This window comes from Acinetobacter lwoffii (assembly GCF_024129355.1).
In the GTDB taxonomy this organism is placed as follows: domain Bacteria; phylum Pseudomonadota; class Gammaproteobacteria; order Pseudomonadales; family Moraxellaceae; genus Acinetobacter; species Acinetobacter lwoffii_I.
The window spans coordinates 1-57671 of sequence record NZ_JAMXXP010000017.1 but is presented as its reverse complement, the minus strand read 5'-3'; the positions used below and the strand labels follow the sequence as shown (position 1 = coordinate 57671).

At 42.4% G+C, this 57671-nt stretch carries 55 protein-coding genes and 1 pseudogene (1 of these 56 running past the window's edge); 30 read left to right on the top strand and 26 right to left on the bottom strand.

Going from position 1 to position 57671, the window contains the following annotated elements; genetic code table 11:
* Both NI468_RS09780 and NI468_RS09775 read left to right on the top strand, forming a co-directional pair.
* On the top strand, positions 1-369 hold the 3' portion of the coding sequence (locus tag NI468_RS09780; protein ID WP_253101588.1) for a hypothetical protein. It extends 45 nt beyond the left edge of the window; the window shows 369 of its 414 coding nt (coding positions 46-414); the start codon falls outside the window, past its left edge; the stop codon is at positions 367-369.
* A gap of 81 nt (positions 370-450) precedes the next feature.
* Positions 451-909 (top strand): peroxiredoxin, encoded by a 459-nt coding sequence (locus NI468_RS09775; protein ID WP_253101585.1) that lies wholly within the window; start codon positions 451-453, stop codon positions 907-909.
* A gap of 87 nt (positions 910-996) precedes the next feature.
* Here the strand turns inward: NI468_RS09775 and NI468_RS09770 are convergent, their stop codons facing one another.
* Together NI468_RS09770 and NI468_RS09765 are read right to left on the bottom strand one after the other, a co-directional pair.
* Positions 997-1560, bottom strand: a complete 564-nt coding sequence (locus NI468_RS09770) for a YceI family protein (RefSeq protein ID WP_077068000.1) — start codon at positions 1558-1560, stop codon at positions 997-999.
* A 408-nt stretch (positions 1561-1968) separates the two neighbouring features.
* Positions 1969-2574: a LysE/ArgO family amino acid transporter gene (locus tag NI468_RS09765; protein WP_004279088.1), complete on the bottom strand. Its 606-nt coding sequence runs from the start codon at positions 2572-2574 to the stop codon at positions 1969-1971.
* Positions 2575-2679: 105 nt separating this feature from the next.
* On the opposite strand from NI468_RS09765, the gene NI468_RS09760 reads away from it, so the two are divergent.
* The gene (locus NI468_RS09760; protein WP_253101582.1) at positions 2680-3585 is read left to right on the top strand and encodes a LysR family transcriptional regulator ArgP; all 906 of its coding nucleotides are present in this window, start codon (positions 2680-2682) and stop codon (positions 3583-3585) included.
* A 5-nt stretch (positions 3586-3590) separates the two neighbouring features.
* On the opposite strand, the gene NI468_RS09755 is transcribed toward NI468_RS09760, so the two are convergent.
* Entirely contained in the window at positions 3591-4160 is a 570-nt protein-coding gene (locus NI468_RS09755; protein WP_253101579.1) for a nicotinate-nicotinamide nucleotide adenylyltransferase, read from the bottom strand.
* Positions 4161-4263: 103 nt separating this feature from the next.
* Here NI468_RS09755 and NI468_RS09750 point away from each other — a divergent pair, with 103 nt between their 5' ends.
* Both NI468_RS09750 and NI468_RS09745 read left to right on the top strand, forming a co-directional pair.
* Positions 4264-5064 (top strand): enoyl-CoA hydratase-related protein, encoded by an 801-nt coding sequence (locus NI468_RS09750; protein ID WP_253101576.1) that lies wholly within the window; start codon positions 4264-4266, stop codon positions 5062-5064.
* 71 nt (positions 5065-5135) lie between these two features.
* On the top strand, positions 5136-5930 hold the full coding sequence (locus NI468_RS09745) for a nitroreductase family protein (RefSeq protein WP_253101573.1): 795 nt from the start codon (positions 5136-5138) through the stop codon (positions 5928-5930).
* A 269-nt stretch (positions 5931-6199) separates the two neighbouring features.
* On the opposite strand, the gene NI468_RS09740 is transcribed toward NI468_RS09745, so the two are convergent.
* The 3 genes from NI468_RS09740 to NI468_RS09730 all read right to left on the bottom strand — a co-directional run bounded on the left by NI468_RS09740 (position 6200) and on the right by NI468_RS09730 (position 8161).
* Positions 6200-6760, bottom strand: a complete 561-nt coding sequence (locus NI468_RS09740) for a carotenoid oxygenase family protein (RefSeq protein ID WP_004279093.1) — start codon at positions 6758-6760, stop codon at positions 6200-6202.
* A 211-nt stretch (positions 6761-6971) separates the two neighbouring features.
* Positions 6972-7289, bottom strand: a complete 318-nt coding sequence (locus tag NI468_RS09735; RefSeq protein WP_005265795.1) for a YqfO family protein — start codon at positions 7287-7289, stop codon at positions 6972-6974.
* A 17-nt stretch (positions 7290-7306) separates the two neighbouring features.
* A complete protein-coding gene (locus NI468_RS09730) occupies positions 7307-8161 on the bottom strand; it encodes a LysR substrate-binding domain-containing protein (RefSeq protein ID WP_253101600.1) in 855 nt (284 codons plus the stop codon).
* Between the two features lie 197 nt (positions 8162-8358).
* On the opposite strand from NI468_RS09730, the gene NI468_RS09725 reads away from it, so the two are divergent.
* The gene (locus tag NI468_RS09725) at positions 8359-10101 is read left to right on the top strand and encodes an FAD-dependent oxidoreductase (RefSeq protein WP_253101570.1); all 1743 of its coding nucleotides are present in this window, start codon (positions 8359-8361) and stop codon (positions 10099-10101) included.
* Positions 10102-10143: 42 nt separating this feature from the next.
* Here NI468_RS09725 and NI468_RS16285 read toward each other — a convergent pair whose 3' ends face one another.
* The 3 genes from NI468_RS16285 to purL form a co-directional block, all read right to left on the bottom strand.
* On the bottom strand, positions 10144-10269 hold the full coding sequence (locus tag NI468_RS16285; RefSeq protein WP_004645654.1) for a KGW motif small protein: 126 nt from the start codon (positions 10267-10269) through the stop codon (positions 10144-10146).
* A gap of 286 nt (positions 10270-10555) precedes the next feature.
* Positions 10556-11299 (bottom strand): abortive infection family protein, encoded by a 744-nt coding sequence (locus NI468_RS09715; RefSeq protein ID WP_005097594.1) that lies wholly within the window; start codon positions 11297-11299, stop codon positions 10556-10558.
* Positions 11300-11419: 120 nt separating this feature from the next.
* Positions 11420-15253, bottom strand: coding sequence for a phosphoribosylformylglycinamidine synthase (purL, locus tag NI468_RS09710; RefSeq protein WP_253101567.1), 3834 nt, complete (start codon positions 15251-15253; stop codon positions 11420-11422).
* Positions 15254-16557: 1304 nt separating this feature from the next.
* Here purL and NI468_RS09705 point away from each other — a divergent pair.
* The 5 genes from NI468_RS09705 (at position 16558) to ruvB (ending at position 21938) form a co-directional block, all read left to right on the top strand.
* Entirely contained in the window at positions 16558-18195 is a 1638-nt protein-coding gene (locus NI468_RS09705) for a sodium:solute symporter family transporter (protein ID WP_253101564.1), read from the top strand.
* A gap of 11 nt (positions 18196-18206) precedes the next feature.
* Entirely contained in the window at positions 18207-18338 is a 132-nt protein-coding gene (locus NI468_RS09700) for a putative transporter small subunit (protein WP_005265804.1), read from the top strand.
* Positions 18339-18534: 196 nt separating this feature from the next.
* Positions 18535-19875: a deoxyguanosinetriphosphate triphosphohydrolase gene (locus NI468_RS09695; protein WP_004279103.1), complete on the top strand. Its 1341-nt coding sequence runs from the start codon at positions 18535-18537 to the stop codon at positions 19873-19875.
* A gap of 117 nt (positions 19876-19992) precedes the next feature.
* Positions 19993-20595, top strand: coding sequence for a Holliday junction branch migration protein RuvA (gene ruvA / locus NI468_RS09690; protein ID WP_004731726.1), 603 nt, complete (start codon positions 19993-19995; stop codon positions 20593-20595).
* Positions 20596-20930: 335 nt separating this feature from the next.
* Positions 20931-21938 carry a Holliday junction branch migration DNA helicase RuvB gene (gene ruvB, locus NI468_RS09685; protein ID WP_005247592.1) on the top strand — a complete coding sequence of 336 codons (1008 nt, stop codon included), beginning with the start codon at positions 20931-20933 and terminating at the stop codon, positions 21936-21938.
* Positions 21939-21968: 30 nt separating this feature from the next.
* On the opposite strand, the gene NI468_RS09680 is transcribed toward ruvB, so the two are convergent.
* The 3 genes from NI468_RS09680 to NI468_RS09670 all read right to left on the bottom strand — a co-directional run bounded on the left by NI468_RS09680 (position 21969) and on the right by NI468_RS09670 (position 24116).
* Complete coding sequence (locus tag NI468_RS09680; protein WP_252718443.1) at positions 21969-22454, bottom strand: hypothetical protein; 486 nt, start codon at positions 22452-22454, stop codon at positions 21969-21971.
* A 61-nt stretch (positions 22455-22515) separates the two neighbouring features.
* A complete protein-coding gene (locus NI468_RS09675) occupies positions 22516-22752 on the bottom strand; it encodes a hypothetical protein (RefSeq protein ID WP_253101561.1) in 237 nt (78 codons plus the stop codon).
* Positions 22753-22886: 134 nt separating this feature from the next.
* The gene (locus tag NI468_RS09670; protein WP_121979862.1) at positions 22887-24116 is read right to left on the bottom strand and encodes an acetamidase/formamidase family protein; all 1230 of its coding nucleotides are present in this window, start codon (positions 24114-24116) and stop codon (positions 22887-22889) included.
* 369 nt (positions 24117-24485) lie between these two features.
* Between NI468_RS09670 and NI468_RS09665 the strand changes: the two genes are divergently transcribed.
* From NI468_RS09665 to pal, 7 genes are all read left to right on the top strand, one after another.
* Positions 24486-25829 (top strand): amidohydrolase, encoded by a 1344-nt coding sequence (locus tag NI468_RS09665; RefSeq protein ID WP_253101559.1) that lies wholly within the window; start codon positions 24486-24488, stop codon positions 25827-25829.
* A 267-nt stretch (positions 25830-26096) separates the two neighbouring features.
* Positions 26097-26504 (top strand): tol-pal system-associated acyl-CoA thioesterase, encoded by a 408-nt coding sequence (gene ybgC, locus NI468_RS09660; protein WP_004645668.1) that lies wholly within the window; start codon positions 26097-26099, stop codon positions 26502-26504.
* Between the two features lie 27 nt (positions 26505-26531).
* A complete protein-coding gene (gene tolQ / locus NI468_RS09655) occupies positions 26532-27230 on the top strand; it encodes a protein TolQ (RefSeq protein WP_004645669.1) in 699 nt (232 codons plus the stop codon).
* On the top strand, positions 27230-27679 hold the full coding sequence (gene tolR / locus NI468_RS09650; protein ID WP_005103851.1) for a protein TolR: 450 nt from the start codon (positions 27230-27232) through the stop codon (positions 27677-27679). The genes tolQ and tolR overlap by 1 nt, the downstream gene beginning before the upstream one ends.
* Before the next feature lie 3 nt (positions 27680-27682).
* Positions 27683-28978 carry a cell envelope integrity protein TolA gene (gene tolA, locus NI468_RS09645; RefSeq protein WP_253101556.1) on the top strand — a complete coding sequence of 432 codons (1296 nt, stop codon included), beginning with the start codon at positions 27683-27685 and terminating at the stop codon, positions 28976-28978.
* A 203-nt stretch (positions 28979-29181) separates the two neighbouring features.
* Positions 29182-30465, top strand: a complete 1284-nt coding sequence (gene tolB, locus NI468_RS09640) for a Tol-Pal system beta propeller repeat protein TolB (RefSeq protein WP_253101597.1) — start codon at positions 29182-29184, stop codon at positions 30463-30465.
* 54 nt (positions 30466-30519) lie between these two features.
* Positions 30520-31092, top strand: a complete 573-nt coding sequence (gene pal, locus NI468_RS09635; protein WP_004279115.1) for a peptidoglycan-associated lipoprotein Pal — start codon at positions 30520-30522, stop codon at positions 31090-31092.
* Between the two features lie 79 nt (positions 31093-31171).
* Here the strand turns inward: pal and NI468_RS09630 are convergent, their stop codons facing one another.
* Positions 31172-31357: an NF038105 family protein gene (locus NI468_RS09630; protein ID WP_004645674.1), complete on the bottom strand. Its 186-nt coding sequence runs from the start codon at positions 31355-31357 to the stop codon at positions 31172-31174.
* Positions 31358-31537: 180 nt separating this feature from the next.
* Here NI468_RS09630 and NI468_RS09625 point away from each other — a divergent pair, with 180 nt between their 5' ends.
* From NI468_RS09625 to NI468_RS09605, 5 genes are all read left to right on the top strand, one after another.
* Entirely contained in the window at positions 31538-32512 is a 975-nt protein-coding gene (locus NI468_RS09625) for a class 1 fructose-bisphosphatase (protein ID WP_253101553.1), read from the top strand.
* 51 nt (positions 32513-32563) lie between these two features.
* Positions 32564-33340 carry a TrmH family RNA methyltransferase gene (locus NI468_RS09620; RefSeq protein WP_044112049.1) on the top strand — a complete coding sequence of 259 codons (777 nt, stop codon included), beginning with the start codon at positions 32564-32566 and terminating at the stop codon, positions 33338-33340.
* Between the two features lie 167 nt (positions 33341-33507).
* A complete protein-coding gene (locus NI468_RS09615) occupies positions 33508-34122 on the top strand; it encodes an RNA polymerase sigma factor (protein ID WP_004645678.1) in 615 nt (204 codons plus the stop codon).
* Positions 34119-34436, top strand: coding sequence for a hypothetical protein (locus NI468_RS09610; protein WP_004279120.1), 318 nt, complete (start codon positions 34119-34121; stop codon positions 34434-34436). Before NI468_RS09615 ends, NI468_RS09610 begins: the two co-directional genes overlap by 4 nt.
* Positions 34426-34836: a DUF3106 domain-containing protein gene (locus NI468_RS09605; RefSeq protein WP_005252453.1), complete on the top strand. Its 411-nt coding sequence runs from the start codon at positions 34426-34428 to the stop codon at positions 34834-34836. The genes NI468_RS09610 and NI468_RS09605 overlap by 11 nt, the downstream gene beginning before the upstream one ends.
* 56 nt (positions 34837-34892) lie before the next feature.
* Here NI468_RS09605 and NI468_RS09600 read toward each other — a convergent pair whose 3' ends face one another.
* From NI468_RS09600 to cxpE, 4 genes are all read right to left on the bottom strand, one after another.
* A complete protein-coding gene (locus NI468_RS09600) occupies positions 34893-37304 on the bottom strand; it encodes a CSLREA domain-containing protein (RefSeq protein WP_253101551.1) in 2412 nt (803 codons plus the stop codon).
* 9 nt (positions 37305-37313) lie between these two features.
* Positions 37314-39113: a rhombotarget A gene (rbtA, locus tag NI468_RS09595; protein ID WP_005247619.1), complete on the bottom strand. Its 1800-nt coding sequence runs from the start codon at positions 39111-39113 to the stop codon at positions 37314-37316.
* A 120-nt stretch (positions 39114-39233) separates the two neighbouring features.
* Positions 39234-39938: a DnaA regulatory inactivator Hda gene (gene hda, locus NI468_RS09590; protein ID WP_004645685.1), complete on the bottom strand. Its 705-nt coding sequence runs from the start codon at positions 39936-39938 to the stop codon at positions 39234-39236.
* A gap of 14 nt (positions 39939-39952) precedes the next feature.
* Positions 39953-41173 (bottom strand): chloramphenicol efflux transporter CxpE, encoded by a 1221-nt coding sequence (cxpE, locus tag NI468_RS09585; RefSeq protein WP_247143457.1) that lies wholly within the window; start codon positions 41171-41173, stop codon positions 39953-39955.
* Between the two features lie 135 nt (positions 41174-41308).
* On the opposite strand from cxpE, the gene purM reads away from it, so the two are divergent.
* Positions 41309-42379, top strand: coding sequence for a phosphoribosylformylglycinamidine cyclo-ligase (gene purM / locus NI468_RS09580; RefSeq protein ID WP_253101548.1), 1071 nt, complete (start codon positions 41309-41311; stop codon positions 42377-42379).
* A 6-nt stretch (positions 42380-42385) separates the two neighbouring features.
* The gene (gene purN / locus NI468_RS09575) at positions 42386-43015 is read left to right on the top strand and encodes a phosphoribosylglycinamide formyltransferase (protein ID WP_004279130.1); all 630 of its coding nucleotides are present in this window, start codon (positions 42386-42388) and stop codon (positions 43013-43015) included.
* Between the two features lie 64 nt (positions 43016-43079).
* Here purN and NI468_RS09570 read toward each other — a convergent pair whose 3' ends face one another.
* Together NI468_RS09570 and sppA are read right to left on the bottom strand one after the other, a co-directional pair.
* Complete coding sequence (locus NI468_RS09570) at positions 43080-43883, bottom strand: alpha/beta fold hydrolase (RefSeq protein WP_253101545.1); 804 nt, start codon at positions 43881-43883, stop codon at positions 43080-43082.
* Complete coding sequence (gene sppA, locus NI468_RS09565) at positions 43880-44902, bottom strand: signal peptide peptidase SppA (protein WP_168730840.1); 1023 nt, start codon at positions 44900-44902, stop codon at positions 43880-43882. The genes NI468_RS09570 and sppA overlap by 4 nt, the downstream gene beginning before the upstream one ends.
* Before the next feature lie 125 nt (positions 44903-45027).
* Here sppA and NI468_RS09560 point away from each other — a divergent pair, with 125 nt between their 5' ends.
* On the top strand, positions 45028-46002 hold the full coding sequence (locus NI468_RS09560; protein WP_004279136.1) for a lysophospholipid acyltransferase family protein: 975 nt from the start codon (positions 45028-45030) through the stop codon (positions 46000-46002).
* On the opposite strand, the gene NI468_RS09555 is transcribed toward NI468_RS09560, so the two are convergent.
* The 3 genes from NI468_RS09555 to NI468_RS09545 form a co-directional block, all read right to left on the bottom strand.
* On the bottom strand, positions 45991-48453 hold the full coding sequence (locus NI468_RS09555; RefSeq protein WP_253101542.1) for a DNA internalization-related competence protein ComEC/Rec2: 2463 nt from the start codon (positions 48451-48453) through the stop codon (positions 45991-45993). The two genes, NI468_RS09560 and NI468_RS09555, sit on opposite strands and share 12 nt — an antisense overlap.
* Positions 48454-48539: 86 nt before the next feature.
* Entirely contained in the window at positions 48540-49223 is a 684-nt protein-coding gene (gene lolD / locus NI468_RS09550; protein WP_253101539.1) for a lipoprotein-releasing ABC transporter ATP-binding protein LolD, read from the bottom strand.
* Positions 49216-50451 carry a lipoprotein-releasing ABC transporter permease subunit gene (locus NI468_RS09545; RefSeq protein ID WP_004645695.1) on the bottom strand — a complete coding sequence of 412 codons (1236 nt, stop codon included), beginning with the start codon at positions 50449-50451 and terminating at the stop codon, positions 49216-49218. Before NI468_RS09545 ends, lolD begins: the two co-directional genes overlap by 8 nt.
* A gap of 26 nt (positions 50452-50477) precedes the next feature.
* Between NI468_RS09545 and NI468_RS09540 the strand changes: the two genes are divergently transcribed.
* On the top strand, positions 50478-51041 hold the full coding sequence (locus tag NI468_RS09540) for a PilZ domain-containing protein (protein WP_004279140.1): 564 nt from the start codon (positions 50478-50480) through the stop codon (positions 51039-51041).
* 9 nt (positions 51042-51050) lie between these two features.
* On the opposite strand, the gene NI468_RS09535 is transcribed toward NI468_RS09540, so the two are convergent.
* Positions 51051-51965 carry a DMT family transporter gene (locus tag NI468_RS09535; RefSeq protein ID WP_253101536.1) on the bottom strand — a complete coding sequence of 305 codons (915 nt, stop codon included), beginning with the start codon at positions 51963-51965 and terminating at the stop codon, positions 51051-51053.
* A gap of 21 nt (positions 51966-51986) precedes the next feature.
* Positions 51987-52472 carry a YaiI/YqxD family protein gene (locus NI468_RS09530; RefSeq protein WP_171260766.1) on the bottom strand — a complete coding sequence of 162 codons (486 nt, stop codon included), beginning with the start codon at positions 52470-52472 and terminating at the stop codon, positions 51987-51989.
* A 249-nt stretch (positions 52473-52721) separates the two neighbouring features.
* Between NI468_RS09530 and NI468_RS09525 the strand changes: the two genes are divergently transcribed.
* Positions 52722-53654, top strand: a complete 933-nt coding sequence (locus tag NI468_RS09525) for a hypothetical protein (protein ID WP_253101534.1) — start codon at positions 52722-52724, stop codon at positions 53652-53654.
* A gap of 410 nt (positions 53655-54064) precedes the next feature.
* Here NI468_RS09525 and NI468_RS16280 read toward each other — a convergent pair whose 3' ends face one another.
* Both NI468_RS16280 and serC read right to left on the bottom strand, forming a co-directional pair.
* Positions 54065-54196, bottom strand: a complete 132-nt coding sequence (locus NI468_RS16280; RefSeq protein WP_257221144.1) for a hypothetical protein — start codon at positions 54194-54196, stop codon at positions 54065-54067.
* Positions 54197-54236: 40 nt separating this feature from the next.
* Positions 54237-55316: a 3-phosphoserine/phosphohydroxythreonine transaminase gene (gene serC / locus NI468_RS09520; protein WP_121980404.1), complete on the bottom strand. Its 1080-nt coding sequence runs from the start codon at positions 55314-55316 to the stop codon at positions 54237-54239.
* Positions 55317-55676: 360 nt separating this feature from the next.
* Between serC and NI468_RS09515 the strand changes: the two genes are divergently transcribed.
* Positions 55677-57137: a TolC family protein gene (locus NI468_RS09515; RefSeq protein ID WP_253101531.1), complete on the top strand. Its 1461-nt coding sequence runs from the start codon at positions 55677-55679 to the stop codon at positions 57135-57137.
* Between the two features lie 11 nt (positions 57138-57148).
* A pseudogene (locus NI468_RS09510) lies at positions 57149-57671 on the top strand (HlyD family secretion protein); the annotation flags it as partial.

Sequence of the window (57671 nt, the reverse complement as noted above, 5' to 3'; positions counted from 1 at the left end):
GCTGCTGCTATGTCCGCAACTACGGCTCAAGCGGCTGATGACAAATTACAACAAGCTTATAAAAGCACCAATGTAAAATCTGCATTGATCAATGTTTGTAAAAATGAAACTGGCAAAAGTAAAAAATTGACGGCTGCTGAAGTCAGCAAATATTGTGGTTGTGCTATTGAAGCAGATGGAAAATTAACCAATGCACAAAAATGGGAAATTCAAAGCACCATTAACCAGAAGAAAAGCCCAGGCACTCTAGCTTTTGTACAGAAGCAGAATAAAGATCTTCAAGCATGCTTTGGTCCACAGTTAACAGGCAAACTGAAAACTTTGACTGAAGAAGCAATGAAATCAGCCCAAGCGGCACCAAAGAAATAAGATCTGATGATTCTTTGATAAAATAAGCCACTATAATGTGGCTTATTTTTTTGAAAAAATTTAAAGAAAACAGGAGTTTTTATGTCTGAAATTAGTTTGCTTAACCAGAATTTCCCTGCGACGACAGGCGAAATCAATTTAACCCAGTTAAATACAGAATGGCTGGTGATTTATTTTTATCCTAAAGATTCTACGCCGGGTTGTACGACTCAGGCAGTTGGCTTTTCCTGTTTAAAAGATCAGTTCGATGCTTTAAATACTACAATTCTTGGTGTGTCCCGTGATTCGGTAAAAGCGCATCAGAACTTTACTGAAAAGCAGAATCTGAGTATCAATCTGATCAGTGATAAAGAAGAAGTGTTGTGTCATCATTTTGATGTAATCAAAGAAAAGAATATGTATGGCAAACAAGTCATGGGCATTGAGCGTTCAACTTTTATTTTCCATAACGGTGAACTGGTTAAAGAGTACCGCAAAGTCAAAGCAGCAGGTCATGCAGAACAAGTTTTGGAAGATTTAAAAGCTTTGCAAGCTGCTTAATTGTATGCTTGTGTATGAATAGAAGCTCGAAACATTCGGGCTTTTTTTTACGATAACATTTGTATAATCAAGTATTTTATATTTCCCCTAGTTCATTTCACACTGTCCTGATAGATGAAGATTCACTTTATCTCCTACCCCGGCAATTCCTTTTTTCATACCAAAATCCCTACGGTTAATCACGGCAGATGCCTGAACATCAAGCAGGTTGGCATTTGACATACTAGGTTTAAAAGTGGTTTCGAAAATCACTGGCTTGGTCACACCACGCAGGGTTAAATGACCTAAAACATTGTATTTGCCATTGCCTAGATCTTTAAACTGGATACTTTTAAAAATTACAGTCTTATATTTTTCTACATAAAACAGGTCTTCGCCCAAAATCATATGTTTAAATAGCGGCTTACTAAAGCTTAAACTTTCTACATCCATGACCAGATGGGTTGAGGCATTTTGCGGTGCTTTAGCATCAAACTGCATCGTGGATTGAACCTGATTGAACTTGGCTTTAACCACAGTAAGACCCATCGACTTAATCTCAAAACCGACATCACTTTTGGGAGTTAAGGTCCATGATCTTGCAAAAGACTGACTAGTCAAAGCCAAACAGATCGCTAGGCTAAGGAGCCCAGTTTTTATTATTGTTTTCAATTTTAAATCCACCTTGTTTAATTTCTTATTGATCGGATTTAAGTACACGGCTTAATCTGAAACTAAATTTTCTTGTTTTTTGAACGAACAGGTTTTCGTTCTTTTTATACCAGTTTATTGAAGTTTTTGTAAAATCATTCATGACTAACGGACAAAATACTTGCGCTGGTTTTTCTCTTATAAGTGGCCCTGCTAGGTTAACAGGAGACTTGCGCCATCTTATAAAATTCTGATTTTATAAATTTTTTGTACAAACAGATCATTTATTTTAAGTTCAATTTATATTGAAATATCTATGTGCTTGCAGTACTGAAAAGAGTTGTTTTCTGCGCTGACCATTCTCGATACCTATCTAAAATGACACGTTTAGACAACTCTTAACCAATCTATCCACTTTCGTAACCTGAATCAAATACTGAGTATTAATGACACCGCGACGCCCCACATGGTACATGCAATAATAGCATCCAGTATTTTCCATGCTTTTGGATGTTGAAACCAAGGCGTCAGTATTTTTGCTCCATATCCCAAACTAAAGAAAAAAAACCAGGAAGCACAGACAGCACCTAAAGCAAACCACCATTTTCCTAAAGCGTATTGGGTTGAAATTGATCCAATCAATATGACTGTGTCTAAGTAAACATGCGGATTCAGCCAGGTAAAAGCCAGGCAGATCATCAGCACTTGTAGAAAATGCTCTGTTAGCTGACCACTTGGTGCCAAAACCTCTGTTGATTTAAATGCGCTGATCGCATGGTGTAAACCATAATAAAATAGGAATCCTGCGCCAATATATTTAGAAAATATAACAATATCCGGATAATGTTCAATGACGCGCGCAAAGCCCAGTACGCCAAGCAGAATTAAAATGGAATCAGACAAGGCACAAATCACACAGACCCAGAACACATGCTGCTGTTTTAAACCTTGTTTTAATACAAAAGCATTCTGTGCACCGATACTGACAATCAGGCTCATTCCCACTGCAAAACCACTCATCATATAACTGAACATCACATTCCCCTTTTTTTTGAATAAATGAATTATTCAACAAAATGGATGCGATTAATTAAAACTAAGTTAATATCAATTTAACTAAATTATTTTTAGATAACAGATATGCTGAATGCGAAACAATGTGATGCTTTTTACGCAGTTGCAAAAACGGGAAGTTTCGATCTGGCTGCCGAGCAGCTAAATATTACTGCCTCGGCAGTGACCCTTCGTGTTCAAAGTCTGGAAAAAAAATTGGGACAATTGCTTCTGGTGAGAGATCGGCCTTGCCGTGTGACTCAATCCGGACAAACCTTATTGCATTATTTACAGCATCAACGTTTGCTAGAACAGAATCTGATGCAGGATTTGGGTGGACAATTGCAACAGGAAGGTTTCTATTGTCTGAATATTGCCACCAATGCTGATTCGCTCGCGACCTGGCTATTACCAACCTTACAAGCCCAGCTGATCCAGCATAAAATTGTGTTGCATTTTCAAGTAGATGATCAATCTCAGACTCATCATCTGTTAGAAGCAGGTCTCGTCAATGCCTGTTTGAGTACTGAAGCCAAGGCAATGAAAGGTTGCCGGGCTGAGTTGATTGGACAGATGCAATACCGTCTCGTTGCTACGCCTGAATTTTCCCGAAACTGGTTTCATCAAGGCATACATCGGGATGCGCTACGCCTTGCCCCTGCCATTATTTTTAATGAAAAAGACCAACTCCATACCCAATTTATTCAGCACGAATTTGGCCTGAACCTTGCTCAATATCCTCACTTTTTTATTCCATCGACCCATGCATTTTTTGATGCGATTGTCATGGGTCTAGGCTATGGCTGGCTGCCGGACTATCAAACCAGGGATTTGCTAGAGTCAGGTCAACTGCTTGAGCTTTCAAGGGAATTACGCATTGAAGTCCCCCTATATTGGCATCACTGGAAAGAACAGTCTCCTGCCTTGGAGATTTTAAGTGAATGTCTAAGACAGCATGCTCAAACTATCATGAATCAACCCATAACGACCTAATACTTTTAAAGCAGATTGGTTTTATCATTCTGGGAAAATTTTTCACTGAGTTGCTGATAGGTCGTGGTTTTTTGGAAATTCTCTAGAAAATCAATTGTGCCTTGTGGAAATTTATCTCGTTGAATTTCGCCACGATAATAAGCTTCACGCATCGGCGTGGCGGATAAGGCATCTTCCAGGCTGTCAAGTTCGACCATTTCCCATTCTGGAAAAAACTTTAAATAATAAGAAGAATCATCTTTAAAGTGCCCAATCAGCCCAACTTTGGCATCCGGTTCAATAACCTGATTCACCAGCGATTTCACCAGTTTTTGCCATTTTTCATCATTATAAACATCTATGACTTCTACAAATTTGATCCGAGCTCGATCTTCAGGACTGAAATTTGACAGGATCATGGCTTCACGCTCCGAAGCCAAGAATGGATTCTTGATATTGCGTTCATTTTGCGCAGAACCAAGCGCTAAAATCACATGTTGACTGTGCTGCAGGGCAATATTAATAGTTTGCATGTGTGCCAGATGAAAAGGCTGAAAACGGCCAATGAAAACCAGATAATCAAATGTATAGTTCATAAGGGATCAGTTTTTTATGACTCATGAGTTGTGCTGCCCCAATAAATATGCGACATAATCATTCCCATAAAATCAAATTAAGTTTTAAAGCAAGGATAGTACGATGACACTGAGCTGTATTCAACAACCTCATGAGCATTTGAATGCGAATTTAGAACATGGTGTACTCACTTTAGCCATCAATCGCCCGGAAGCGAAAAATGCGTTATATAGTGAGCTTTATCTCTGGATTGCGAAAGCTTTAGATGAAGCAGATCAGGCACCTGAAGTTCGTGTAGTTGTATTGCGTGGTCAGGACACAGACTTTAGTGCGGGCAATGATATGCAGGATTTTATGAAATCTGCTGCGAAGAAAGGTCAGGCACCCGCTGCTGAAGGCCCGCCGTTTGTTTTACTCAAATCTGCTGCAAAATTTTCCAAGCCTTTGATTGCTGCGGTGCGTGGTGTTGCGATCGGCATTGGCGTGACGATCTTATTGCATTGTGATCTGGTCTATAGTGACAATACTGCCTTGTTCCAGATTCCATTTGTCAGTCTGGGTCTATCGCCTGAAGGCGCTTCAAGCAAGCTGTTGATTCAGCAAGCGGGTTATCATAAAGCAGCCGAATTATTGCTGACTGCGCAAAAATTCAATAGCGAAAAAGCACTCGACGCAGGTCTGGTAAATAGCATTGAAGAAGATGTTTACACCAAAGCAGCAGCACAAGCTACCCAATTCTCTGCCCTGCCATTGGCATCACTGGTGCAATCCAAAGCCTTGATGAAACACAATGTGAATGAAATTGTGGAATGGATTGACCATGAAGCAGAGATTTTCATGCAGCGTGTCGGCTCACCAGAAATGCTGGAAGCGGTTCAAGCCTTTATGCAAAAACGTAAACCTGATTTCACACAATTCAACTAATTTTCAAACTTATGAGTTCAATGAGGTGGTTTAAACTGCCTCAATCTTTTATTTTTCCAAGAATCTGAAGTATGCCAAATCAAAACTCCGAAACCTCTTCCCAAACAACAGATAGCTCAAATCCAGAAAAGAAACGTTATTACGAACCTGCACCCCAAGATATAGATGTCGATAATTTTCGTAAAGTAATTGAAAGCCGACGTTCAGTACGTAAATTTACCAAAAAGCCAATTCCTGTTGAAGTTCTAGATGCCTGTCTGGATCTGGCATTGTTGGCCCCGAATTCGTCGAACTTGCAGCCTTGGACTTTTTATGTGGTACAAAATTCAAGCAAGAAAAAACATCTGGTCAAAGCCTGTATGAGTCAACTGGCAGCCAAAACAGCTTCTGAGCTAATTGTCTGTATCGCACGTACCGACCGTATCGATGAAATGGCGAAACGTAATGTAAATGAATTTCCATTTCCAGAAGCACCGCCCGCGATTAAGAAATACTATAAATATATTCCCTACAACTATAAGACTGGTTATCTGAATGCTTTTGGTAACTTTAAGAAAGTGGCTTTCAAAGTTGCCCGTACATTGAACAAACAAATGCCAGTGTCTGCTTTCAGTCCGGCTGATGCAAAACTGTGGGCGACCAAAACGACGGCGCTCGCTTGTGAAAATCTGGTCTTAGCTTTACGTGCTTATGGTTTTGACAGCTGTATGATGGAAGGTTTTGATGAGCCGATGGTTCGTGAAATTCTGAAATTAAATGATGAACAGTATCCAGTCATGGTAATTGGTGCGGGTGAACGCGCTGAAGATGGAGTATTCTTCCCGCAGTACCGTTTTGATCGTGAACTATTTATTCAGAAGATTTAAGTACGTTTATTGAATGAATATCACGGCCTCGACTGTTTTCTTAAATTAACTGATATACGCGTAGGCATTTTCGTTACTTTGACAGGCCAAAGTAACCAAAGCCATTGCCAGACAGAAGGTTCGTCCTTGAACCTCTGTCTGGCAGGTGACATCCATGTCACCTCAATGTAAATTCACTACTATTTTGAAAAGAAATAATATTTGATACGCGGATGGCGAAAAGGAAGAAATCTATTTAGAGCAAATACAAGTCGATGCTAAATCATTTTTTAAGAATAGTTCGCTCTTAATTTCCGATAATCAATCCAGTTACAATGAAATCCGACCGGTACCCGAACTGGTAAATGAATCGTTGCAATGGGTCCTTCTGTAATATGCTGGGCATCCAGAATTACAACTTTCGAGGGGCTACAATCTAAAGCATGGATATAAGACATTAGCCAGCCATCATTTTCAGCCTGAGCATTTTCCCGTGCGACAAAGACTGCCTCACCAGTAACCCAGTTTTCTCCAAAGGAGTAACTTTCTGTGGTTCTGGTTCTTAAATTAAAACACATCACCGTATTGCTGCTGACATGGGAAGGATCGTCAAATTCACCAAAAGAAATACTATAGATATAACGATACTGTCGCCCAATAAATGCTTCATTAATCCGTGGAAATTCCTGCTTGATATTTGATAATACGGTTCGTGTCACTTTTCCCGTTCCTTGTTCAAAAATAAAGCGCTCTAGTCGTATATCCTGATCTTCGATCGGTCCCTGAATCGAGCGGATCAATGCTTTGGAGTGCACTGGAATAGGGAATACGACTATGCAGAATTTCTGCACTGTATTGAATGGATTTACTAAGCGTATTTTTGAGCATTCTGCTCAGCGGTTTTGGCCACTGCATTGTTATTTTCCTTATTGTATTTTTTATCTGGAGTGCTAGGGCAAATTTTATAATAACAAAAGCAGTTTGACTGTTTTTCAAATGTAGACTGACGGCGCGCTAAGATGAACACGCCTCAGTGAATATAATATGAGTAATACTTTGAGTTTAGACTTCGATATCCAACAGCTGGATAAACTCAAAAGCTGGCTCTTCATAAGGATGGCTTTCTTTTAAGGCTTTAGCGACCTCGACTGCCTTTTCATCTGGCACCAGAATTTCTACCCGCCATTCCTCTACCTGTTCCAGTTTACCGACTTCACCAATATGAGGATCTGCACCTTCTTGCGGCTTAAACTGTCCTGTTCCTAAAACCTGCCAGGCGCAGTTCGTATACTCACCAATACCACCCGCTCCTGCTGCAAAGACTGCATTTTTGGTGTCTTCCAGATTTTCGTCCGGTACGTAATAAATCAGCTTTAACATATATTCTTTCCTGAAATTCAGATATTTATTGTATTTTTAAGGGCTTGGGTAATTATCTTCAATGCAGGATTTTGGGAATTCTTGTTAAATGTTGCATACAAGCCTAGTTTTGGCAGTGCCTGATCCGTCTGGATGATTTTCACATGATCATTCAAAAATCTCAGTAAATACTCAGGAGCAAAACTAAAACCCATCCCCATATTGGTCAGATTGATGTGTTGCAAGACATTGGTCACCCACAACAGCTGTTCATGCTCAAGCTGATCAATGCAGAGTAGTCTATCCAGCTTTTTATAAAATACTGGTGAAGCATTCTGCTCACACATAATTATATTATGGTTTTTTAGTTCCTGTAATTTCAGGATTCGATCTGTAGAATGTAAGTGCTGAGCGGCTATCAGATAAATTTGCTCGGTTAATAAATGAATATTCTCAAAATCTGGATGGTCCAGATGAAAGCGGGTAATACATAAATCCAGTTCAGCATTTTTTAGCCGCTGAATCTGTTCCATACAGGTCAAGCTATGCAGATGGATTTTCAAGTCCGGCATGGTTTTTTTAAGCTGTGCCAGAATCTGCGGCATCACTTTGATTTCTGCAACATTCAGAAAGCCAATATGAATCTGGTTATTTTTCTGCTGTGCGACCTGACGTGCTGCTGCCACTGCCAACTTGGCATTTTCCAGTGCTTTTTCGGCATAGATCTGAAAAGCCCGCCCTTCATCGGTGAGTTTGACTTTTCTCGATGAACGATCAAACAGGACAATGCCTACTTCCTGTTCCAGATCCTTAATTTGCTGGCTTAATGACGGCTGCGCAGTAAACAGCTTTTCGGCGGCCTTGGTAAAACTTTGTTGCTGCGCCACGGTGATAAAATAGCGTAAATGTCAAAGTTCCATAGCCTGCCCGGTTTCTGATCAGGTCAGCATCTTAAAATTATGACCCACGTATTGCAAATAAGAATAGGTCGATAGTTTATATGAATATCGCTATATCAATAGATTCTGTTTTACTAGACTGCCTGACCATATAGATAGCTTGTTCTTCACCTATACACATGGAGTCTTGTATGACACAACACTATGACACTGATGTTCTGATCATTGGTACCGGTCCTGCAGGTTCAACATTAGGCTTGGCTTTGGCGAATTATGGTATCAAGGTACAACTGTTTACCCAGTTTAGCTGGCTGGCCAATAGTCCACGTGCCCATATTACCAATCAGCGTGCCATGGAAGTATTACGTGATTTAGGTATTGAAGAACAGGTTAAAGAGATTGCAACACCATGGGAACAGATGGGTGAAAGCCTGATTACCACCAGTCTGGTCGGCGAAGAAATCGCCCGTTTAAGTGCATGGGGTACCGGTGATGAACGTCATGGTGACTATATCCAAGGCAGTCCATGTCCATTAGTCGATCTGATTCAGCCAAAAATGGAAGCTTTACTGGTGAAAAATGCCGGTGAACGTGGTGCAATTTATAACTTCAATACTGAATACCTGTCACATGTGCAGGACGAAGATGGCGTGACTGCTACTTTCCTGAACCGCATTACCAATACTGAATTTAGCTTAAGAGCAAAATATCTGGTGGGTATGGATGGTGCTAAATCTCGTGTATTGGAACAGCTCGGCTTGCCACTGGAAGGCGTGATGGCACGTGCCGGTACCGTCTATGTGACCTTTAAAGCTGATCTTTCTCAATACGTTCAGCACCGTCCTGCGATTCTGCAATGGATCGTGAATCCTGAAGCCAGCTTTGGCGATCTCGGTATGGGATTGTTACGTGCCATTACGCCATGGAATGAATGGATCATGGGTTGGGGCTTTGACATTTCCAAAGGCGAACCACAAGTTACTGAAGAACAGGTTCGAGCACGTCTCAATACATTTGTTGGTGCTGAAGTAGAAGATGTCGAAATTCAAAAACTGTCTTACTGGTATGTGAACCAGACCTGGGCAACTGAGTATTCCAAAGGTCGCGTGTTCTGTGGTGGTGATGCGGTGCACCGTCATCCACCATCGAGTGGCCTAGGTTCAAATACCTGCATGCAGGATGCCTTTAACCTGGGCTGGAAACTGGCATATGCCGTTAAAGGCTGGGCTGCGCCTTCCCTGCTGGATTCATATACGGCTGAGCGTGCACCGGTCGGCAAGCAGATTGTGGCGCGTGCGAATCAATCACGTTTAGATTATAAATACCTAAAAGAAGTCTTTGGTTTTGACAATGGTGTGACGACTCAGAAGCAAATGCTGGAACGTATTTTTTCAGAAGATGAGCAAGGTGCTGAAATCCGCAAAAAACTGTTTGAAGCTTTGGAAATTAAAAACTTCGAATTTAATGCACAAGGTGTAGAACTGAATCAGCGTTACAACTCAAATGCATTAATTGGGGAGTCTGAGCCGGAAGTTTTTGAAAAAGATGAGCAGCTTTATTTACAGGCAACGACTCGCCCAGGCGCTAAAGTTCCGCATACCTGGCTGATCAATGCCAAAGGTCAAAAGCAGTCGACTTTAGATATTACCGGTAAAGGTCGTTTTACCCTGCTCACAGGTTTATCCGGTAAAGGCTGGAAACAGGCGGCAGAAGCATTGGATTTGCCATATCTGGATGTGACTCAGATTGGTTCACGTGACTATCGTGATGTGTATGGAACCTGGAATGCCAAGTCTGAAATTCATGAATCTGGTGCAGTACTGGTTCGTCCGGATGGTTATGTGGCTTGGCGTTATCAGGACAGTACCAATAAAGCTTTTGATTATGAAAATACGTTAAAGGCGGTATTGAAGCAGGTTCAATTGGTTATTTAAATTATAAAGCCACCTTAATGGTGGCTTTCTTAAAGCTGATGATCAAGAACCCTGCAGCAAGTAACTGCCCACAACGAACAATATTTGTAGTCCTACAACAATACAAAACAACATCCAGCCTTTCTGACGCATTGCCGCCTTATCCATTATTCTAAGTGTTTTAGCCATGTCATCACCTCATCTTTGAGAATTGATACTGAACCGATCTATTCCATCTTTCTTTTATAGTGCAATAAAGTTGTGCATAAAACATACCATAGCACTTTATATACAATATAAAAGCAAAATCTAAACCAACTCAGCAGGAAGAAAAAAAATTAAAAAATCAGAATGCTTAAAAAGCAAAAATCCACCAAATTGGTGGTTGAATAATCCTATGTTAGTGAATTTATTTTAATTTTTCCATACAGTAAAATTAAGATACTATTTAAAAACAATATTTATAATAAAAAATTCATTCACCTTGTTTTAATTTCCAAGATGAGAATAAAAACACGGACATTGTACCAGCCAAATTCACTGCTAATTCTGCATGTCTTGGAGAAGGTTTAAAGTTTATTTTACCTTGCCCATGAGCATCACCCACTTTATTTCTCAATGATCCTAAACCTTCAATGATGGAACTACATCCTCCGAGAATTTGTTTGAAAGTCTGCTCCGTATGTTGAGATGGAGCAAGGTTTAATTCTTTACTCACCAATCTATACAGTTGATTTATATCTGGAGCATTGCCATAACCGACTTCGTATTCATCAAGAATATATTTGCAGGTCGATTCTAAAAGTGTTCGAGCTAATGTAATCGCACCTTCGGGATCTGTACTTCTTCGCTCTAATGCTTTCTGCCATATTTGATGTATATAATCCGAGCTTAATTCAGCAATCTTCAACTGTACTACCTGATCCAATGGAGGAACATCTAGACTTTCTAGTACATTAAAGAATTCTTTAAATTCTGAATAAATATAATTTTCACGTTCAGCGTAAGATTCAAAATCCCACTTAATCCTAGCTTCAAATTCATCTAATGTGCGTGTGTCTTTAATAAAAAATGGAATATATTCATAAAAGTTTTTAAATGTCAGTAACTCTTGTCTAAGCTGCATAAATGCCTCTGAAGAACCTTTTTCATAAGTATCAGTAGCTCTAGCTATTAGCAATTCTTGTAAAAGTAAAACTTTTTCAATTAAATCGGACATTTGAGGACTCTTTATTCATTTTTTAATCTTTTTCAATTCTATATCTAATCACCTATAAATCTATAATTTGCTTATTAAAAAAGCCCCTTTCGGGGCTTTTTTAATTCTTGATTATATCAATTAGCCAATAAATTTACGTGCATTACGGAACATACGTAACCAAGCACCGTCTTGATCCCAGTCTTCTGGTTTCCAGGAATGCTGGAGCGCGCGGAAGTTACGTTCAGGGTGCGGCATCATAATCGTTGCACGGCCATCCTGAGAGGTTACACCGGTAATACCTTCCGGTGAACCATTCGGGTTCAACGGATATTGTTCAGTTGCATTGCCATGGCTGTCGACATAACGTAGAACCACCTGATTCGATGCATTCAGTGCAGCAAAGTTTTCCGCCGTTGCAACTGCACGACCTTCACCATGCGCCACAGCGATCGGCAGAATCGAACCTTGCATGTCTTGTAACAATACTGAATTCGATTTTTCCACACGAACGTTCACTGCACGCGCTTCAAATACTTCAGACGTATTGCGATGGAAACGTGGCCAAGCATCCGCACCCGGAATTAATGGAGCCAATTGCGACAACATTTGACAGCCGTTACAGATACCCAGCGAGAAGGTTTCTTGACGATTAAAGAATTTCTCAAACTGGTCACGCAATTTAGCATTGAACAATACTGATTTCGCCCAGCCGCCACCAGCACCCATCACGTCACCATACGAGAAGCCACCACACGTTACCAAGCCTTCAAAATCATCCAGGCTGATACGACCTGCCAGCAAGTCACTCATATGTACGTCAACGGTATTGAAGCCGACTTTATCGAAAGCTGCGGCCATTTCGATATGACCATTGACCCCCTGCTCACGCAGAATCGCCATATTTGGACGACGCAAGTTAATAAACGGAGCTTCAATCGCTTCATTCAAGTCGAATGTTGGTTGGGCGATAATACCTTTGTGTGCTTTATCGGTAATTAAGGCAAATTCCTGATCTGCAGTTTGTACGTTGTCACGTAGGCGCTGGATTTGATGAGAAACTTCAGTCCATGCCACTTGCAGATCAGCACGTTCAAGTACCAAACCATTTACAGATAACTGATCAGAATTATTTACAGTACCCACCACTGCAATTGCATCTTTAAGCGTAGATGCTGCAACTTCAGCTTGTAGTGCTTCCCAATCTGCTTTCGAGATTTGCAGCACTGCACCAATTTCTTCAGCGAATAAGCTTGCAGTTGATTGATCTTCTAAAGCCACACCTAGACGTGATGCGAACATCATTTCTGCAACAGTCGCCAATAAACCACCATCACCGATGTCATGATACGCCTTGATCAGACCACGGTTGTTCCAGTCTTGAACCAATGCAAAGAATGCTTTAAAGTCATCAAAGCTATCAATATCCGGCGTCACAGAACCGATTGCTTTATACACCTGCGCCAGGATCGAACCACCTAGACGGAACTGACCTTTAGACAGATCAATACGAACCAATATAGATTCAATATCTTTCAGTTCAGGAGTCAATGTTTGACGCACATCAGTCACTGGCGCAAATGCAGTGATCACGCCCGACATTGGAGAAGTCACAGACTTGTCTTCACCTTCATCATTCCAGGTGGTACGCATAGACAATGAGTCTTTACCGACTGGAATCGCGATACCCAGTGCAGGACACATTTCCATACCGATGGCTTTCACGCCTTCGAACAATGCCTGATCTTCGCCCGGTTGACCCGCAGCAGCCATCCAGTTTGCAGACAATTTGATGTCGCTGATTTTTTCAATCTTCGCAGACATGATGTTCGAGATCGATTCAGCCACCGATAAACGTGCAGAAGCAGCAGGATTCAACAAGGCTACTGGAGGACGTTCACCCATTGCCATCGCTTCACCGGTGTAACCGACAAGGCTTGTTGTAGTCACAGCAGCATCCGCGACAGGAACCTGCCAGCGACCTACCATCTGATCACGTGCGACCATACCGGTAATTGAACGGTCACCAATACTGATCAGGAATGATTTAGAAGCAACAGTCGGGTTTTTAAGAACGCGATAAATCGCATCTTTTAAATCGGTGACTTTAGCCGCATCAAAGTCATCGCCTTTGCGTTCAATCGTTTCATAGGTACGGCTCATACGTGGCGTACCACCAAGCATCACCTGCATTGGCATATCCACCGGTTTGTTGCCGAACAATGGATCTTCAACGGTTAAATGACGTGCTTCAGTCGCCTCACCCAGTACTGCGAACGGACAACGTTCACGTGCACAGATTGACTCAAATAATTCTAAAGAAGATGGACGAATCGCCAATACATAACGCTCTTGCGCTTCATTTGACCAGATCTCCATTGGAGACATGCCAGGTTCTAAAGATGGAATCTTACGAAGATCTAGCACTGCACCTAACTCATGATCATTCACCAGTTCAGGCATAGCATTTGATACACCACCCGCGCCTACATCATGCACCGACACAATTGGGTTATGGTCTTCCATGCGCCAGCAAGTATCGATCACTTCTTGACAACGGCGTTCCATTTCCGGGTTTTCACGTTGTACCGAAGCAAAATCTAGGTTTTCGCCCAATTTACCGCTATCTACAGAAGATGCAGCACCCCCGCCAAGACCGATCAGCATGGCTGGACCACCGAGCACGATCAATAAGTCACCCGGTAAGATCGGATCTTTTTCAACGTGATCTGGACGGATATTTCCGTAACCACCAGCGATCATGATTGGCTTATGGAAACCTTTAACATCGCCATTGACGTTTTGTTCAAAAGTACGGAAGTAACCATTTAAAGCTGGACGACCAAATTCGTTGTTAAACGCAGCACCACCAAGCGGGCCTTCAATCATGATTTGTAACGGCGATGCCATACGCGATGGTTTGCCGTAGTTTTCTTCCCAAGGCTGTTCAAAGCCCGGAATATTCAGGTTAGATACCGTGAAGCCGGTTAAACCTGCTTTAGGCTTACCACCACGACCGGTCGCACCTTCGTCACGGATTTCACCGCCTGAACCTGTCGCTGCACCGGCAAATGGTGCAATTGCTGTTGGGTGGTTGTGGGTTTCCACTTTCATCAGGATGTGAGCAGCTTGGCTCTTGTATTTATAAACCTGATGGCCGTTGTCTTCTTGGGTTGGATAAAAACGCTGGGTATCCGAACCAACAATCACTGAAGCGTTGTCTTTATAAGCCGACAATACATCTGTCGGTGATTCTTTATAGGTGTTCTTGATCATCTGGAACAACGACAATGGCTGAACTTCACCATCAATCGTCCATTCCGAACCAAAAATTTTATGACGGCAATGCTCAGAGTTGGCTTGCGCAAACATCATCAGTTCGATGTCATTCGGATTACGACCTAGCTTGATGAAAGCCTCAGTCAGGTAATCAATTTCGTCCATTGATAATGCAAAACCAAATTCATTATTGGCTTTTACCAGTGCTTCTTTACCTTCACCCAGAATATCAATCGAGTTCAGTGGTTTTGGCGCAGTTTCTACAAATAATACCGCAGCATCTTCAATCGCATTGAATACGCTTTCGGTCATACGGTCGTGAAGTACTTGCAATGCTTCTTTAGAGAGCTCTTTTACGCCCTTCAAAGTAAACAAAACGCCGCGTTCAAGTCGATGAACCGGCGTATTACAGTTTTTGAAAATGTCCGTCGCTTTAGAGGACCAAGGAGAGATGGTTCCGACGCGCGGTGTGACTAAAATCTGGATTTCATCACTTGCAGCCTGGTGCAATTCAAAAGATTGACCATCGTTGAGAAGCTGTAAAGCTGATTGCTGTTGTTGCTCGCTGAGCGCTTGGTCAAAGAGGTAGACCCATTGACTTTCAATTGATTGAACAGAACTAATTGACGTCAAACGCGATAATAGTTGAGTTTTCTTAAAAGAAGAATGTGCGGGTGCACCGGCAACGATAAACATGCTGATTTTGGCTCCACGGGATGGTCTGAACAACCATGCCACAATGTGACTTGAGAGAGCGCATATTCTACTGTGAAATAAGGAAATCGGCTAGATGCCAAATCAGAAAACTACGTCTGAAATATCCTGGGCTTTTAAAATATTTCGTTTATTTTCAGTCAGGAAAATTGAATGTAGTCGCACAGGTTAACACATTTTTTTCAAGAAAAATCAAAACCGGTTCAGAATAATTTTCTGCATAAAAATTGTATTATTTTTCAACAGCAATCAGTGCAAAATCAAATTCAGGTTTTATTGTCATGACCTGTCAAAGTTCCGATTTAGGCCAAAATGAAATACTTGATTACAAGATTTCATGAAGTCGTATTTTTTGCAGACTGTTTTTAATTATTTTGATTGACTCTTAACTTTGACTTTTAAGATTAGAAAACTGGTTAAAGGTCTTCTGCCTTTATGAAATACAAAGAGCAATTCTCCGCTCGTCTCCGCCATTACAGCATCCGACAAAAATTACTCCGCCATATAAATGAGTAATTAATAATGAGTGGTATTTTAATTTGACATCATCTGCGGGGAAAAAACCGGACACCTACTCTCATCTTCTAAAAGAATAAAAATAAAATCCCTTATTTGATCCCTTTATTCTTTCATATTTGATATTTATTTTCTCAGATCATAATTAAGCGAAATTTACTCATCTAAAAGACCAAAAATGATATAGACAAAATTATCCTATCATAGCCAATATTTTGAAATTTCATCACTTATTCATTAGTTCTATTATGCGTAAAAAGCAGAATATAAATAGCAAAACACCATTCGTATTTATGAGAATAACCCACAAGGAATTATGAGGCCTATATAAAAAAATAATGAAGAAATGATTAATAATAAAATTTTGTTACCTTTTTATTTAATCCATATTCTCAAGTTTTATTTAACTCGAAAAATTTAAAATAAATATTTGTAATTGCTGAAAAAATATCTAAAATTTTATTTTTTATTCAACTAATAGAGGAACAGATTTACACGTCTATATCAGCTTAGAATCTTACCAAATAGACACTTCATCAGTAAATTTGATGATTTTATGTTAAGCTCTAGCCGAATTGCTGAGGAAATGTCCAAATTCTGGGCCTGGCAATGGTTTTTCCTTTCTGCTGTAGAGATGAATATAAATTCTATATTCGGACACTAATTTTTTGATGTTCTATAGCTTCACTGCTCTGTCTATTTTAGAGCCTTAATCTGTCACCAATGATTTAATTTTCAAAAACAAAAGGTGACCCGCTTAAGGAGTATGTATGTTTCAATTCACTAGTACAGCAACTGTACTATTGATGGTGCTTTTCTATGGCATCACCTTTTTACTATCGTTACGTATTAAACAGAAAAATGAAAATGTCGATGGCTACATGGTCTCAAATGGCTCCATCGGATTTGGAATGTCTGCGGCCAGTATGACCGCCACCTGGATCTGGGCCGCATCGTTTTATGCAGCAGCTTCATCCGGATATACATACGGCGTTTCCGGTGCCCTCCACTATGGTTTGTGGGGTGCGCTGATGATTTTATTTATCTATCCCTTTGGTAAGCGCTTTCGTGAACTGGCGCCTAATGCACACACTTTGGCAGAAATCATGCATGCCCGGCATGGCAATCAAAGCCAGATGATTCTGGCGGGTTCCAATATTGTGGGTAGCGTGATCAGTCTGATGGTGAACTTTACCGCTGCCGGGGCACTGGTTGAAATTTTATCTCCTTTAAGCTTTATCCATGGTGTGCTGATTACCGGTATCGGTGTACTGTCCTATACCCTCTGGTCGGGCTTCCGCTCCTCAGTCTTTACCGATTTTGGTCAGCTGGTGGCGATGATTGTCGCGGCTGTGATCATTATTCCAACCTTATTCTTTACCTTAGGTGGGCCATCCCTGTTTCAAAGCGGGATTCATAACCTACAACCGGAACAGCTGGATTTTTTCTCTAAAACGGCCTTTCTGGAACAAGGCGCACCGTTTTTTGTTGCCGTATTGGCCTACTCGATTGGTAATCAGACCATTGCCCAGCGCCTGTTTGCAGTCCGTGAAGATCTGATTAAGCCAAGCTTTATTACTGCAACGATTGGTTATGCTGCAATTGTTATTGGTCTAGGCATGCTTGGATTATTGGCGTTATTTGCAGGTATTCAGCCCATTGATGGCAACCTGAATAACCTGATTCCGCAAATGGCAGCGACTTATCTTTCTCCATTTATGGTCGCGCTTTTATTCATCATGGTGATTGGAGCCCTGTCTTCTACCGCTGACTCGGATCTGTCTGCCCTGTCTGCGATTGTCATGACGGACATTTATGGCAAACAGATTGCGAAAAACAGCCCTGATCCAAAGAAAATGCTATTCATTGGCCGTATGACCATGATCGTTGCCACCATGCTTGGAATTGTGATTGCCACCTTAAAGTTTGACATTTTGTCGATGCTGATTTTTGTGGGTGCGCTTTGGGGCTCTATTGTATTCCCGGTAATTGTTAGTCTGTATTGGGACAAGGTGAATGCCCGGGCCTTTAACTGGTCAGTGGGCCTCGCATTTTTCAGCTTTCTGATAGTACGTTTTGAATGGCTTCCGATTCAGGGATTGATCGCACTTGGCTTTGAACTCGTTGCGACCCTGGGGATTGGTGTGGTGCTGGGTCTGATGACCTTTGGTTTCTTTGGCAAGAAAGTGGGTCTGGTCGTTGGCATATTGGCCAGTATTGGCTTCATGCCATGGACCATCGGCTTCTTGCGCGAATATGGCACTTTATTAAGCTCACTAACAGCGTATGGCAGTAGTGCACTGGTATGTACTGTATTGACGCTGGTCTACAGTAAAGAACGATTTGATTTTAAACAAATCAATAAGATGGTGATTGAATTTCACCAGCTATCTGAGAAAAGTAAATAAGGAGATTTCAGATGACAAGTCAATTATTGACCCTATATGTACTTTTTTGGCCATTGGTGGCAAGCCTGGTCTTGTTCACGATTTGCCTGAATGTCTATAAAGACATACAACAAGCCAAAAAAAATGGCGAAGAGCTAATCTGATTCTTCGCCTTAAACAAAAAGCAGGCCATTGAGTCTGCTTTTTTATTGTTCATTTGATGATTTCGATTTTTAATTCTTAGTTTTTTCCAGCGGAATGAAATAACCATATGCAGCATGACAATTCATGTCGCACTGCCCTAGTGCAGGAGCTAGTTTTTTGGCATGATGCAAATAGTGGATCACTGAATAATGATAAATGACTCAAATGCGTTGGTTAGAACTGCTTTCGACAGTTCGGATTGGTAGTAAAAAGCAGAGCACTGAACTGGCACGAAGCCCGTTTCATAAAGATTATGACCGTATTATTTTTTCGCAAAGCTTCCGGCAGTTAAACCGCAAAACCCAAGTCCATCCATTGACCCAGCATGATGGCATTCATACCCGTTTAACCCACTCACTGGAAGTCTCCTGTATTGGCCGTTCACTCGGTATGTTGGCTGCAGAGAAAATTAAAGATAATTTACCTGCCTGGATTTCTCCGGCTGATGTCGGTGCCATCATTCAGGCCGCCTGTCTGGCACATGATATTGGTAACCCGCCTTTTGGTCATGCCGGTGAATACGCCATTCGGGAATGGTTTGACGATGCATCACATACCGACTTTTTAAAAGATTTGAGTCCTGAACAGGAAGCCGATGTACGCCAGTTTGAAGGCAATGCCCAAGGCCTGCGCCTGCTGACCAAGATCGATTACCATCCCTATGATGGCGGCATGCGCCTGACTTATGCCACACTTGGTGCCTATCTTAAATACCCATGGCTCTCTGAGGCCATTGACCCGACTGGTAACACCCCGGCCAGTCGACGTCCAAAATTTGGTTGTTACCAGTCTGAAAAAGAGATTTTGCAGGAAATTGCTGAACAGTTGGGTTTGATTCAGCTCGGTGAATATCATTATTGTCGTCATCCGCTGACCTATCTTTTAGAAGCTGCGGATGATATCTGCTATGCCCTGATTGATCTGGAAGATGGTATCAGCCTGAATATGCTCAGCTACGCGGAAGTTGAACCAGTCTTTCTGAACTTGCTGGGTGAATATGGCACGCCTGAAGAAATCAATATGCCTTATACCACCTGGCAACAAAAAATTGCCGCGCTGCGTGGGCGGGTCATGAAACGTCTGGTAGATGAAGTCACCACGGCCTTTGCCCGACATCAGCAGGAAATTTTGATGGGCCAATTGCAAGGCTCATTGCTGGGTTATTGTAGTGCCGACATTGAAATTGGCATTAACCGGGCCAAAGAACTGGCGCGAGACAAGATCTTCGAACATCCGCAAAAAGCCGGTCTGGAAATTATTGCGCATCAAAGTCTGCAAACGATTCTGGATGCCTTTATTCCACTGACCACACCGCACAAAACCTTAAGCTTTAAAGAACAGCGTTTAATGGCCATTTTAAAACGTTCGGGTGCGCAGTTTAGTGCTGATCATTATGACAACATTATGCAGGTGCTGGATATTGTCTCCAAGTTTTCTGATCATCAGGCCTATAATCTGGCGCAGGAACTGCATGGCAATAAAGCCGGGTTACTCTAATGCGAACGAACGCCTGATGATAATCTCAGCAAAATCACTGGATTTGAATGATAGAGTTTTGCCTTTATCGAAAATGCTGACTACTATGCCTGTATTAAATTTGAGTATGTATAAAAAATGATTGGATGCCTGATTGGGGAAGTGCTGGCGCTGGAAGCACCGACTGTTTTATTAAATGTGAACGGCGTAGGTTATGAGATTGATACCCCTTTAACCACTTTCTGCCAGTTGCAAAAAGGTCAGAAAATTACTCTGTGGACCCATCTGGCTGTTCGTGAAGATGCCCAGTTACTTTATGGCTTTATCAATGCGCAGGAAAAAACCATTTTCCGTACCTTATTAAAGGTGAACGGCGTTGGTCCGAAAATGGCGCTTGGTATTCTTTCCACTTTAAGTGTGGAAATGCTGATCCACACCGTTGAACATGAAGATATCAACACTCTGGTCAAAGTTCCGGGGGTGGGTAAAAAGACTGCTGAACGCCTGATGATTGAATTACGTGACCGCTTTAAAGCCATGGCTTCAGGTGCTGCCCCAAGTAATTCAACTGCACCACAAATTCAGTTTATGGGCAATTCAGCCGTGGCTGAAGCGGAAGCTGCATTACAGTCCTTGGGCTATAAACCTGCTGAAGCACAAAAACTGGTGAATGCTGCCAAAGGTGAATTTACTGAAGCCAGTGATATCATTCGCGCGGCATTAAAGTCGATGAACAAATAGAGATGATATCCAAGTTACAGGATAAAATCTGATACGCGTAAAAGTCATTCGCAACTGTTTGAGGCAGGAGACATTTATAGTTAAATGTTTCTGCGATATATTCGATAAGAATCAATATTCGACGAGTTTTGCGAATGACGGTGGTTTTGCTTACTTTTGCCGAAACAAAAGTAAGGCGAACCGCAGGTTAATACTCAGATATAAATCTGATTGGAAAGACTCCGCAAAAATTCAATTCCTCGCCTAGGCGAAAATCTTAGGATTCAGATCCATATTTGAGACCGTGTCAAAATTACCAGCTCAAAGGATCACTAAAATATTGGTATATAAACGTTATGCAAGACCGTCTCATCAGTGGTTCTGAAAAACCCGAAGATCACTTCGATCGTGCCATTCGCCCGACTTCCCTAGATGACTATATCGGTCAACCCGTGGTTCGTGAGCAGATGGAAATTTTCATTGGTGCAGCCCGCGGCCGTGAAGAAGCCCTCGATCACACCTTGATTTTTGGCCCCCCAGGTCTGGGTAAAACCACGTTGGCCAATATTATTGCCCGAGAAATGGGTGGCAATCTTAAGTCAACTTCTGGTCCGGTTCTGGAACGTGCCGGCGACTTAGCCGCGATGCTAACCAATCTGGAAGAAGGTGATGTCCTGTTTATTGACGAGATTCACCGTCTTTCACCCGTGATTGAAGAAATCCTGTATCCGGCAATGGAAGATTATCAGCTCGACATCATGATTGGTGAAGGCCCGGCTGCGCGCTCGATTAAACTGGATTTACCGCCATTTACGCTTGTTGCAGCAACCACACGTGCAGGTCTACTCACCTCTCCGCTGCGTGACCGTTTCGGAATCGTGCAACGTTTAGAGTTTTATTCGGTTGAAGATTTAACCCATATTGTCAAACGTTCAGCCAATTTGATGGATGTACCTATGACGGGAGATGGCGCAAAAGAAATTGCCCGTCGCTCACGAGGTACACCACGTATTGCTAACCGTTTATTGCGTCGTGTGCGTGACTATGCTCAGGTCAAAGGTACCGGTGAGATCAATCAGGATATGGCCCAACGTGCTTTGGACATGCTCAAAGTCGATAAAGATGGTTTAGATACACTCGACCGCCGTTATTTATCAATGTTGCTTGAGCGTTTTGATGGTGGTCCTGCTGGCGTAGAAGCCTTGGCAGCAGCCATGGCAGAAGATTCTGGTACGTTGGAGGATGTCATTGAGCCTTACCTGATTCAGCAAGGTTATGTAATGCGAACTGCACGTGGTCGTATTGCCACCAATATGGCGTATTTGCAGTTTGGGATGGCACCGCCTGAACCGAAAGATAAGTGATTTAAAAAAGCAGCTTAGGCTGCTTTTTACTTAATTAAAGGATTCATCGGAATGTATAATTTCGGTCATAAAAATAAGCAAATCATTTATTTTCTTTGCTAGATCTTCTGTTTTTTCTTTGGTTTCCGCTTTACTTTCAAGAGTGGATAAAATAGAAAGCACTAGACGATTAATAAGCTCTATTTTTTCACTAAATTGATAGTGATTTTTGCTCTTATTATTTAAAATCAAAAACAAATGTAACGAAATCGCGCCAAGCTTATTAAAATCTTCATCCAATTGCTCATTGAAAGTGTCAAAGAATTTATCATAACTATTTTCTACTAAATATGCCCACGATTCATCTTCAATATTAGACAACTTTATAAGTAGAAATTTTAAAGTCAGTTTCACTGTACTAATATATTCAAAGGAAAGCTTCCTAAATTCAGCTCTGTCTGCCTCTTTTCTTTGAAATGATAATTCAAATTTTTTTTGGCTCTCTTGGCTTTTTATCAACTCTTGATTAGTAGTCAAAGTAATTTTCTCGGAACTTTTAATTTGTTCAATTAAAGAATCAAAGGATTGCTTAGTTAAATCAAAACTTTTCCGTCCATACCAATAAGCTAGCCAAGTCGCTAAACTTCCTAAAAATTAAAGCGATAATTACGGATAAAGCGAAAGATGATATTGCTGTTGTATCTGTCGAATGAGTGAGATTAAGTTCCATTTTCTTATTTGGATTTTCGACCATACTTGTAGTTTGTACTAAAGGTTGTTGTGGCACTGTCCACGGAAGCTGAATCATCACTTCATTATTATTCTGCTCTGCCACACCCCCCCCTTTTAACTTAAATGAATTTTTATTATCAACATTCTAAACATTTTCAAAGTATCACAAAAGAAAAAGCCAACTGACCATGCCTGAATCAGTTGGCAAAAGCACAAAACAAAAAACTAAATAAAAAATTACTTCTCTTCTTTTTTAAATTCCTTAAAGTCCGCTTTACGAATCATGGCGTGAATCCCTTTAGTTTTATCCACCACTTGCGATACTTCAAAGTCAGTGGCAGCACTTAAGTAGGCATAGGCAATTTCTTCAGAAATGCCATATTCATTGACCAGAAAACGGATCGCTTCACGGGTGGATTTACGCATGGCTTCATCTAAGTCTTCATCCAGACCCGGCGTAATCCAGAATTCAGCATTTTCAGCCAGCGGCTGTTTAATCTCTGCACCTGGAATTTTATCCTTGCCAGATTTAAGTAAAGTGAATTTTAAAGTCGCACGTGCCGAACCTTCCAAGGCAGTTAAAGCCACCTCACCATCACCTTGTACAAAGTGACTATCACCTGTATAGAACAAAGCACCTGGCACCTGTACAGGATAATAGGCCGTAGCCCCTGCTCCTAATTCATTGATGTCGATATTCCCGCCATAAAATGATGGTGGCACAGAGTGCACAGGCTCACTGGTATTTGGTGCAACGCCCATCGTGCCCATAAACGGATTCAGCGGGAAACGAATCGCTTTACCAGATTCAGTTTTTAAAACGCCTTCCCATACACCATCCGCATTTTTCTCAATGGGGGTAAAAATGGACACGTTGCCATAAGCATCAGGATTGGCTGGAGATGCATGCTCATGTTTCTGACGTTTCGGGAATTCGGGTAAGGTGCCTTTGCCATGACGGTTTGAAATCACGCCATAAGGTACACGCGGTTCAACTTTTAAAATCTCCACCTTTAGAATATCGCCCGGCATTGCCCCTTCTACATAGACAGGCCCGGTAATAATGTGTGGTCCATCTTTATGGAAATCATGTTTCAATTTGGAATTCGTGATCAGCTTGGCTTCATCCAATACATGCTCAGGCTTGACGCCTTTTGATGTGAAATATTTCTCTGCATTGCGGCCTTGATCTTCCAGCAGCCCTTCATGCGAAACTGTATCGAAAGTAACTGTGCTACCTGAAGGGACAGTCAAGACAGGTTTTGCATCTTTATTTGGCAGATAACCCCAAGTAATCGTATTTAAGGTACTCGGCACATAATAATGACCTTTATATTCACCACTTTTGAGTAATGTCGGTTTATTTTCCAGCTGTTTCAGTATCTTAAAGTCTTCAGCCCATAGGCTTGTCGAAATAAAACTTAAGCTTGAAGCTACTGCCAGAGATAAAGCCAAAGGTTTTAACATGTGTTCAATTTCCGTCATAAAAAATATTACGAAAGAGTGAATGCAATCTAAGTGCCAAAATAAGTTTAAGAGGTTTAAAAAATCTTCACTTCATTCAGATTATTGATATAGAGGTAATCGTTTTTATCCCTTTTTAGCCTGAAATTTTTATAATTTTCATACCTTATAAATATAAAAAATCAATTTAGATACATATTCTTACAATGTAAAAGAACAAATAAAGCTCTTTGAGAACAGATATTAACACCCAGAATACCTTTAAAGTATCAAAAAATACTTAGAGAGTTTTGGTCGAACTTAGATCAATATGCCATCCTAAAGAATCACTTTAACCATTTCAAATTCTTAAGGTTCTCCCGAAGTATGAATATGTATAAGCAGATATCCCTTTGTCTTCCTCTTCTTTTCTGTAGCCAGCTCAGCCTGGCCGACTGGATTGATGATTCTGTACAAGCTGCTGAAGCACACACCATCAAATTACGCCAGCATATTCACCAGCATCCTGAACTGGGCAACATGGAATTCAAAACCTCGGAGCTGGTCCAAAAAGAATTAAAATCCTACGGCATTGAAGTACGTAAAGGCTATGCCAAAACTGGTGTAATCGGTGTATTAAAAGGTGCAAAGCCCGGCCCCGTGATGGCCTTACGCGCAGATATGGATGCCTTGCCAATTAAGGAAACTGCACCCGTGCCTTTCGCCAGCAAACAAAAAGCCATTTATCAAGGCAAAGAATCTTATGTGATGCATGCCTGTGGTCATGATGCACATACTGCGATGTTATTAGGTGCAGCCAAAGTTCTGGCCGCCAATAAAGATAAAATTGCGGGGACAGTGGTATTTGTATTCCAGCCGGCTGAAGAAGGCGGTGCAGATATTGATAACTTCACTCATGGCGATCAGATTGGCTCACGTAAAATGATTGCCGACGGTGCCTTAAAAAATCCAAAACCTGAAGTGATTTTCGGGATGCATGTCATGGCAGGCATGCCAAGCGGCAATATCTTCTACAAAGATGGTGCGATTTTGAATAGTGCCGATCATTTACGTATTCAGGTGAATGGCAGTCAGGTACATGGCTCCATGCCTTGGGCAGGTAAAGACCCGATTTATGCCTCTGCCCAGATGGTGACCAATTTACAAAGCCTGATCAGCCGTAAAGCCGACCTGACCAAAGGGATGGGTGTGGTCAGTATTGGCAGTATTCAGGGCGGCACTACCGGTAACGTCATTCCAGATCAGGTCAATATGGTCGGGACTATTCGTTCCAATAGTGAAGATGTACGTCAGGGCATTTTAAAAGACTTGCCGAAAATGCTGGAACACAATGCCGCAGCCAATGACGTTAAGGTGAAAGTCGAAATTGCACCTTATGCACCAGTGACCACCAATGATAAAACCTTGACTGAATTGATGCGCCCAACCTTGGCGAGCGTGCATGGTGAAGATAAATTGCATGTTTTAGACAACAATGCCAGCGCCAGTGAAGATTTTGCTTATTATGGCCAGCTCATGCCATCGCTCTTCGTTTTTGTTGGTGCCACACCAGCAGATCAGGATCCGGCAAAAGCCGCACCGAATCACAACCCGAATTTCATTGTCGATGATGCGACCTTGAAAACCGGTGTCGAAAGCCATGTCCGTTTTATTCTGGACTATCCAAAAGTAGCTGAGCAGGTTCAGGCCAACTGGAAACAGAAAAATAAAGGCTAATCTTCTATTACTAAAAATGCGCGGCTCCAAGGACTCGCGCATTTTAGTATCTGCTGCTGTTTTATAAATGAGCTGTTAAGCGCTTAGTACTTCATCTTAGTGACTTCTCTCCAGATTTGACACCTTGTGCCATTGGTCTCAAGACTCACAATGCTAAACTTTGAACCGCTAAATTGCTTGACTGTTGGCAGGAATCCGGCAAACTCTAATCCCTTTCCTGCATCTAAAAACAAGCAAAAATTTCGAAAATCTGCATGGAACAAAACTATGGCGAATCACTTTGAATTCAATATCCGCGTTTATATTGAAGATACTGATGCGGGTGGCATTGTCTATCACGCCAATCATATTCGCTATATGGAACGTACCCGTACCGAATGGTTACGTGCCGCTGGAGTGAGCCATTACTGGCATCAGACAGACTACAATTTTGTGGTGCATAAAATTAATGTCAAATACATGCGTCCGATCCTGATGGATGATTTAATTACTGTTACGGCACGTGTCATTTCATGTAAAGCTTCATCATTTGTATTGCAACAAAATATTTATCGTGGTGAAATCATGCTTGCATCAGGTGAGGTTGAGTTGGCATGTATCAGTGCAGAGATGCGACCACGTCGACTCCCGGATGAAATCCGCGAACTAATTCAAAAAGAATTGGAACAAGACTAAAAAAATTTATTGGCACACGTAACAACTATGGCGACTCAGTTAGAATCATCTCTTCAAGTTTCAGATCTTATTTTACAAGCAAGCCCTGTCGTACAACTGGTGATGCTTTCTCTCCTGTTAGCCTCAATATATAGCTGGTATCTGATTGCCAGGCTCTATATGAGTTATAAAAAAGCCCAGGCCGATGATGAACATTTCCAGAAAATCTTCTGGTCTGGTGCTGAGCTGAATACCCTGTATAACAATGCACAACTCAACTCCAAACGCACTGGTCTTGAAGATATTTTCTATCAGGGTCTGGGCGAGTTTCTAAAACTGAAAAAACGCCATGCGCCGACTGCCCAGTCGATTGAAGGGACAGAACGTATTCTGCGTGTCGGTTTAAGCCGTGACCAAGGTCATCTGGAACAAGGTCTGGGTGCGTTGGCAAGTATTGGTTCGGTTGCACCTTATGTCGGTCTGTTCGGTACAGTCTGGGGCATTATGAATGCCTTTATTGGTCTGGCAGATGTCGATCAGGTGACTTTGGCGACAGTCGCACCCGGTATTGCAGAAGCACTAATTGCAACGGCGATCGGTCTGTTCGCAGCTATTCCAGCAGTATTGGCCTTTAACCATTTCACAGCCAAAGGTGAAACGGTCTACTCTGACCGTGCACTATTTGCCGAAGAAATGGTGGCGCTATTGCAACGTCAGTCTGTGGGCGTAACTCAGGACAAAGACTAATGGCGATTCAAGGTTCAGGACGCTTTCAGCGTATTAAAAAGCCACTGAAAAGTGATATGAATGTCGTACCATATATCGATGTCATGCTGGTACTGCTGGTGATCTTTATGGTCACTGCCCCGATGATTACCAGCGGCATCAAGGTTGACTTGCCTCAGGCCAATGGATTGCCGATCGAATCCAAGGATGCCCCGACCATTGTCACACTCAAAGAAGATGGTTCATATTATCTAGAATATAAAAATCAGGCGACTGGTCCAGTCACACTGGAAGAATTGACGCGTACTCTGGTTGATGCCCAAACCCAGGCGCAAAATGACAACAAGGTGCTCAATGTCGTGATCAATGGCCACAATACCCGTCCTTATGGCGATGTCATGGCCTTGATGTCCAGCCTGCAGGATGCTGGCCTTTCTCAAGTCGGTTTACTGACCAAACCCCTAGAATAAAGTATGAAAAATTATCAGAAACCGCCCTTTCAAAAAAAAGCAATTGCGATTGGATTTACGCTCGGCATCCATGCAGTGGCTTTGGTGGGCTTACTTTATCTGGGCATGAGTAATCCTCCTGAACCGCCAAAACAGATCAAAACCGTTCTGATCAAGCCAGAAGACCTTAAACCGGTGACTCGCGAAGAAACCGAATTTGAGGAAACTGCACATGAAAACGTCGCAGAAGAAATTACCCAAACTGCTGAACCCAGTATAGAACCGGCTCCTGTCATTCCAACTGCTGCCCCTGCTGTACCTGTGACTCCACCTCCGCCAAAAGTCGATACACAAAAAGCGCAGCAGGAGCTAAAAGCGGCAGAGGCAGCACAAGCCAAGGCTGCGCAGCAAGCAGCGGAAGCAGCAAAACGTGCCCAAGCCGCTGAACAGGCCAAACAGGCAGCAGCCAAAGCCAAAGCGGATGCAGCGCAAAAATCCAAGGCGGAAGCCGAAGCTGCACGCCAAGCTGAACTGAATGCACAACGCAAAGCCGATGCTGCTCAAAAAGCCAAACTGGAAGCACAGAAAAAAGCTGACTTAGCTGCCAAGCAAAAAGCGGATGCTGCAACAAAAGCCAAAGCAGAGGCTGATGCCAAACGTAAGGCTGAAGCTGCTGCTAAAGCAAAGGCAGATGCGGCAGCAAAAGCCAATAATGATGCAGCGGCGAAACGTAAAGCAGATGCGGATGCGAAAGCTAAAGCCGATGCAGCGGCTAAAGCCAAAGCAGACGCGGCAGCTAAGGCTAAAAATGATGCAGCGGCAAAACGCAAAGCGGACACTGATGCGAAAGCCAAAGCGGATGCGGCTGCTAAAGCAAAAGCCGACGCTGATGCCAAACGCAAGGCAGATGCCGACGCTAAGGCAAAAGCGGATGCAGACGCCAAGCGCAAAGCAGATGCCGAAGCAAAAGCCAGAGCTGATGCAGAGGCCAAAGCTTCAGCCGCTAAACAGGCTGCTGAAGAAGCTGCACAGAAAAAAGCGGAATCAAAACGGATTGCATCCACTGCGAAGCGCGATTTTGAAAACAAAATCAAACGCGCCTGGGATATACCAGTCGGATCATCAGGCCAGCGTGCGACTGCACGTGTAACCCTGAATGATAATGGCGGTGTGGTCTCGGTCATTGTGAATTCAAGTGATTCAGACATGAAAGCCAGTGTAGAAGCTGCAGTCCGTGCTGCTGCACCTTATCCAATGCCTTCCGATCCAGATGCACGCCGTGAAGCACGAAGCTTTACCTCAACCTTTACTGCACAATAAAAACGGAGCCATCACATAATAATGTTGTGATGGCTTTTATTTTTTAAGCTAAACTTCACTTTAAATTGATTAAATAATATTCACTTTTCACAGTGTCATAACAGTTTGGTCATAAATTCATGGTTTTATTCTATTAAATCCATGCGATGATGTAGCCCAAGCACCTATACAATAAATCCGTTGATTTGAGTAAATAACGAATGATGGAAAAGACTCGCAAACATCTACTCTGCCTCGCAATCATTAGCGCTTTAAGCCCTGTATTGGCAACCCAGTCCTATGCCCAATTGCATCTGGAAATTACCAAAGCACCTGAAGCAGCACCTAAAATTGCCGTTGTACCTTTCAGCCAAGATCAGAGCATTTATCCTATTGTGGAAAATGACCTGAATCGTTCTGGCCGCTTTACCAGTGCTTCAAAAAACCTGCCTGCAACAGCGACATTGAATAATCCGAATGCAGAAGCTTGGGCATCGGCTGGTGTTCCCTATGTAGTCACCGGTTCATCCAAGACCACAGCCGATGGTTCTTTTGAAATCCAATATCAGCTTTATGATGTCGAAAAAAAACAATATCTATTAAATGAATTGCTGACTGTTCCAGCCTCACGCACCCGTCAGGCAGCGCATATGATCAGTGATGCCATCTATCAGGCATTGACCGGTATTCCGGGTGACTTTAGCGGACGTATTGCCTATGTGCTGCGTAATCCTGCTACGCCGGAACAACGCTATACCTTGCAGATTGCCGACACCGATGGCGAACAGCCAAAGACTATTTTGACCTCACGTGATCCGATCCTTTCTCCGGCATGGACACCAGACGCCAAAAAAATCGCTTATGTGTCGTTCGAAACCAAACGTCCGGCTATTTATGTACAGGATCTGGCCACAGGTCAACGTGAAAAACTGGCCAGCTTCCGCGGTTTGAATGGCGCGCCGAGCTTCTCTCCAGATGGCAAGAGCATGCTGTTTACTGCCTCTATGCACGGCAATCCAGAAATCTACCAGATGAATCTGGAAACGCGTCAACTACAACGTATGACCAATGACAGTGCCATTGATACTGAAGCACGTTATTCGCCAGATGGAAAATCTTTTATTTTCACTTCTGACCGTGGCGGTTCTCCACAAATTTACCGCCATGATCTTGAATCAAGTAGCAATAAACGCTTGACCTTCCGTGGAGCATTCAACGCACGCGGTACGCTAAGCGCAGATGGTAAAAAACTTGCATTAGTTCATCGTCCAAGCGGCAGTAACTATCGAGTTGCGGTTCAAGATATGAACTCTGGTGTGAATAATATTCTGACGCCAACGACGCTGGACGAATCGCCGAGCTTCTCACCAAATGGCCAGATGGTGGTCTATGCCACCCGTGAAGGTGCACGCGGACTTTTATCGATCATGTCGCTGGATGGCCGCTTCCGTATGAATTTACCAAGTGAAACGGGCGAAGTCCGTGAACCGGCTTGGGCACCAAAATAATATTTTTATATTGATAAACCCTTTACCCCATAATCAAACTTCATGGAGATGAAGATGAACAAAGTAAAATTATTTGCCTTACCACTTTTAGCAGCAGCTGTTGTCATGACAGGTTGTGCGAGCCGTAAGCCTGCTGCTGAAGTTCAAACGGGCGGTTTAGATACGACCGGTACAACAACTGTGAATACTCAAGGCCTGAGTGAAGATGCAGCACTGAATGCACAAAACATGGCAGGCGCTTCTGCAAAAGGCGTTACTGCAGAAAATAAAGCATTCTTGGCAAAACGCGTGGTGCATTTTGACTATGACAGTACTGAACTCAGCAATGAAGATCTAAATACGTTGCAAGCCCATGCGCAGTTCCTAATGGCCAATGCCAATTCACGTGTAGCACTCACTGGCCATACCGATGAACGCGGTACCCGTGAATACAACATGGCACTTGGCGAGCGTCGTGCCAAAGCAGTAGAAAGCTTCCTGGTAACGACTGGTGTTAATCCTGGTCAATTGGAAGCAGTCAGCTATGGTAAGGAAATGCCAATCAATGCGGGCCATGACGAAAATGCCTGGAAAGAAAACCGCCGTGTAGAAATTAATTATGAAGCGGTACCACCATTGTTGAAATAATTTTCATTCATGATGGTTTCATCAAATAAAAAGCACTCAATCATGAGTGCTTTTTATTTGCTTCAATGAAAGAATCGGTCTACTTGGGAAGCTGATCTTGTTCAGCCGGATGCATCGATTCGATCAGGTCATGTTTATTGAATTGTTTGTACTCTGGTTTTGCTTCATAATCCCGCCAGGCTTCTTTCATCTTGTCTTCAGAGATATCATCTAAAGTAATGCCTTCGCTTGGCGTTGGAGTCGCATCAAACTTCAATGTTGTCATATCTGTGCTCCTATTCTCAATTTTCCTTTGTCTTCAACATAGCACTTTCCGCAGGAGTTGCAAGGGCAAAATCGATACAAATAATCCAGTTTAATTTTTCTTTTAGTACGTTCTCATCTAAAATATAGCCGCATATCGTTTTGATCATTTTTTCCCGATTTAAGTTTTGGAGTTTCCCCTATGTCATACCGCACTTTATCCCAGTTTTTACAACAACAAAGCGGGAATCTCACACCTGAACTTGCACAAGTTATTGAAACGATTGCAAACACTTGCAAAGACATTGATCAATTACTGCAAAAAGGTGCTTTAGCGGGTGTATTGGGAAGTGCACAGCATGAAAACGTTCAAGGCGAAGAGCAAAAGAAGCTGGATGTCATTTCTAATGACTATTTGATTGATGCCTTGCAGGAACATCCAAATGTGGGTGGTTTGGCCTCAGAAGAACTGGATGAATTCACCCCTGCACAAGAAAATGGTCAATTTCTGGTATTGTTCGATCCATTAGACGGTTCAAGCAATATCGACATCAATATGTGTGTTGGTACCATTTTTTCGATTCTTCCTGCAAAAAATGCCGTGACTCAGGCAGAAGACTTTATGCAAGCCGGTGTTCATCAGGTAGCTGCAGGTTATGTGCTTTATGGTCCATCGACCATGTTGGCATTGACCGTCGGCGCAGGCGTAGTGTTCTTTACCTATGACCCTGAGACTCAAGAATTCCTACTGACTTCTGAAGCAATTCAGGTAGCTGCAGATACTAAAGAATATGCGATCAATGCGTCGAATCAACGTCATTGGGAAGCACCAGTACAGCGTTATATCGATGAATTGTTAGCAGGCAAAACCGGTCCTCGTGAAAAAGACTTCAATATGCGTTGGGTTGCTTGTATGGTGGGCGACATTCACCGTATTCTTTGCCGTAGCGGTATCTTCATGTATCCATATGACCTTAAAGATCCGGCTAAAGCTGGCCGTCTGCGTTTAATGTATGAAGCTAACCCAATGAGCATGCTCATGGAACAGGCTGACGGTGCATCAACTACAGGTCGTGTGCGTATTCTTGAGATCGAACCGACAGATCTACATCAACGTGTGCCAGTGATCATTGGTTCTAAAAACGAAGTTGATCTTGTGACCAGCTACCACAACTAATTTTTATAGCGGTAGTCGATATTGAATCGGCTGCCGTGGATTATATCTCCCATGCCAACTTTTTTTCTTGATTCAAAAGACAATCCAAAGATTAAACACTTACGTGGTTTAATCGAACAAAATACTTATCGTAAAAAACAAGGTCAAACGGTTTTAGAAGGCACGCATCTGTCTCTCGCCTGGTTACATGAAAACCGTAAAATTGATTCTATTTTCACCACTGAACATGCACTTTCACATCCTGATTTCGAGAAAATTCTCGCAAAATACACAGGTATGGTCTTTGTTCTAAGCGAGTCTTTATACAAAGATTTAAGTACCTTAGGAACATCTTTAGCCTGTTTAGCTGTGGTGACTTTACCAACAGCAAATTATGCATTGGATTTTAAAGCAGACACTTTGATTCTGGAAAATGTACAGGATCCGGGTAATGTAGGCACCCTGCTTCGCTCTGCTGCTGCTGCCGGTATTGAACAAATTGTGTGTACCAAAGGTTCTGCATCGCTCTGGTCTCCACGCGTATTACGTGCCGGTATGGGTGCACATTTCACACTGCAAACCTTTGAAAATATTTCGCTTGAACAAATTCTTGAGCAATTTCAAATCCCTGTTTATGTAACCAGCTCACACCGTGCTGAAAGCCTATATTCAAAAGACTTACGTAAACCTTGCGTGTGGATTCTGGGCAATGAAGGCCAAGGCGTGTCTGATTATGCGATGCAACATGCTGAAGCCGTGAGCATTCCGCAACCTGGGGGTCAGGAATCACTGAATGTCGCCATTGCGGGTTCGATCTGTTTTTTTGAAATGGTACGTCAACGTATCTAATTAGGGATTTAGGTTACAGTGTTTTAATACGACCCTGCCCGTGTATAAAATAGATTAAACTACAAAAATAATAAACTTAATTGTCAACCAAACCAGGATTCCCAACGTTATATGATTATGAACTTGGGAATAATGGTGGGTGTCCAATGACAGGATTTTCCATCTCTATGGACTTAGCACCAAAACAGTTGCAAACACACGATGTAAGTATTCTGAAGAGTACGGCTGAAGCACGTCTGAAGAATTTCATGCAGGATGTGACTGGGCGTGCCTTGGTGATGATGGAAAGTGCGACTCAAGGTCATCATGGTATTGCCATGGATCTGGTTCAGGAAGCTTTCATTTCCTTACACAAATCCTATGCAGAAAAAAGTACTGAAGAATGGTATCCCCTATTTTATACCATTCTCAACAACAAGTTACAGGACTGGCGTCGTAAAGAGTCACGGCGTGGTCAAATGTTTTCATTTTTCAAGAAAGTCAGTCTCGATGACGACGAAATTGAATTTGATGATGTCGTCGATGAATCAACACCAACGCCGCTGGACTTTCTCGATCAGGCAGTCACTGCTGAAGAAATCCAGGAAGCGATTGCAAAATTGCCTGTGCGTCAGCAGCAGGCATTTATGCTAAGAGCTTGGGAAGGATTTGATACGCATACCACCGCACAGATTATGAACTGCACAGAAGGCAGTGTAAAAACCCATTACCACCGTGCTATCCAAGGCTTACGCGCCTCTTTAGCACATTTAAATCCATATCTGGGAGGGTCATCCGAATGAATCAAGATGATTTCTTAAAACAAGTAACTTCCAAACTTGATGGACTGGCACAACAACATAAAGACAAACCTGTTGTCATGCACCATGTTCTTGAAGAAATTCAGGATTCAAAACATTCACGCTTTGCATTTCTAAAAATGTCAGGTTTTGCTTTGGCAGCTGCGATTGCAGGCATTGTGGTATTACCGAATCTTTCGGACCATAACGAGCCGCAAACTCAAATGGTGTCAGTCCCAAAACTGTCTCCGCAAATGCTTGAAGATTTAGAAATGTTAATGGTTTTAGGTGAGGACAAAGTTCCACATGGCAGCTAAAAAATTGGCGATTGCTTTTTGTGCATTCAGTTTTCTGCAAACCAGCTTTGCAGGATTTGAACGTTTTTGGCTATTTTCCAAGGATGCGAATACCCAAGTAACTGATACTTGGGATAGTCTTTCTGATTCTGAACAATTGGCACTGATTAAACGTTATCAATCTTTAAAAGAAATCCCCGAACAACAACGTGTTAGCTTACAGCAGCGTATGGACTGGTTTACTCAACTCCCTAATGCGGAAAAACAAAGAATGCGTGAGACTTGGCAAATGATGAGCAGTCAGGAACGCAAAGAACTGGGCGCACGTATGCAAAAAGCGTCTCCTGAGCAACGCCTTGCCATTCGCGAAGAATACATTCTCAAATATCAGCAAGTGACTCAGCAGCCTAACTCGCATTAAACACTTAATATAAAAAAGCCTCCATATGGAGGCTTTTTTGATGTTTCAATCATATTTTATTTTCTTAAGCGTCGATAACCTGCAAGCCCTAATAATCCTAGTAGCCCCCACATTCCAATTGCCCCACCACCACTTGAGGACGTATTCGTATTTTTAACTGTATTACGTAACAAGATTGTCGCTTTTTCTGACATTTTTTCATCAGCATCAAAAATCGCATAATCCATGCTGTAATTTGCCTGGCTTAAATTATTTTTTACAGTAAATGTCAGCTGTCCACCATAACAGGTCTGATTTTGATAGGTATCAGGACATGCTCCTTGTCGCTCTGCCTTCAGTGAAACTCCCGCAGGCAGCTTAACAATATGAATCGGGATCTCTTTTCCATCTTTATCTTGATAAAAAGCCGACTTTCCTGATGGTAGAGGCCCATCCCCATCATCACTATCATTTTCAAGCGGATTTACCGTCACTGTAAGATTATTCTCTGGATTAAGCCGATATTCATCATCTTTTGTAATCGGTGCAATGTTGTTAAAAGCTGCTCTTAAGAGGCCAGCACTGCTCGCACCTGTAGCCCGGTCTTTAAGGGTATAACTACAGAACTCCATATCAACCGAACTGGTCTGCTTACCATCAGTGCGATACATCATGATCCGGTTTAAATCAGGTTTCCACTCACATTTAAGATTTGGATCATTTGGATTTCCTTCCACAGTGGTCGAATTGCCTGTACCAACTAACTTACCAACACCTAAAGTTTTTACACTGACCTCATAATTTTGTGAATTTAAGGCTTTAATTTGAATCTTATCATTGGTTAGAGTTTCTTGAGGCATAGCCAAGATAAAAGGATTAATATAGATTGCACGATATTTCTGATATTGCTTGGTATATTTGAGCAAATCCTGATAACTTTTCAATTCTTCCTTTAAACCAGGAAGCTCATTTTCTGGAGTATTTTTATCAGCAATGATTTCTTCGAGATCATCTATATTCTCCTGATAAAAGTCATTGAGTTCTACCAAACTCTTATTTTGCAAGTCCGTAATATCGGCTGCAGTCAAACGTCGGATTTCAACTGAGCCGATCTCGCAAGTATTTTTTGCACTTGGATCAAATGTTAATGTGGATCCAATCACACGATCAATACCACGCTGGTCTTGTTCAATACAGCCACTCACTCCGATATCTACCAAATCCGTTGCGGTCTGATTATCACGCGGGTAATATAGCCCTAAATAGCGATTATCAATAGCAGGCTCAATATAATTTGTTAATAAACTGCTGATTATATTGTTAGAGACATCAAGATTATTTGAAGTAGTATCTTCGTCTAATTCTGGCAATACGCAACGTGATGGCCCAGTCGTTTGAATTGCATTTCGAATTGTAGAAAATTCAACACGTTGTGCCTTGGTCGGATTCCCCTGATTTAAGGCATATTCACAAGACAGGCCTTGGTTAAAGGCTAAAACATTGAAATTAAAATATCTAAAACCGGTATTGTCATAAAATAAAGTAGATTGGGCTGTATTTTCAACAATAGTATTACTTAATGCAGTTAAACTGGAGAATTTACTGAGGGGACGATTAACTTCATTCGTCATACGCACAATATGTCCTGTGGTACTTGCAGTATTCTTCGCAATAGTAGAGTTAACAATTTCTACTGTGGCATAGCCACAAAAATCAATAATACTGTTAGTAATATCTGAACCATTTTTAACAATACTACTGGAATTAATTTTCACATTGGTTTGAGTTGTACCCAAATTTCCCTGACAGTCCATTGCCAAAACACTACCATATGAACTCGCCTGATTTTTTTGAATCAAAGAATCCTGAATGACAATATTCCTTTCCGTATTCATTGCTACACTATAAATCGCCCCACCTTCTGCAGCTGCTCGGGAATTTACTATTTCACTGGTATTAATACTTAAAGGCCCGGCTACATAAAAAGTACCGCCATTCCCTTTATCCAAGGTATTTATTGCTGCATAGCCATCCTTTAAGATCAGATGATGAATTTCCAGACTGGATTGACTGGCCATACTATTAAATAATCTGGTTTTCCCCTGACCCGAAATAGTACTTTTTAAAGCCTCCCGGGTTGGATATAAAAGCGTAATCGGACTACGACTAGCATAGTTAAGCGGAGTTTTCCCATAAATTTTCAGCGCTGACTCTACGATCAGCTCTCTATCTAATTTGTACTCGCCTGCTTCAAGCTGAATCACATCTGCAGCTGAACCATCTAACCGAAGTGTACGTCCTACATTACATCCGCCATAAGATTTATCCAGTTTTGCAGTTTTAATGGCTTCTCGCAAAGAACAGGCATTATTATTCTCGCCATCTTCATCAGCAAAAGTAGTTACATATATCGTTTTATCTTCGGCTGCCATCAAACTCATGGCAGATAAAATCATGGCCGCAAGCAGTCCTTTTTTATAATTTTTCATGATTTTTCCTTAATCTTTTAATCCACGGCGTAAACCTATTAATCCGAGTAAAATCAGTAGCCCACCACCACCCCATGAGCCGCCTGAAGTTTTGACTGCTTTGTCTTCCATTTCATTTTTTGGCTCCTGAACAATTTGAGTAGTAATAGTCAAATAAGGTTTACTTTTATTAAACCGTGTCGATGAGGTCACCACTTGTAGTTCGAAAATATCTGCTCCATGCCAGGTAGAATCCGGGGTATAAACGACATTGCCATGAATATCGATGATTGTTTTACCCTTGGAAGCTGTTTTGGTTTGTACCACTTTCAAACAGCCATCTTGCCAAGGCTCCCCCGTCGGATTCTGACCAACAATGGCATTACACTGTTCTTTTGGAATTAAATCACTATCTCCCAGATAAGATTCAATTGAAAACTTGGCAATTTCACCCTTTAACAGATCTTGTCCCACCAGACTGCCTGAGATTGGTATCGTGATTTCAACAGCACCACGATCACAAAACAGATTATCCATCAAACGGTTGATCCCGCGCTGATCTGCCGCTTCACATGCTACCGTTGGATTTGCTAAACTCAATCCTGTGCCTCTATTCACAATCGGTGATTCACTCACAAGGATATAGTTCAACAAAATTCGTGGGCGCATATAACCGAGAAATTGTCCTTTAGGAACGCTATATGGACAAAGTATGGCATTATTATTTTCTTGTAGGGTCTGACAAATACCTTCACTTTTATCTGAGGATTCAGCAAAAAGTCGTGTACCATTCCAGAACTGGTTCGGCGCGACGGCATCCCCTACACCACACGAGGCTGTCAGCAGATTATTTTGCGACACAGACTTATCACCAGTGATAATTTGGCAATCCTGTGTACCATTTCTTAAAATAATACTATTCGCTACATAAGCTCTTCCATACGGTGCATGGATATTTAAAGCAGTATTTTCATTGTCAACTATGGTGAGATTATTCAATCCCATCCCGTCCAGGACATTAATAAATACACCCTTATTTTTTAGTATCGTACTACTTAATACCTCCCCACTAATACCTTGATCTTTACTGGAGTCAGCAAACTGTCCCGCGCTATAAATATTGGTCGCGGAATTATCCAGTGTCTGATTATTTTTAAGTACACTTTGATAAATGAGGAAAGCAGGTAGCTCGCTATACAGGATCCCGCCTCGTTGGGCTTTATTATTTTCGATCAGACTATTTTTAATTTGTGCACGGCTTGTTAAGTTCTGACCAAACTTGCCAGCATTATAAATTGCCCCACCCAAGTTGGCAGCAGCATTAAATAGACGGTTATATTCTAGAATTAGCTGACCTTTATTATAAATTAGGCCACCTTGTTCAGCACAACTGGTTTTACCACAGCCTTCAAGATCCAGTTCTTTCAAATTTAACTGAACCAATGTATCTGTACTGTTGATCCGGAAAAGGTTATCAGTACCTTTCATTTGAATATGAGCATTATGCAAGCCTAATGCTTTTTCATCCGTACTGAATTCGCCATCACTTTCTGCGACCGCACGGATGGTAAGAGATTTTTTAATCGCGATATGCTGGTTCAACACATAGGTATTTTTTTCTTTTAAAATAATGGTACTGGATGAGTTCTCCCCACCACACCCCATAAAACCTGATTTAGCTAAGCCACGGTTAACATACTCAACAGCTTCTCGAAGTGAACATTCCTTGTCATCTTTTTCAATATCTTCTGTAGTGGTTACAATAATATCTGCACTATACGACTGCCCCGCTATACATAGCAAAGCTATGCCTATGCTCTTCTTGAGCATAACCTTCTCCTTAATTTTTATTTCTTTCTTTTTCTTCTAAAGTTGCAGAATCCTTGCAACAGCGAATTATTTTGCCTTACTGTGTCATAGACTGAGTAATTACTCAAGAATTTTTATATTTTACCGATATTCGTCAATCAAGGCATATATCTGCCGCAGATTAGCATTGCTGACTTTCAATTTTTCCCCTTTAAGCAATTGAATAATCTGCTCTAATCTTTGAAGCAGCACTGAAGTTTGATGTGGCCCATGGCTGAGTAAATAGTCAAAGATTTGAGGGTCTAAATGGATCCCACGACGATCGAGTACCGAGGAAACCAGCGCATAGCGATCAGCATACAAACTGCCACTCGGAACACGGGTACTGACCGCCTGCGTGAGACGGGATTGTAAATCTGGCAATTCGAGTTTGAGTTCGATAGGTGCAAAACGTGACGAAAACACCAACTGCCCACCACCTTCATTATTATAATTAATCAAGTGAAATACTGCGCGTTGCCAATGGGGTACGCCACTAATCGCTTCGATATCATCAAGTGCTACCAGATCAAAACGATCTAGAGAAGTAATCGCCTCAGTCGGTGCATCTAAAAGCTCAAGCAAAGATACCTGAATTGCAGATTTACCTACTTCCAGATAAGAGTCACAGATGGCAGACAACAAATGACTTTTACCTGTACCGGCTCCCCCATAGACATAAAATTGGTTGATCAGGCCTGCATGTAATTGACGGACAGCATCAATGACATGCCCCCAACCCGGCCCTGAAAAATCACTGATTCGGGCATCGAGCTGAGGTTCTATATCTAACTGCAATTGACGCATACGATTTTGTGGCCTTATGAGTCTTTACGATGTGGATCGTGAATTTTACTTGAGTTCTCCTCTGCTTGCAGCGGTTTTTTCTGTGGCTTTTTCATTTCAATATCAACATCTAAGTCTGCTGTTTCAATATTGATAGAACCGGTAGAGGCATCTTGTATGATAACAGCCCGATCACCATAAAATGGCGTATGTTCATAATACTCACGGATATGCCGCAGCAGTACCACAATCACGGCTGCCACCGGTAAGGCAATCAGCATGCCCAAGAAACCGGCCAGTTGTGCACCTGCCAGAACTGCAAACACTACAGCTACAGGAGAAAGACCGATTTTATCACCTAGCAAGAACGGTTGCAGAATATAGCCTTCGACGGCCTGCCCGACCATAAAGACAATCCCGACCAATACCAGTTGCCACCAGTCGATTCCAAATTGGAAAAAGGTTGCAATGACTGCGGCAATAATTCCAACCGCAAAACCAAGATACGGAATGATACTGCACAATCCGGCAATCATCCCAATGATCAAGCCAATCTCTAGGCCAATCAGTTGCAGTCCCACTGCATAGACTACGCCCAGCAGAACCATGACCAGGAACTGACCTTTGACAAAGGCACCTAACACACTATGACATTCACTCACAATAGTTAAGGTTGTTTTTTCATAAGGACGGGGAATCAGGCGGCGTAAGCTGTCCAGCATACGATCCCAATCCAGCAAGAAATAAAAGGCAATAATCGGAATCAGGACAATCGTGCCACCAATCTGGATAAAGTTCAGACCAGATTGTGCCAGTTTCAGCAGCATTGCCTGAATACTGTCAGCACTATAATTGGTCTGGACATAGTCCATTACTACTGAGGAAATCTGGTCAGTATCGATCTCCATCGGAACCAGATTAAAGCTATCGGAAAGCCAAGGTAGGAACGTGTAATTGATCCAGTGAATCCCGGCCGGAATGCTATCACGCGCATACATCAGCTGCTGCCAGACTAGTGGCACCAGATACCACATCACCAATGTAACCACGATCCCAATCCCGATAAATACGATACTGATCGAGAGCCATCGAGCCAGCCCAATGCGGTGCAAAACATCGACCAGTGGGCTAAATAAATAAGCAATTAGAAAAGCTGCAACAAAAGGAACCACAACTGGTTTAAGCAGATATAAAACCCAAAGTATCAATGCTATACCAGCAAGTATAAGAATGCGCCGTAAAGTACGATCGACCATAGAATCTTGCCTTTTCTCTATTAATCATTCTAAAAATTAAAATATTTTAATAAAGATAGCATTTTAGGCCACAAATACCATAAGAGTTTTACATATTCAGGTTATAATCGCACCCGCGAATGCGGAGACTTCATTATGAGCAACTCAACTTCTACCCCAAACACTGGTTTAAGCTACAAAGATGCAGGTGTCGACATTGAGGCGGGCGACGCGTTAGTCGATCGTATTAAATCTGTCGCTAAGCGTACCTCACGTCCCGAAGTTATGGGCGGTCTAGGTGGCTTTGGTGCACTTTGTAAAATTCCTAAAGGTTATGAAGAACCTGTTCTCGTATCTGGCACAGATGGTGTTGGTACAAAATTACGTCTGGCACTGAATTTGAACCGTCATGACACAATTGGTCAAGACCTGGTTGCAATGTGCGTGAATGACCTTCTTGTCTGTGGTGCTGAACCACTGTTCTTCCTTGATTATTATGCAACTGGTCACTTAAATGTTGATGTTGCTGCAAATGTAGTCACTGGTATTGGCGCTGGTTGTGAACTTGCTGGCTGTGCATTAGTTGGCGGTGAAACTGCTGAAATGCCAGGCATGTATGAAGGCGAAGATTACGATCTTGCAGGTTTCTGTGTCGGTGTTGTTGAGCAAAGTAAAATTATTGATGGCTCTAAAGTCAAAGCGGGTGACGTTTTAATTGGTGTAGCTTCTTCAGGTGCGCACTCAAACGGCTACTCACTGCTTCGTAAAATCCTGGACGTGAAAAACGTTGACCTGAATCAAATCGTCGATGGCCGCCCACTTGCAGATGTTGCAATGGAACCAACACGCATTTATGTAAAACCAATTCTTGAACTGTTAAAACACGTTGATGTCCATGCGATGGCACACATCACCGGTGGTGGTTTACCAGGTAACTTACCTCGCGTACTTCCAAACGGTGCTCAAGCGTTGGTAAATGAATCTTCTTGGGAATGGCCTGAGCTATTCAAACTTCTACAACGTGAAGGCGGCGTAGAACAATTTGAAATGTATCGTACTTTCAACTGTGGCGTCGGCATGGTGCTGGTTGTTGATGCAGCTGATGCAGACAAAACTGTTGAATTACTCAACCAGCTTGGCGAAAAAGCATGGGCGATGGGTCAGATTCAAGACAATGCTGAATCAGTTGCAGATGCAGACGAAAAAATTCGTGTGATCTTTGCGTAATTTCGCATGATTAAAATTGCTGTACTTGTTTCAGGTAGTGGATCAAATCTGCAAGCCTTGATTGATGCCAATCTTTCAGGGCAAATTGTGGGCGTGATTTCCAACAAACCTGAAGCCTTTGCTTTAACGCGTGCACAACAGGCAGGCATTCAGACTGCAGTTATTGAACACAAGCAATATCCAAACCGTGAAGCTTTTGATGATGTCATGCATCAACAGCTTTTGGACTGGGATGTGGATCTGGTGGTACTTGCCGGCTTTATGCGAATTTTAAGTGAAAAATTTGTGAAAGCCTGGGAAGGAAAAATGTTAAATATTCACCCTTCCCTGTTGCCTTATTATAAAGGCATGCATACGCATCAGCGTGTACTCAATACCGGTGATGTTCTGCACGGTTGTACGGTGCATTATGTTACGGCTGAACTGGATGCAGGCCAAGCGCTTGCCCAAGGTGTTCTCAAGGTTTCTCATCATGATACGGTAGAAAGTTTGGCAACACGTGTGCATAGCCTCGAGCATGTGATCTATCCACAAGTCGTAGAATGGATTTGTAGCGGAACGATTCAACATACTAAAGATGGTGTGTTATATCGAAATGAGAAAATGCAAGCGCCTGTTCAATTCTGCAAGTTCTAAAAAAATTTAGATATAAAAAAACGCATCCTCGGATGCGTTTTTTATTTCCAATATATTCAATAATTCAAGCAGACTGTTGCTGAATCAGCTGTTTGACCAAGCCAGCTACTTGATCAGGTTGTTCCAATGGGAACATATGTCCACCATCCACCACGGTAAAAGGAATACCAAACTTCTTTTGCACTTGCTGCGGGAACTTGCGGGCCAGAAATGGACCTTTCTCGGCAACGACCAGATGCACAGGAATTTTTGGTTTCGCCTGAGGCAACCACCAGAGTGACGGATTGGTTCTAAAGACTGCGACCTCATCCCTTTTAGGGATAGTAAGTTCTACTCCACCCCGGATGGGATCATCCTGTAAGGCATAATCAATATACGCCTGGAAGCAATCTGCATCAAAATCCTGATAAAAACCTTTAGGGCGCAGCAATTCAGCGGCTTGTTCCCGTGAATCCCAATGATCTCGACGGCGTTTCGACAAACCTGCCGGAGACATTTTATCCAATGCTTTTAAACGAAAAGTCTTGGCGATATGCAAGGCAAAGGCTTCTTTGCCCATAATCATTGGCGGGTCCAGCATGATCATTTGTGAAAACAGTTCCGGGCGCTGTAAAGCGGCCTGAAACGTTAATACAGAGCCCAACGAATGTCCCAAACCAATCACGGGCCGGCCTTGAGATTGGCGTACAATACTGTCGATCACTTGCCGGGTCAGGCTTTTCCAATGGTTATCAACCGGATAACGCTTATCCCGCCCTAAAAGCGGCACATAGATAATATCGTAATCATCTTGCAATTCATCAAACAGCTTTTGATAGACTTTAGATGGCACGCCATTGGCGTGCGCGAAATGAATCAGTGGTTTCATTGCAGTGTCGTGCTATTTTCTGACTGAAGCTTCTGTGCAACTGAAGAAGCAATTCCATCCCCAATCGATGAACCCATACGACCCAAGACTGATTCAAATGGACTATATTCAATGGTGTAATTCAACGCTTTTTCAGTTTTCAGTTCGCGTTTCAAGGTATTTAAGCTACCGATACGATCCGCAATACCTAATTTCACCGCCTGATCACCGGTCCAGAACAAGCCAGAGAAAATAGCAGGATCATTGGATTTCAACTTAGCCCCACGCCCCTGTTTCACTGCATTAATAAAGTGACCATGGACATTATCCAGCACGCCCTGTACATGAGCTTTTTGCGCAGGATCAACTGGCTGAGTCATCGACAGTAAAGCTTTATTTTCACCTGAAGTCATGGTGCGATCTTCAACGCCTAACTTTTGCAGCAGATTATTCACACCATAATTCGGCATGATCACCCCAATTGAACCGACCAGACTCGATGGATTGACAATAATTTCATCCGCAGCAGAGGCAATATAATAGGCCCCTGAAGCACCGGTATCACCAATTACCGCATACAGTTTTTTCCCAGGATGCTGTTTTTTCAGATACTGAATTTCCTGCCAGATTTCATCAGACTGTACCGGTGAACCGCCAGGTGAGTTAATATTCAGCACCACCGCTTTACTTTGTTTATTTTCAAAGGCTTTTTTCAATGATTTGATGGTATTGCTACTGTTGACACTCTGTTTGTCGGCTGCAATCGTACCCACAATGTCCACGACTGCGATATGCGAACCCGCAGCAGCGCTAGCATCTGAAGAAACTGAACTACAGCTTTTGCCTAATGCCAAAATGACAACAAGCAGATAAGCAAAAGTCAGAAATTTAAAGAAAATTCCCCAACGGCGTGCACGGCGCTGTTCTTCTACCGAAGCTAAAACTGCTTTTTCAAGCAATTTCCATTCCGGACCAGTCGGTTGAACTGGCTGTTGCGTATTTTGTATTTGATTTTCAGGTTTTGGTGGCCAATCGGACATAAATAATCCAATAAATTGATTTATATTGAATCCATTATATACACTGAATCGGGTAATTCTGTCTAAACAAAACGTTTTCGCCTATAATAAATTTTGTTCTCTTTTTTTGTACTTAGACGAAATCAATGACGAAACAGGGCTCACGGAATTCAGCTTACGGATTACTCAAATACATTAGCCGCCAACCGCTTCCGGTTTCTCGCTGGATGGCCCGTATTCTGGCCTTTATTGTGAACAGTTTTAAAGTCACTAAAACTTCGGAAGTCATTCGTCTCAACCTTGAAATCAGTCTTTCAGAACTGTCTAATCAGGAACGTGAACAGATTAACCGTGCTGCGGTTCGCAATGAATTAATGTCATATTTCGAGTTCTTTACTATTTGGGGCTCAAGCAATCAGAAAAATCTTAAACGCGTTCATCGCGTTATTGGCGAAGATCTACTTCATGATGCCATTGCACAAAATAAAGGCCTCGTGTTAATCGTGCCGCATTTTGGTACCTGGGAAATTATGAATGCCTATATTGCCCAGTTCACCTCAATGACCATTATGTACAAACCTGTGAAAAATCAGGCTGCAGATCAATTTGTACGGGCCGCCCGTAGTCGTGAACAGGCGCATCTGGTGCCGACCGATGAATCTGGCGTCCGTCAGATTTTTAAAGCCTTAAAACAAGGTGGCACTACGGTCATCCTTCCGGATCATACCCCGAATATCGGTGGTGAATATATTCCCTATTTCGGCGTGCCTTTGGCCACCAGTAATTTAAGTGCCAAGCTGATTCAAAAGACCAAAGCGCGTGCCCTGTTTTTATATGCTCTACGTAATACTGAAGATGGATTCGATATTTTTATCGAAGCAGTTGATGAAAAAATTTATAATGGCAATGCCAATCAAGGCACACAAGTCATTATCAATAGTATTGAAAATTTAATTCGTCGCCATCCGGAACATTATCATTGGAGTTATAAACGCTTTAATGCGCATCAAGACTTGGGAAATCTCTACAAACTTGAGCATGAACAAGCTTTGGGCAAAGTAAATGCATTAAGAACTCAAGAACTACATAAAGTTTCGCCCATATTGGAATCAGTCACTTAAGGGCTGACGATACAACCACTGCCATTCATGTCGTTCGGCAGAAAGCACCAGTTTTGAGCCTTGTTGCTGGAAGTGCACACTCCCCTGTTCTGCTGTGGTCAATAAGGGAATATTAAGTGCTTTCAACCGTTGCTGGGTCAGTTGGCTCGGGTGGCCATAACGGTTAAATTTCCCAGCCGAGGCAATCGCCAGTTTAGGCTGCAAAACCTGTAAAAATTGATAGGCTGAACTGTGCTGACTGCCATGATGCCCGAGTATCAGCACATCGACCTGAAGTTCGGGATAGTCTTGGAGCAGCTGATATTCAGTTTCCCAACCCGCATCCCCCATCAGTAAAAAGTTTTGATACGGTCCGGCATTTTTGATTTGCAGATATATCACACAAGAGCGGTCATTTTTATTGAAGTTTGGCGTATTTAACTGCTGCTGCCGAGGTGCCAGAATTTTAAAGTTAATCGTCTCAGACCATTGCCATTGCTGTCCTGCATAACAAAACTGAAAACTTGAAGAAGCAGCTGTTTCAGGCATCTGATTGGATGACACTTGTCGGATGTTTAGTTGATCTTTAATGCTGTGATATGCACCGCTATGGTCCTGATCCAGATGGGTCAAAATCAGTTGATCCAGTTCTCCAACACCTTGCACAGACAAAAATGGCATAATCACTTGCCGACCAATACTGAATTTTTCTTCATTATAATAACCGCCCATATCGATCATCATGCTCTTTTGCCCTTCCCGAATGAAGATGGCCTGTCCCTGCCCGACATCCAGAACAGACAGCTGAAATGCATGCTGATTAAGTTGAGGAATGCACAGTGGTAAACAGGCAAGTGCTGTCCAGCTTTTGGGCACTAAGCCACGCGGCAAAAAGACAATTAATAAGCCCAAAATACATAGAGCAATCATCCAGACATTCATGGCCACAGGAATCAGTTGCGGTGCAAACAGCCGATCAAGCAGATTCAAAAATGCCAGCAGTATATGAATAAAAATATCATTGAGCTGAAACAGCAGACTCGAAAGTGGTTCAGAAATGAAAAATAATAAAGCCGCCAGAATATCTACGGGAACTATCAGCAGGCCAATCCACGGGATAGCCACCAGGTTGCTTAGCGGGGTAATCCAAGCCACCTGCTTAAAAAACAACATCATTAAGGGAAACAGGGCCAGAAAGATTTTCCACTGCGACTCCATCAAAACTTTTATTGCAAAATACAGTCGTTGTAATGCTGTTTGTACTGTTTGATGCGGTTGCTGCTGAATGGTTTGATAGATCCGCAGCAAGACAAAACAGGCCCCATAAGACAGCCAGAATGCGGCCGACAAAATGCTAAAAGGATCAAAGAGCAACAATAAGGCAGCACTTAAAATCAGCAGTTTTAATGGCTGCATACTTTGCCTGAGCAGCAGCGTAAAAGTCACAATCACACAAATCAGTAAAGTGCGTAACGCCGGAATTTCAAAACCGACAAAGGCACAATACAGCAATACACATAACAAAAAAGGCAGACTCAAAAAATACTGCCTTGGCCATTTCAGATAAATCTGCGGTACGTACCTTGAAATCAGATATTGCAACGCTCCACAAACGATAAAGGCAAAGATCAGGACATGCGGTCCGGAAATCGCCAGTAAATGACTCATGCCAAAACGCTGGAATTGCTGTTCCGTCGCTTGATCCAAGAGACTTTCATCACCACTTAATAGAGCCAGTAACAAGCCTTTCTGCTGTACTGGTTGTGTGGCCACAAACTCTCTTAAGGTCAGTCGCTGCTGTTCTACCCAAAGCAAAAATCGCTGATTCAAATTTTTCTGCTGACGTAGATATTTAGCATGACCTAGTGCATAGAGTTGTTGCGGTTGCAACTCTTGGATATGTTTAATCCTAAACCCGGCCATAACATTTTGCTGCAAGGCCCATTTTTCTGCATCAAAAGCACCCGGTGTCGCATAACTATGGTTAGGTCGAATCTGGCCTTGTAATAAATAATAGTGTCCCAGTTCAAGAGTCTGCTGTTTGGTTACATCATTTCCTAAACTGGATATGACAGGATCTGAAACTGGCAGAAAACCCATCCACTTAACTGTAATGCCATCAGGGTTAAGCACATGCAGGGCTTGCTGGATATTCTGATCGCCCAGTTTATTCAGCTCTTTGATATAGACCACGATTTCTTTTTCAGAGACCTCGTGCTCTCGTTTGGATAAACGTTCAGCCAGTTGCAGATTGGCATAAGCATGACCTAAAAATAGTCCCAAAAGCAGGCTTGATCCAGTGATCAACAAGCTTCGCAGTGGTGTATTCAAGATGAGCTTTAATTTATGGCAACACAGATACCACAACAGCGCAACGATCAAAACTGCCGTTCCGCTCAGTTGAACAGACAGGAAACTTTTCCCCATACACGCAAGGCCTAAAATCCAGCCAATACATAGCCACTGCAACATTGAATCTTATTCTGTCTTGTTATTATTTTGCCCAATAATAAAGCCCACCGGAGTGAGCTTCAATCAAATGCGAATATTCTCGTTATTTATGGTTCAATCCAGAGACCATCCTGCATATGTAAAATCCGATCTGCTGCATGGGCTAGCTGTTCATCATGCGTCACAATCAGCATCGCCATATTGAACTCACGTTGCAATTCGGTCAGCAGTTCAAAAATCTTTGCTGCAGTCTTGCGATCCAGATTTCCGGTCGGTTCATCGGCCATCATCAGTTTAGGTTTACCCACCACTGCACGCGCCAAAGCTACACGCTGACGTTCACCTCCGGATAATTCACCCGGCTTGTGAGTCAGACGATGCGAAAGACCAACACGTTCCAGTAAATATTCAGCCTGCTGTTTGGCTTCCTTAAACTTCATGTTGTCGCGTAACATCAGCGGCATGGCCACATTTTCCAGTGCCGTAAATTCTGGCAACAGGTGATGAAACTGATAAACAAAGCCCAAATGCTCATTCCGCACATAACCGCGTTCTGCTTCAGACAAGGTATCAAAACGGCGGCCATTCACCATGACCTGACCTGACGTCGGGCGATCCAATCCACCCAGAACATGTAATAAGGTACTTTTCCCGGATCCACTGGAACCAACAATCGAGACAAACTCGCCTGCTTTTACCTGTAGCGACAAGCCACGAATCACCTCAACCGTGGCTTTACCATCGGTAAAGGACTTGTGAATATTCTGGGCATCTAAAATCAGATTACTCATAACGCAAAGCCTCTGCCGGTTGAATTTTTGCTGCACGTAAAGCGGGGTAAATCGTTGCGACAAAACTTAAGGCCAGTGATAAACCAACAATCACCAAGACATCCTGCCAGCGCAGATACGAAGGTAAGTAGTTAATAAAATAGGCATCAAACATATTCAGACCTAAAGTATTGTTGAGCCAGCCAATAAAGCTACTGATACTGGTTGCCGCAATAATCCCGAGGATGGCCCCTGCACAAGTTCCAATCACCCCAATCACGGTACCTTGCACCATAAAGATTTTGGTAATGGTGGCAGGTGAAGCCCCCAAAGTCCTTAAAATGGCAATGTCCGATTTTTTATCCGTCACCACCATCACCAGTGAAGACACAATATTAAATGCCGCGACTAGAACGATCAGGAATAAAAGCAGGCTGACCATGGCTTTTTCCATCTGAATCGCGCTGAACAGATTACCATGGGTATAAGTCCAGTCCGAAGCATAGAAATTCCCCGGCAAATCACGCACAATTTCCTGAGACACTTGTGGTGCCAGGAAAATATCATCCAGCTTCATACGCACACCCTGCGCACCATCCGGTAGACGCAGCAAGGTCGAGGCATCATTTAAAGCGATATAACCCATCATCGAGTCAACTTCAGCACCAATACTGAAGATTCCCACCACTTTAAAACGCTTGAAACGCGGGACGACACCAGCTGGTGATGGGGTGGCTTCTGGCAGAACCAGAGTAATATTGTCATTTAAACCCACACCCATGGCATCGGTCATTTGCTTGCCCAAAACAATACCAAATTCACCTTTTTTCAGGCTGTCGATACTGCCCTCAACCATATGGTTTTGTATAATTGAAACTTTTTTCTCATACTCGGGTTCAATCCCGCTGACCATAATGCCGGCGACCTGACCCTGTGCGGTCAGCATGCCTTGTAATTGAGTAAAAGGTGCGACTCCCTGAACATGCTCATGCCCTTCAATTTGCTTTGCAAGTTCTGGCCAATTTGTTAAAATTTGTGTTGAGGAAACAGTCGCTTGAGGTATCATTCCTAAGACACGATTCTTTAACTCTCGGTCAAAACCATTCATCACAGACAACACTGTAATGAGGACTGCCACACCGAGTGTGAGGCCGATCATTGAGACCAACGCGATAAAAGAAATGAAGTGGTTACTACGCCGTGCGCGAGTATATTTCAACCCTATATACAGCGAGATTGGTTTGAACATAACCATCTAGTCCGAGGTAATAAATTATGGAAAATGTACAGCATCCAAACGGATTTACGGAAAGACGCGTCATGTCTCGAATCGATGCTGCCTTACGAATTAATTATCAGATTATTTCCGATGATGTTGCCTTGAATGATCCTTACGATCCTAACTTCGTCTTGCCCCGCTATTTTCTACTACTTGCAGAACTAGATCAATTTGATCATGCGGTTAACTACGAATTAGAACAATTATCTGAAAAAGATCAACAAATTGCTCGAATCTTATCCTTATTTAATCAAAAGTTAAACCTTATTACCGGTTCTTTGTATGACGCAATTGTACAAAGCATGTTACCTGTACCAGAGCAAGTGAACTTTTCAGAAACCGGTTTTAGTTTCTTTAATGAGCGCCCTATCGCTGAAGGCACCTATCTGCACGTGACTTTGAGTCATCCGGAAAATTTCTTCCATATTGCAGCAACCGCTCAGGTGGCCTACAGTCGCGAAGAAGAAAATGGCAAATATCGGACTGGTGCATATTTTATTACCATGCATCCCCAAGACCGGGTCAAACTGGGTGAATGCGTCAAGGCTCACTTTGTTTAAATTACTGCTTTAGTCAGTGCTGCTGGGTGATGAAAGGCGAGCGTTATAGCTCGCTTTAATTTCTCTGGAAAAATATAACAACAAACCAGCCAGTAAGATAACGACGCCAAAGACTGCTCCACCCGATAATTTTTCATCATTCAGAATCACCCCGACAAATAAGGCCAGCATCGGCGTCAATACGGTGGTCAATGACAAAGTGGTCGCCTTGATTTTCTGCACCAGTTTAAAATAACAGAACATCGCAATCAGGGAAGCCATGATTACAGCATAACTGAGTCCAATCAGCGATTTAGCCTGCGGAATCTGGGTCGGTGCAAATTGCCAGATAAATGGCAACATGGTACAGGCCATGACCGCTGAAACAGCAATAGAACCGGCCGCTTGTGCCATAGGTTCGAGAGGTGCATTAACTTTTTTCACCCAGAACATCGAAACACAGTAAATAAAAACACTGAGCAACATCAGGCCTATGCCAATCGGCTGAATATGCTGATCTTTGCCACCGACACAGATAATGCCCAGACCCAGCAAGGCAATCGCCATACCACCCCACTGCGAAGGATAGAGCTTAAGCTGAAATACAAAACGGCCAATTAAACCGGTAATAATCGGCGCCAGTCCGAACATCAGGGCAATAACGCCTGAACTCAGATAATCCGTGGCCAGATAAGTGAAAATCTGTGAGCCGATAAAACTGCATGCGCCAGCCAGGTAACTGTGCATGGATAATTTATCTAAGGGAAAACGGGTTTTAAATAGCCACAACAAGGCAAATGCAAAAGGCAAAGCCAAAAAGAAACGCAATGCCAAAGCCCAGAGCGGATGCAAATCCGTCACACTCCAGACAATAGCTAGCGGTGTCGTCGCCCAGATAAAAACCAATAAAAGATAGGTGGCAATCATATTGGTTTGTGTGGGCATGCGAGTCACTCTGAATAAGGCTTAAAGCGCGGAAGTTTTACGTTTTTGTTTTTGGATGGTCTGATCGAGTGCGCTGGAAAATTCGCGTTTATCCCGTTCTGAAATCGGTGGCGGACCGCCCGTTTGCACGCCCGCTCCGCGTAAGCTGTCCATAAAATCGCGCAGATGTAAGCGCGCTTTGACATTGGCCGTAGTATAAATTTCACCACGGGGATGAATCGCAATTCCGCCTTTTTCAATCACTTCCGCAGCCAAGGGAATATCTTGGGTCATGACAATATCATGCTCTTTCATGCGCAGAATAATCTCTTTATCCGCAGCATCCGCCCCACTCATCACCTGAATTGAATTAATTCTGATCGAAGGAGTTATTCCGACTGGTTGGTTGGCAACAAAAGTGACTTCTAGCTGATAGCGATCCGAAGCACGAATAATCACATCTCGCAGAATACGGGGCAATGCATCGGCATCGACCCAAAGTTTGAATGGCAACACAGGGCTTCCCATTAAGGTATAAATCATGGTTATTCTAGCAAATTGCAGTGATCAGGTTGATGATTAAATCGCTCCATTTTCATTGCATCTGTCATCAATATTTTAAAAAGTATGTGCCCGGTAAAACTGGCATGATTCACGCGAGAAAAAAATTGACTTCATTTGACTGGCATTTTAATTTTAAAATTCATTCGATTGACTTGAAAAATCGCAATGACCCTCGATTAACTATAAATACATCATCCAAGATCAATTGTGCATATGAAAAATCAGAATAGCCCAGAGATCATCACCATTGATGATCAAAATTTCGGTAGTCATGTCGAACATTGGACCTTGCTCACCGACAACCCTGGCACAGATGTTCCACAGTGGTTAGGCAAAGCTCTCGATGAACCGATCATGCCGATGGGCCTTTGTACACAAGAATGTGATATGGATGCAGAGACCTGGCTGATTCAGGGACCAAGCAAAGCTGCGGTACAGTTGAGTCAAGTGATTGCCGTTGAAAACAACAAACCTCAAGCGGTAAAAACTGCATTTCCGTGCTTTGACAGTCCTTATCAGGTGAAAGCCACGATTGACCGGATTATTAGCTGTAAATCCAATACTCAGGCTGTATTGCGCCTGAATCTGGGTGCTAACAATATTATTTACGCTTTCGATAGCCTGTATAGCGTCAATCACCCGCATTATGAAAAAGACCAGTCCTATGTGGTGAATCTGAATGGCTGGGCCTATGAACTTGAAGCGGTCGCAGATCATGAGCATCTGGTGGTTGATGATCCGGCTTCGATCAAGCATCACCGTGCCTTGAATGATATTCTGGCTGCCAATAAAGGTGTAGCGCCGGATAATCTGCAGGAACAGATTGATGCCTGGCAGCCGCAGTCCGAAGAAGATAAAGAACCTGTAACTGTAGATTTTTCTAAAATGGTGGCCTATTTATACGGCGAAACCATGGGTCAGGAAGATGAAGCCTGGTTCCAGGGCAATATTGTCGGTAAAACGACTATGCAGTTTATGGGTCAGGACTATACCCTGTATGATGTCACCCTCATTCATGATGAAGGCCAGCCTGCGACCTTGATCCGGATTGCAACGCGGAATGACCAGTACAGAGACTTCCAGATTGGCCAGTATATTCGTGGCAACTTGTGGATTCAGGCCAATATTTATAGAAAAGCGGCCTAAGTTCAAACAGAAAAAGAAGATATTCATTTTGATGGGTATCTTCTTTTAATCCATCTATATTCTTATTTGTCATTTTATTTTTTGATTATTTTTTATACATATTTTCTGGCTTAATAATCTATTTAAATTCATTAAAAACCGAGTTATCCACATGCTTAAATTCAAATGAATTCATTTTAAATATTTAAAATAACCTTAAAAATCTTCTAAAAATAAGCGCTTGATTTCTCATATAAATAATCTGTTGTCGTGCAAATCTGATATTTAAATAAAATGAAAATTTATGCTCTTTAATTAAAAATGTACTTTATTTAATCAATTTTTTATGATAAAAATACTCACAACAAATTAGTATTAACGATAAATAGATCGGACAATAAATATCTATGAAAATCGTGCAAGAAGAAACATTACAACAGGTCGAGCATCATCTTAGCTCCCGCTATAATATTGATATGATGTCCTGCCTTTTTTTCATGTTGGGGATGCTGATCTGCGGATTCATCCTGCATACTTTTATTTTCTAAAATTATTGCATTCATAAAAAAACCCAGCCTGTGCTGGGTTTTTTCGTTTCAGGAATTAACCATTGCGTTTGGCAAAGTCATCCATAAAGTTCACCAATGCCTGCACGCCCTCTAAAGGCACGGCATTATAAATACTTGCGCGCATACCGCCAACCGAACGGTGACCAGCAAGATTCAATAAATGCTGCGCTTCAGCTTCTTTCAGGAACTGTTTCTCAAGATATGCATTAGCCAAAGTAAATGGTACGTTCATGATCGAACGGTTTGCTTTTGCAATCGGATTCGCATAAAAATCGCTTTGATCGATATAACCATAAAGCAAGTTAGCTTTCTCAAGGTTCACTTTGTGCATGGCATCTACACCGCCATTTTCTAGCAACCACTCAAACACCAGACCAGACAAGTACCATGCATAAGTTGATGGTGTGTTAACCATTGAGCCATTTTTCGCTTGATCTGAATATTTCAAGATGCTTGGAATTTCAGGTTTAGCTTGATCAAGTAAATCTTCACGAATGATCACCAGCGTTAAACCAGCAGGCCCGATATTCTTTTGCGCACCCGCATAGATCAAACCAAATTTAGAGACATCTACTGGCGCAGATAAAATACTAGATGAATAATCGCAAACTAATGGCTTGTTTGTTTCAGGAATTGAAGCAAATTGCAGACCGCCAATGGTTTCATTATCGGCATAATGCACATAAGCTGCATCATCAGAAAGATTCCATTCGCTTTGTGCACTGATCGCATATTTGCCATCAATTTGGATACCTGCTTTTACAACATTGATATCGCCATAACGCTGCGCTTCTTTCAAGGCTTTTTCAGACCAGATACCGGTATCGATATAGTCTGCTTTGTTGTTTTTGCCAAGCAGGTTCAATGGAATTGCCGAGAACTGTAATGATGCCCCACCCTGCAAGAACAATACTTTGTAGTTCTCAGGAATATTCATGAGTTTACGTAAGTCTGCTTCCGCTTTTTCAGCCATGGCAACATAGTCGGCACTACGGTGGCTCATTTCCATGATCGAAAGACCTTTGCCGTGCCAGTCAAGCATTTCAGCTTGAGCTTTTTCAAGTACGGCAGTCGGTAATGCAGCAGGACCAGCACAGAAGTTGTACGCGCGCATGATTTTTCCTTTCAGAGTGAAACACAATAAAATGATGGCATTTAACCATATCTGGCAGGGTCTTGCACAAAATTATTTCAATCTATGAGTCAAGATAGAGTCAAAAAATCAATGTAGATTCACAAGATAAATTGACCAGTATTTTAGCCTGCTGTTTTTATCATCTTTGAACTAACAATTGAAAATATTCAAGATTAAGCCATTTTTTGATTCTAGATATTCCATTAAAAACAGCCGATAAGTATTTGAAATACAGATGTAAAAGAAACAATACTATAACTTTACACTAGTTCTATCTGCAAACCTTTGATTTATACTAGCCGGATAACATTATCGGCTTTAAATCAGTTTAGCGACTTTATGAACTTAAAGAAAAATAAAAGACAGCTTGTCTGGGGTTTAAATCTGCTTGCATCAATGATGTATGGCAGCTTTGCTCATGCGCAGAGCATCAGCTTTCAGGACGCTGAACGTCAGTTGTTGCAAAATTCTTATAGCAGCCAAGCCTATCAAAGTCTGGAACAGGCCTCAAAACTTGAAGCTGAAGCGGTGAAAGGTATAGGTCTGCCACGAATCGATCTGAATGTTCGTGCGTATGCCTTTCATAATGAACTCGATCTACCTTTGGGCGCATTAAAAAATAATTTAGAGCAATCCTTAACGGATGGTGTCAATAATAGAATTGATGAACTGAACTTAGGTGATCTGGCTGACCCGCTAAAAAATAGTTTAAGACAACCTATTCAAAATGGGGTGGGCTTAATTCCTGATAGTTCGCATGTCGTGCTGGATGACCAGGTGATTCGTCCGACGATTTCAGTCATGATGCCGCTTTATACCGGTGGACTGACAAGCAGCGCCAAAGAAATCGCCAATATTCAGGTCGGTCGTAGTCAGCTCAGCAACAAACAGCAGCAAGACACGCAGCGTTTTGAACTGATTCAAAGTTATTTTAATGTACAGCTTCAAAAGCAACTACATGCAGCAGCACTATTTAACCTGAATGCCATGCAACAGCATTATCGCAATGCCTTAAAGATGGAACAGCAAGGTTTTATCAGTAAAGGCCAGCGCATGCAATTTGAAGTGGCACGTAATAATGCCGAACGCAGCCAGCAAAACACGCAAGCCAATTTGAATGCTGCCCTTTTCCATCTGAATAATCTGCTTCAAGAAAGTAGCATCACTGAGCTTTCAACGCCTTTATTTGTCAATAAAACCGAGCCACAGGCCTTAAATCATCTGCTGAAAACCTTTAGTCAGAACTCTGCGCTGATTCAAAAAATGCAGCTGGATACTCAATTAGCTCAAGCCAATGTCAAAGCCCAGCAAGCAGCGAAAAAACCGAATGTTTTTGCTTTTGGCGAATATAATCTGGATCAAAATGAAAACTGGATTGTCGGGATTGCCGCACGCTATAACCTGTTTTCCGGGATCGATAAAAACAAAAATATTCAGGCTGCCGAACTCAAACGCTCTGCCACAGAACTTCTCACTGCACGCACCCAGCAGGAAATTGAAAATCTGATTTATAAATCTTATAGCGAAGCACTCAGTGCACAGCAAAGTGATGCGCTTCTGGCACAAAACTTGAAAGCCGCACAGGAAAATTTACGCATCCAAGAATTGTCCTTTAAAGAAGATATGGGCACCGCCACACAGGTCATCGATGCACAAAACATGCTGAGCGGACTACAAGCTGAAACTGCCTTGAATGCTTACAAATATGTGATGTCACTGGCCACACTATTACAAAGCCATGGCTCGATTGCAGAATTTCCGACCTACATTCAACATACCAATACCCACTATATTCGCTAATGGAGCCGAACATGAACGAAGATCAAAAACTCAATGATCCTGTGAATGAAGCGGCTTCATCCAGCGATACAGAAAAATCGCCTGCACAACAGGTAGAAACAAAAACTGAAATAGAAAACAACGCGACGACTTCGACCGAGCAACAACAAGCTCCTGAAATCGCTAAAAAGAAAAAATATTTATTGCTTGCCCTGATTCCAGTTCTACTGGCAGTCATCGCTTTTGGATTATGGAAAAGCTACCAACCTGCTCCGCTGGAATTGCAGGGTCGTGTAGAAGCTGAAACGGTTCAGGTGGCGACCAAAGTGCCAAGCCGTATTGAAGAAATTTATGTAGAAGAAGGTCAGCAGGTCAAAAAAGGTGATGTACTGGTGCGCTTAAACAGCCCGGAAATTCAGGCCAAAAAACAGCAAGCCGTAGCGGCTTTACAATCTGCATTGGCTTTACAATCGACTGCTGAACGTGGCTCGCAGGAAGAAAATATCGCCAGTCTGTATGCCAACTGGCAATCGCTGAAAGCACAGCAAAATTTAG

Excerpts from the sequence above, each read along its gene's own strand:
- NI468_RS09665 (WP_253101559.1), top strand. The coding sequence starts at position 24,486 with ATGTATAAGCAGATATCCCTTTGTCTTCCTCTTCTTTTCTGTAGCCAG.
- NI468_RS09750 (WP_253101576.1), top strand. The coding sequence starts at position 4,264 with ATGACACTGAGCTGTATTCAACAACCTCATGAGCATTTGAATGCGAAT.
- purM (WP_253101548.1), top strand. The coding sequence starts at position 41,309 with ATGAGCAACTCAACTTCTACCCCAAACACTGGTTTAAGCTACAAAGAT.
- tolR (WP_005103851.1), top strand. The coding sequence starts at position 27,230 with ATGGCGATTCAAGGTTCAGGACGCTTTCAGCGTATTAAAAAGCCACTG.
- NI468_RS09735 (WP_005265795.1), bottom strand. The coding sequence starts at position 7,289 with ATGTTAAAGCTGATTTATTACGTACCGGACGAAAATCTGGAAGACACC.
- pal (WP_004279115.1), top strand. The coding sequence starts at position 30,520 with ATGAACAAAGTAAAATTATTTGCCTTACCACTTTTAGCAGCAGCTGTT.
- NI468_RS09745 (WP_253101573.1), top strand. The coding sequence starts at position 5,136 with ATGCCAAATCAAAACTCCGAAACCTCTTCCCAAACAACAGATAGCTCA.
- NI468_RS09620 (WP_044112049.1), top strand. The coding sequence starts at position 32,564 with ATGCCAACTTTTTTTCTTGATTCAAAAGACAATCCAAAGATTAAACAC.
- NI468_RS09695 (WP_004279103.1), top strand. The coding sequence starts at position 18,535 with ATGACTCAAATGCGTTGGTTAGAACTGCTTTCGACAGTTCGGATTGGT.
- tolB (WP_253101597.1), top strand. The coding sequence starts at position 29,182 with ATGGAAAAGACTCGCAAACATCTACTCTGCCTCGCAATCATTAGCGCT.
- NI468_RS09515 (WP_253101531.1), top strand. The coding sequence starts at position 55,677 with ATGAACTTAAAGAAAAATAAAAGACAGCTTGTCTGGGGTTTAAATCTG.
- NI468_RS09555 (WP_253101542.1), bottom strand. The coding sequence starts at position 48,453 with ATGTTGCAGTGGCTATGTATTGGCTGGATTTTAGGCCTTGCGTGTATG.
- NI468_RS09560 (WP_004279136.1), top strand. The coding sequence starts at position 45,028 with ATGACGAAACAGGGCTCACGGAATTCAGCTTACGGATTACTCAAATAC.
- NI468_RS09530 (WP_171260766.1), bottom strand. The coding sequence starts at position 52,472 with ATGGGAAGCCCTGTGTTGCCATTCAAACTTTGGGTCGATGCCGATGCA.
- NI468_RS09630 (WP_004645674.1), bottom strand. The coding sequence starts at position 31,357 with ATGACAACATTGAAGTTTGATGCGACTCCAACGCCAAGCGAAGGCATT.
- NI468_RS09545 (WP_004645695.1), bottom strand. The coding sequence starts at position 50,451 with ATGTTCAAACCAATCTCGCTGTATATAGGGTTGAAATATACTCGCGCA.
- NI468_RS09705 (WP_253101564.1), top strand. The coding sequence starts at position 16,558 with ATGTTTCAATTCACTAGTACAGCAACTGTACTATTGATGGTGCTTTTC.
- NI468_RS09525 (WP_253101534.1), top strand. The coding sequence starts at position 52,722 with ATGAAAAATCAGAATAGCCCAGAGATCATCACCATTGATGATCAAAAT.
- rbtA (WP_005247619.1), bottom strand. The coding sequence starts at position 39,113 with ATGCTCAAGAAGAGCATAGGCATAGCTTTGCTATGTATAGCGGGGCAG.
- NI468_RS09760 (WP_253101582.1), top strand. The coding sequence starts at position 2,680 with ATGCTGAATGCGAAACAATGTGATGCTTTTTACGCAGTTGCAAAAACG.
- NI468_RS16280 (WP_257221144.1), bottom strand. The coding sequence starts at position 54,196 with ATGAATGCAATAATTTTAGAAAATAAAAGTATGCAGGATGAATCCGCA.
- ybgC (WP_004645668.1), top strand. The coding sequence starts at position 26,097 with ATGGCGAATCACTTTGAATTCAATATCCGCGTTTATATTGAAGATACT.
- NI468_RS09570 (WP_253101545.1), bottom strand. The coding sequence starts at position 43,883 with ATGAAACCACTGATTCATTTCGCGCACGCCAATGGCGTGCCATCTAAA.
- serC (WP_121980404.1), bottom strand. The coding sequence starts at position 55,316 with ATGCGCGCGTACAACTTCTGTGCTGGTCCTGCTGCATTACCGACTGCC.
- tolQ (WP_004645669.1), top strand. The coding sequence starts at position 26,532 with ATGGCGACTCAGTTAGAATCATCTCTTCAAGTTTCAGATCTTATTTTA.
- cxpE (WP_247143457.1), bottom strand. The coding sequence starts at position 41,173 with ATGGTCGATCGTACTTTACGGCGCATTCTTATACTTGCTGGTATAGCA.
- NI468_RS09725 (WP_253101570.1), top strand. The coding sequence starts at position 8,359 with ATGACACAACACTATGACACTGATGTTCTGATCATTGGTACCGGTCCT.
- NI468_RS09765 (WP_004279088.1), bottom strand. The coding sequence starts at position 2,574 with ATGTTCAGTTATATGATGAGTGGTTTTGCAGTGGGAATGAGCCTGATT.
- NI468_RS09670 (WP_121979862.1), bottom strand. The coding sequence starts at position 24,116 with ATGTTAAAACCTTTGGCTTTATCTCTGGCAGTAGCTTCAAGCTTAAGT.
- NI468_RS09755 (WP_253101579.1), bottom strand. The coding sequence starts at position 4,160 with ATGAACTATACATTTGATTATCTGGTTTTCATTGGCCGTTTTCAGCCT.
- tolA (WP_253101556.1), top strand. The coding sequence starts at position 27,683 with ATGAAAAATTATCAGAAACCGCCCTTTCAAAAAAAAGCAATTGCGATT.
- NI468_RS09625 (WP_253101553.1), top strand. The coding sequence starts at position 31,538 with ATGTCATACCGCACTTTATCCCAGTTTTTACAACAACAAAGCGGGAAT.
- NI468_RS09775 (WP_253101585.1), top strand. The coding sequence starts at position 451 with ATGTCTGAAATTAGTTTGCTTAACCAGAATTTCCCTGCGACGACAGGC.
- NI468_RS09610 (WP_004279120.1), top strand. The coding sequence starts at position 34,119 with ATGAATCAAGATGATTTCTTAAAACAAGTAACTTCCAAACTTGATGGA.
- NI468_RS09535 (WP_253101536.1), bottom strand. The coding sequence starts at position 51,965 with ATGCCCACACAAACCAATATGATTGCCACCTATCTTTTATTGGTTTTT.
- hda (WP_004645685.1), bottom strand. The coding sequence starts at position 39,938 with ATGCGTCAATTGCAGTTAGATATAGAACCTCAGCTCGATGCCCGAATC.
- purL (WP_253101567.1), bottom strand. The coding sequence starts at position 15,253 with ATGTTTATCGTTGCCGGTGCACCCGCACATTCTTCTTTTAAGAAAACT.
- ruvA (WP_004731726.1), top strand. The coding sequence starts at position 19,993 with ATGATTGGATGCCTGATTGGGGAAGTGCTGGCGCTGGAAGCACCGACT.
- purN (WP_004279130.1), top strand. The coding sequence starts at position 42,386 with ATGATTAAAATTGCTGTACTTGTTTCAGGTAGTGGATCAAATCTGCAA.
- NI468_RS09700 (WP_005265804.1), top strand. The coding sequence starts at position 18,207 with ATGACAAGTCAATTATTGACCCTATATGTACTTTTTTGGCCATTGGTG.
- NI468_RS09715 (WP_005097594.1), bottom strand. The coding sequence starts at position 11,299 with ATGTCCGATTTAATTGAAAAAGTTTTACTTTTACAAGAATTGCTAATA.
- NI468_RS09615 (WP_004645678.1), top strand. The coding sequence starts at position 33,508 with ATGGACTTAGCACCAAAACAGTTGCAAACACACGATGTAAGTATTCTG.
- NI468_RS09540 (WP_004279140.1), top strand. The coding sequence starts at position 50,478 with ATGGAAAATGTACAGCATCCAAACGGATTTACGGAAAGACGCGTCATG.
- NI468_RS09600 (WP_253101551.1), bottom strand. The coding sequence starts at position 37,304 with ATGAAAAATTATAAAAAAGGACTGCTTGCGGCCATGATTTTATCTGCC.
- ruvB (WP_005247592.1), top strand. The coding sequence starts at position 20,931 with ATGCAAGACCGTCTCATCAGTGGTTCTGAAAAACCCGAAGATCACTTC.
- sppA (WP_168730840.1), bottom strand. The coding sequence starts at position 44,902 with ATGTCCGATTGGCCACCAAAACCTGAAAATCAAATACAAAATACGCAA.
- lolD (WP_253101539.1), bottom strand. The coding sequence starts at position 49,223 with ATGAGTAATCTGATTTTAGATGCCCAGAATATTCACAAGTCCTTTACC.
- NI468_RS09605 (WP_005252453.1), top strand. The coding sequence starts at position 34,426 with ATGGCAGCTAAAAAATTGGCGATTGCTTTTTGTGCATTCAGTTTTCTG.
- NI468_RS16285 (WP_004645654.1), bottom strand. The coding sequence starts at position 10,269 with ATGGCTAAAACACTTAGAATAATGGATAAGGCGGCAATGCGTCAGAAA.